This is a genomic window from Actinophytocola sp. (genome assembly GCF_035942955.1).
Classification (GTDB): domain Bacteria; phylum Actinomycetota; class Actinomycetes; order Mycobacteriales; family Pseudonocardiaceae; genus DASYTH01.
In genome coordinates this window covers 1-57,671 of record NZ_DASZCQ010000243.1, presented here as the reverse complement: position 1 = coordinate 57,671, position 57,671 = coordinate 1, and the positions used below count along the sequence as shown (strand labels likewise).

Here is a 57,671-nt window from a genome sequence, read left to right as displayed (position 1 = left end):
GGCGAGCGCGACGTTCGCGGCCCGGCCGAGCCCGGTCTCCAGCATTCCACCGGCCCACACCGGCACGCCGTGCGCCGCGCACACGTCGTGGATCCGGCGGGCCTCCAGGTAGCCGCCGACCCTGCCGGGCTTGATGTTGACGATCGAGCACGCGCCGAGCGTGATCGCCGCCGCGGCGGCGCGGGCCGAGGTGATCGACTCGTCCAGGCACACCGGCGTCCGGATGATCCTGGCCAGCCGGACATGCCCGAGCAGGTCGTCCTCGGCCAGCGGCTGCTCGATCAGCAGCAGGTCGAACGGGTCGAGCCGGGCCAGGTGGCGGGCGTCGGCGAGGGTGTATGCCGTGTTGGCGTCGACCTGCAGCGGCACGTCGTCGCCGAACCGCTCCCGCACCGCGCGCACGGGTTCGACGTCCCAGCCGGGTTCGATCTTCAGCTTGATCCGGACGTAGCCGGCGTCCAGGTAGCCGCCGACCGCGTCGAGCAGCTCGGCGACCGAGCCCATGATGCCGACCGACACGCCGCACGGAACCCGGTCGCGCACCGCGCCGAGCGCATGCCCGAGCGAACGGCCCTCGGCCCGCAGCTCGGCGTCGAGCACGGCCAGCTCGAGCGCGGCCTTGGCCATCCGGTGCCCCGCGAACGGGGCGAGGGCCGGCGCGACCGCGCTCGCGTCGAGCCGTTGCCGCTCGGCGAGCGCGGGGACGAGGAACCGGCGCAGCACATCGGCGGCGGCGTCGACGTACTCCGCGGAGTACCGCGGCTCGGCCATGGCCACGCACTCGCCCCACCCCTCCGCGTCGGCCGTGACCACCCGCAGCAGCAACACCTCCCGGCGGCTCTCGGTGCCGAAGGAGGTGCGAAACGGCGCCACCAGCGGCATCCGGATCCGGCGCAGCTCCACCCCGGTCAGCTTCATCGGACTCCCCGTCACCCTCTGGTCACCACGTACCACCCGGCTCGGTCGAACCCGGCGATCTTGGCGCCGTCGGCCATCAGCGTCCCGAGCACGTCGCGCACCGCGGTCCGCCACCGCCTGGCCCGGTCCGGATCCGCCGGGCGGAGCCGTTCGACGTCCCGCGGCGTGGCCACCAGCACGGTCCGGCCGTCGAGCGAGCCGGCCACCGGCAGGTCGTGGTCCGATCGGGCGAGGGCGACCACCGCGCCGCGGGCCAGCTCGGCCTCGGCGTGGCTGGCGGCGGGCGTTCCGCCGCACGCCGCGGTCACCTCGGCCGCGCGGAGGTCCCACCGCACCAGGAGCCGGTCGGAGTCGTCGCCGCCGTTGATGTCGTCGTGCATGCCGCCGTAGAAGTTCGGCAGGTACTCCGCGGCCGTCGCGCCGAGCTTGACCAGGTTGAAGAAGGCGTTGCGGCGGACAAGCGGGTCGAACGTCCAGGTGATCGTCGAAACACCGCGCCCGAGCGCCCAGGCGCGCTGGTGCAGCTTGAGCGCGAAGCCGACGCCCCGGCCGGCGGCCGCCGCGGCCACCCCGGTGACGTGGCTGTGCAGCTCGTTGCTCAGCGGTGAGCCGAAGAACCCGACGCAGGCGCCCACCAAACGGTCGCCGTCGTAGGCGCCGGTGACGTAGTTGCCGGCCTTGGCCATGGCGCGCAACAGCGTCGGGGTCACCGGCGGGTCTGCCGGGTCCGGCCGCCAGATGCCGTGGAAGACCACGGGGACGGCGCCGAGCTCGGCCGGCTCGACGAGCTCCCGGATCCGCACCCCGGCCGCCGCTGCCGCCGCGTCGGCGAGGGCGGCGGCGGTATCCGAGTCCGTGCCCGTCATAGCCTCCACCCCCGGGCAAGCAGGCCCGCAAGGCCGATGCCTCGCGCCTGCCGACGGAGCCTCAGGGGACCGTGACGGCACCCAGCCACACTCAACCCGACTCCCGCACTGTTCGCTGGAACGCAACGACCGCATCTAAAACCCGGAGCGGCGGAACCGTGTCGCGCGGGCGCCGAAGTGTAGGTAGCGCTCGCCGGTCGGCAGCTCGTAGAACGTCACCGGCACCCACATCCGCAGCTGCGGCTCGCGGATCACGAACAGGTTCTCCCCGACCGGCACCATGGGGTACTCCTTGGTGGGTTCCGGAATCATCTCGGCCAGCGGCCCGGTGACCGTCGTACGCAGGACCGCGCCCTCGTCGGCGGCGAGAACCTCGATCCGCACGCTGGCCCGCTGATAGGTGCCGAGGTGCGGGGTCACGTCCACGGACACCGGCTCGGCCGGCGGCTCGATCGGCTGGGGCATCTCGATCCCGGCGAGCTCGGCGAAGATCTCGCGGTACAGGTCCTCGTAGAGGCCGTGCGCCGCGCCGCCGTTGGTGAGCAGCGTGACCGCGAGGCCCTCGTCGGGCAGCACGCGCAGGTACGCGGCCTGCCCGAGGGTGTTGCCGTCGTGGCCGACGAGCCGCCGGGAGTCCCACCCGAACCGGCACCAGCCGAGGCCCCACGAGTCGCCGAGTATGTGCTTGTCCGGCAGATCGACCTGCCATTCGGTCATCGCGGCCACGCTCCGCTCGCTGAGCACCCGGGTGCCGTCCGCGGCCAGGCCGCCGGTGAGGTGCATCCTGGCGAACGCGAGCACCTCGGCGACCGTGGAGTTGATCAGTCCGGCCGGACCGGCCGCCCGGTGCAGCACCCAGACCGGCGCCTTCTTCGGGTCCTCGTCGCCCTCGCCGACGTGCCCGACCGCGGCGCGGTGCAGCAGTGCCTCCTCCGGCAGGGTGCCGGTGTACCGCAGCCCGAGCGGGCCGAAGATCCGCTCCCGCAGCACCGCGTCCCAGGTCTTGCCGGTCAGCTTCTCGATCACCCGGCCGGCCAGCGAGAAACCAGAGTTGCAGTAGGACCAGGTGGCGCCGAGCGGGTGGTTCTGCGCCACCCCGGCCAGCACGGCGACGTACTTCTCCAGGCAGTCGTCGCCGCGCCCGGTGTCGTCGAACACGTCGCCGTCGATGCCGCTGGTGTGGGTGAGCAGGTGGCGCATGGTCACCTTCTCCGTGGTGTCCTGTTCGGACAGTCGCAGCTCGGGAAGCACCTCGATGATCGGGGCGTCGAGGTCGAGCAGGCCGTCGTCGACGAGCTGCATGACGGCCGTCGTGGTCCAGACCTTCGACATGGACCCGATCTGGAACAGCGAGTCGGTGGTCGTCTCGACCCCGGTGTCGATGTTCAGCACGCCGTACGCGGCCTCGACGAGGTCGTCCTCGCCGTCGGGACGGATGCGCAGGATCCCCAGCGTGGCCCCGGGAACCCGGTACCGCTCGGCGAGGGCGGCGAGCCGGCGCCGCCAGTGCGCGGCGTCGAGCCGGGCGGGCCTGCCGTTCGCGTGCCGCTCCACCCAGTCGAGGATGCGGCGGTTGTAATCGATCCGGTGCCCGGGCGGGCCGTCGAGGATGAACAGGTGCGAGCCGTCCGGGTAGAGCACCAGCTCGCACGGCACGCCCCGCTCGCGCAGCGCCGCGTGCCACTGCTGCGCCTGGCCGATCGGGCAGCGGATGTCCGACTCGCCCTGGACGATCAGGGTGGGGGTGCGCACCTGATCCACTGTGGACAGTGGGGACATCGCCGGGTACCGGTCGGGGGCGGACCAGGGCTGGCCGCCGAGCTCGTACTCGGTGAGGAGGTGCGCCTCGTCGGAGGTGCCGGCCATGCTGGTGAGGTCGCTGACCACGCCACCGGTCACCGCGGCGGCGAACCGGTCGTCGCGGCTGGTGAGGTAGCAGGTCAGGTAGCCGCCGTAGCTGTAGCCGGCGACCGCGAGCCGCTTCGGGTCGGCGACGCCCTCCGCCACGAGCGCCTCGATCGGCTCGAGGAGGTCCTTCGCGTCGGCCTCGCCCCACGCGCCGATGGCCGCGGTGTAGAACGCCTCGCCGTAGCCGTCGCTGCCGCGCGGGTTGAGCAGCAGCACCGTCCAGCCGCGGGCGGCGAGCTCCTGGTGGTAGACGTGCACCTGGTCGGCGGCGCCGTTCCAGGCGTTGTGCGGGCCGCCGTGGATGTCCAGCAGCAGCGGGCCCGCTCCGGTGGTCGCGGGGTCGCGGACGAGCCAGCCGTGCACGACCGTGCCGTCGGAGATCGTGAACTCGCGTTCCTGGCGGGGAAACAGCTCGACGTCGGTGCCGCCGTGCGCGGTGCGGACGGTCTCCGCGCCGGTGGGCAGATCAACGGTGACGATCTCGCTGAACGACGTCGGGGTGGCGAGCACGATCGCGGCGGTGTCGCCGGCGACCGACACACCGGCCACCACGCGGCCGGCTCCCGCGACGACCGGTCGGGGTGTGCCGCCGTCGACCGGGACGGTGAACAGGTGCGTGCAGCCGCGGTCGCGGGCGCAGAACAGCACGCCGTCCGCGCCGAGTCGCGGCGGCGCGCCCGGGTACGCCGCCTCGCCGGGCATCACGTTGCGGTCCAACGGCGCCGCGAGGTTCCTGATCTCCCCGCCGTCGAGCGGCACGCGCAGCAGCCCGGCATGGCCGACGGGGCCGCTCTCGTTCCCCACGACCAGCAGCGCCGATCCGTCCGCCGTCCAGGCGAGCGGGCCGCCGACGCCATCGGCCAGCGCGACGGGCTCCGGCATGGCGAGGCGATCGGTGAGGTCGAGGACGTGCACCGGCGCCCGGGGGACGAGATCGGCGTCCGGGCCCGTGGCGGCGGCGAAGGCGAGCTTGGCGGAGTCGGGTGACCACGCGGGGTCGCCCGCGTTCCAGTCGCCTGCGGTGACCCGCCGGCATTCCTTCGTCTCGACGTCGAGCACGTGCAGGTGCGTGCGGACGGCACGGAGCAGGCCCACACCGTCCGCCCGGTAGTCGAGGCGCGTCGTGGCGACCGGCGCGGCGGCCCGGCGCGTGCGTGCGGCGTCGTCCTCGTCCTTGCCGGCGTGCAGGTCCACCGGGGCGCCGAACGCGATCTTGGTGCCGTCCGGGCTCCACACCGGAGCACCGGCGCCGAGTGGCAGCGTGGTCAGCCGCTCCGGCTCGCCGCCGTCGGCCGGGAGCAGCCACACCTGCGGCGGGCCGTCCTGGGCGCGCAGGAACGTGATCCGGGTGCCGTCCGGCGACCAGGCCGGCGCCGAGTCGGCGGTGCCGCGGGTGAGCCGGCGCGGCTCGCCGTTCCGGCTGCCGACGCGCCACAGGGTGCGGATGTTGCGGTCCGCGTCCGGGTCGCAGGTGCGCAGCACGTAGACGATCTGGCCGCCGTCCGGCGACAGTGCGGGCTGCTCGGGCACGGCGAACGTGGTCAGGTCGTCGATGCGCTGGCGTCGAGTCACCGGCTGTCTCCTCGGTCTGGTAGTGGTGGCGCGGCAGCCGCGAAGTGGCAGGCGGCATGGTGCCGGCGCCCGGTCGGGTCCGGCTCGGTGTCCAGGCAGATCTCGCGCTCGGTGCGCACGAGCGGGCCGACCGGGCAGCGGGGGTGGAACCGGCAGCCGGGCGGCGGGTGGTGCGGGTCGGCCGGCTCGGCGTCGGCGACGTCGGAGTCGGGTGGCTGCGCCGAGCTCACGGCCGCGAGCAGCTCCCGGGTGTAGGGGTGCTGCGGGTCGTCGAGCACGTCGGCGGCCGGGCCGTGCTCGACGATCCGGCCCAGGTACATCACCGCCAGGTGATCGCTGACGTACCGCACGACGGCGAGGTCGTGCGAGATGAACAGGATCGACAGGCGCAGCCGGCGTTGCAGGTCGCGGACGAGGTTGAGGACGGCGCCCTGGATCGACACGTCCAGCGCCGAGGTGAGCTCGTCGGCGATGATCACCTGCGGCTCGCCGGCGAGGGCCCTGGCGAGCGCGACCCGCTGCCGCTGACCGCCGGACAGCTCCTCGGGGTACCGGTCCGCCCGCTCCGCGGGAAGGCCGACGAGCTCGAGCAGCCTGGCCACCTCGGCGCGCCGGTCGGCTCTTCGCCGCAGCGACGGTGGCATGGTCTCGGCGATCGACGAGCCGACGGTCATCCGCGGATCGAGCGAGGAGTACGGGTCCTGGAACACCAGCTGCACTGGCCGCCGCCCGCGGTGCGGCACCGGTTCGCCGTCGAGCAGGATGCGCCCGCCGGTCGTCGGGGTCAGGCCGACCGCGGCGCGGGCGAGGGTCGACTTGCCGGAGCCGGACTCGCCGACGAGCCCGACGACCGCGCCGGCCGGGACGGTGAGGCTCACGCCGTCGACCGCGGTCAGCCCCCTGCGCTCGGTGCCGTACCGGACCGTGACGTCCTCGAAGCGCAGCTCCCTCATGCCGCCTCCACGGGAGGCGTGGGGGCGTGCGGGGCGGCGCGCATCGTGACGTGCCGCGTCCGGCCGTCAAGGGTCGCGAGCAGCGAGCGATCGCGAAGCGACGCCGAAGGCGCCCTTGACTTGGCGTCGCGGCACCCGCAACGCGCGCCACCCGCACCCCGGCCCACACCCCACCCGGCCACCCCGGCCCCGCTCATGCTTGACACCGGGCTCCTCATGACCGCTCCCCCGTCGGAACCGGCACGTCGGCATGCCAGCACGCGACCCGGTTTCCGTCCCCGTCGGCCACGAGTGGCGGATCGGAACGGGCGCACCGCTCGTCGGCCAGCGGGCAGCGCGGTGCGAACGCGCAGCCGGGCGGGAAGGCGGCCGGGTCGGCGGGCCGGCCGGGGATCACGGCGAGTGGCCGGTCCCGGTCGGTGGTCATGTCCGGCACCGCGGCGATCAGCGCCCGGGTGTACGGGTGGCGGGCATGCGTGCGCAGCTCGGCGGCGGGCAGCTCCTCGACGACCCGGCCGGCGTACATGACCAGCACCCGGTCGCAGACCTTCCCGACGACCGTGATGTCGTGCGAGATCAGCAGCAGCGCCACGTAGTCGGCGGAGCGGATCGAGGCCAGCAGCGCCAGCACCTGGCGCTGCACGGTCACGTCCAGCGCCGTGGTCGGCTCGTCGGCCACGATGAGCGCCGGGGTGCCCATGAGGCCCATGCCGATCATCGCCCGCTGCCGCATGCCGCCGGAGAACTCGTGCGGGAACTGCCGGGCCCGCCGCGCCGCCGCCGGCACCCGGACCGCACGCAGCCGGTCGACCGCGCGGGCCAGCGCCTGCCGCCGGCTCATCCCCTGGTGCTCCTCAGCCACCTCGGCGAGCTGGCGGCCGATCCGCATGGTCGGGTTGAACGAGGTCATCGGGTCCTGGAACACCACGGCGAACGACGTCCCGAGCAGCTGCCGGTGGGCCCTGCCGACGCCGCCGCGCAGATCACGGCCGAGGAACTCCAGCCGCTCCGCGCGCACCTGCCCAGGCTCCTCGATCAGCGCCGCGATGGCCAGCGCGGTCAGGCTCTTGCCGGAGCCCGACTCCCCCACGATCCCGACCGCCTCGCCCCGCCGGAGCGTGAAGCCGACCCCGCGCACCGGCGTGACCCCGGGGAAGCCGACCCGCAGGCCGTCCACCACCAGCACGTGCGACTCGTCGCCGACCACCGGAGGCGGGGCGACCGGGCGGCGGCCCGCGCCCACCCGGACCGTGCCGGTGCGCTGCCCGAATCCCTTGGCGATGGCCTCACCGAACAGGTTGAACGCGAGCCCCGCGACGACCACGGCCACACCGGGCGCCAGCGCCGCTGCCGGACGCAGGTAGATGCCGGGAAGCCCCTCGCCGAGCAGCCGGCCCCAGTCGTAGTCCGGCTGCTGCACGCCGAGACCGAGGAAGGACAGCCCCGCGAACGCCAGCAGCGTGCCGCCCGCGGCGATCGTCGCGTTGACCGCCAGCGGGTCGGCGATGTTGGGCAGCACGTGCCGGACGAGCAGCCGGAACCGGCCGAGCCCGGCGATCCGCGCGGCGGCCACGAAGTCCATGCCCTCGACCCGCGCCACCAGGGTCTGGGTCAACCGGGCGAATCCCGGCGCGATGGCGAACCCGATCGCCAGCAGCGCGCCGGTCCGGCCCACGCCGAAGACCACCGCGAAGAACAGCGCGAGCAGCAGGCCGGGAAACGCCACCGCGATGTTCACCGCGGCGGTCACCAGCCGGCCGAGCCGGGTGCCCAGCAGCATCGGGGCGGTCCCGAGCAGCAGGCCGAGCAGCACCCCGACCGCGGTGGCCAGCAGGGCCAACCCGACCGACGGCCCGGTGGCGACCAGCACCCGGAAGAAGATGTCCCGGCCCAGGTTGTCGGTGCCCATCCAGTGCTCGGCGGACGGCCCCAGCAGCAGCCGGCGGGTGTCGATCGCGTTCGCCCGGTCCGACCACAACACCGGCGCCAGCACGGCAAGCAGCAGCACCGCGCCGAGCAGCCCCGCCGCGCCCGCCCCCACCGGCGTCCGCAGCGCGGCGCGCCACGCCGGGTTGCCTCGCGCCGCCACGTCTCAGCTCTCCCTGATCGCCGAGCGCGGGTCGAGCACGGCCAGCGCGACGTCGACCGCGAGGTTGACCAGCAGCACGCCGAGGCCGTAGACGAGCACGATGCCCTGCACGAGCGGGTAGTCCTTGGCAAGGATCGATCCCACGATGGAGCTGCCGAGGCCGGGCCAGGCGAACACGTTCTCCACCAGGACCGTGCCGGCGACCAGCGCGCCGAGCAGCAGCCCGCACAGCGTCAGCGTCGCGGTGACCGCGTTCGGCAGGGCGTGCCGGAGGTAGACCAGCCGGGCGGGCAGCCGCTTGGCGCGTGCGGTGCGGACGTAGTCGGCCCGCAGCACCGCGAGCAGCTCCACCCGCACGATTCGGGCGAGCACCGCCGCCGGGCCGATGGCCAGCGCCAGCACCGGCAGCACGTAGGCCCCCGCACCCTCCCGCCCCGCGACCGGCGCCCAGCCCAGCCACACCCCGAACACGTACACCAGGCCGACGGCCAGCAGGAACTCCGGGATCGCGGCGAGCACGACGGTCGTCGAGGTGAACGTGAGCTCGGTGAACCGCCGCCGGCCGCCGCGGGTCGCCACGGCCATGGCCACGCCGAGCGGGATCGAGACCAGCACCGCCAGTCCAAATGCGAGACCCGCCAGCACCAGGGTGGCCGGCAGGCGGTCGCCGATCACCTCGGACACCGGCAGCCCGGTGATCATGGAGCTGCCGAGCTCCCCGGTGAACAGATGGCGCAGGTAGTGCACGTACTGCAGCCACAGCGGGTCGTCCAGCCCCAACGCCGCCCGCCGCGCGTTCACCAGGCTGGCCGGGGCGAGTGGACCCAGCGCCGCCCGCACCGGGTCGCCCGGGATCAAATGGATCATCAGGAACGCGGCGGTGATCAGCACCCACACCGAGACCAGCAGCCGGCCCAGCCGGCGGGCGATGAACCGCGGCCACGTGCCGCCCGCGCTGGTTCTGGTGGCCGCAATCGCCGCACGGACTTCGGTACTGGCGCTGGTCATGGCGGCGGTCAGCCGAGCATCCGGATCGAGCCTGGCGCGACGCTGCCCTCGCTGAGCTCGAAGACCGCGCCCTTGCCGAACACCGGCCGGTTCGAGTTGGCGAACGGAACGACGTCGACGCGCTCGATCAGCGCCTGCTCGGCCGAGTTCCACTTGGCACAGCCGGCGGTGCCCGCGATCGCCGACGCCTCCCGCACGGCCGCGGCGTAGGTGGGGTTCTGGATGCCGGCGAAGTTCGTGCCGTCCGGCGGTGTCGGCCCGGAGAAGAACGGCACCAGGTCGCTCGGCAGGCCGGTGTTCAGCGGCAGCACGACGGCGTCCCAGCTGCCCTGGCCGCCGACGACGACCTGGTTGATCTCGGCCTGTGCCGCGCCCTTGGTGCCGACCGCCACACCGACCGCCTGCCAGAACCGCTGCACCAGCTCCGCGGTGGCCTGCATGGTCGGGCCGAGCTCGGTCACGTAGTAGAACGTGAGCGACAGCGTCCTGCCGTCCTTGGCGCGGATGCCGTCCGGACCGGCCCGCCAACCGGCGGCGTCCAGCGCCGACTTCGCCTTCTCCACGTCGAACGCGGGCAGTTTCGACGCGACGTCGCCCGGCTCGCACGGGGTCAGCCCGGGAGCGACGAGGCCGGTCGCGGGTTTGCCGGTCCCGCCGGTCATCGCCGCGCGCAGCTGCTCGAGATCCAGCGCCTGGGTCAGGGCCCGCCGGACCGCCTCGTCCGCTGCGGGCAGGCCGGCCTTCTGGTTGAACCAGAGCTCGCCGAGGATCGCCACCACGTCCCGCTGGAACAGCTGCTGCCCCTGCAGCCGCTGCTGGTCCGGGCCGATGAACGCCGACACGTTCACCTCGCCGGAGGTGAGCAGGTTCGCCGCGGTGCTCTCGTTGCCGACCACCCGGAGCACCACCCGGTCCGGCAGGCCCGCCTGGTCGGTCTTCCAGTCGCCGGGACCCCACGCGTAGTCCTTGCGGCGCTCGAGCGTGTAGTGGTCGCCGGAGACGGCCTCGGCCATGGTGAACATCCCGGTGCCGGCGGCGCCCTGCTTGAGCTGGTCGCGGTTCTTCATTCCCTTGTCGCACACCACTTGTAGCCCGCCGACCGTGCGGTCCAAAAACGACGATGGCATCGGCGCGGTGACCGTGACGGTGCCCGCCGCGTCATCGGCGGTGGCGGTCGCCCCCGGCGGCACCCACACCCCGATCCGGGTCGAGGCGTTCTTCGGGTCACCGATGAAGTTGATGTTCGCGGCCACCGCGCTCGCGGTCAGCGGGGTGCCGTCCGCGCACGTGATGCCCTTGCGCAGGGTGAAGGTGGCCTTCGTGGTGGTCGCTTCCCACTTCTCGGCCAGGCCCGCCACCAGCTTGCCCTGCTCGTCGACGTTGAGCAGCGAGTCGTAGAGGAACCGGTCGACCTGCAGTGTGACCGCAAGGGAGGTGAAGTGCGGGTCGAGGTTGCCCGGATCGGCGGGCAGCACCATCGTGAACGTCTTGCCATCGGCGAAGCTCTGTCCGCCGCCGGAAGTCTGCCCGGAGGAGCCGCTCCCGCACGCGGCGAGGATGAACACCAACGCGCCGGCCGCCGCAGTGCTCAGAACCGACTTCATCACGCCTCCAACAGGGTTCCTTGGCCGAAGCCTGCCCAGCCGGCTCTCCCCTTGTCTTTGTGCGGACGAACCACGCATCGGCACCGGCTTCGTCCGGCCGTCCAATCACCGACGGCCCCGGGAACCCCGTGCCCGGCTATCGCGCGACAGTCGGTCGTCCGCCGAACGTCGAACCCCAGCCCCCTCCACGGTGTGCCACGCGACCCGCTGAGCGGAAGTTCATATCCGAACCAGTTGGCCGGGCTCCGGTGCCCCGGGCAGGGTCGGGTCATGGTGCCGGGCGGCAGGGTGTGATCGCGAAGCGGCCTGGTCGGGTCGCCCGAGTCGGGTGTAAAACGACGGCTGCGCCGCGCGCTGCACAGCCGTCGTTTCACAGGGCGATCGTGGCGACTTTGCCGGAGCCATGGCCAGGACGGGCGGGTCGCCGTGCGGGTGCCTGGCCGCTTGTTGCACAGCCCCGGATCTGGCACTGGCCCACGCGGTGGCCCCGGCGCACCACCGGTGAGGTGCTCGACCTGCTCGGCGCGTATTTCGCGGTCGGCGAGCCGGACCTGCTTACCGGGTTGTTCCTGGCGGCCGGGTTGCCGACACGGACGGCCAGCGCTGCCCGCGAAACCGCTGGTCATGGTTGCAGCCGGCGGGCGGTCCAGGTGGGGCCGGTGCGGTCGTAGCGCAGCCGCTCGTGCAGGCGGTCTCGGCCGTTGGTCCAGAACTCGAGGGTATGCGGGCGCAGTTCGAAGACGCAGTAGCTGGCCGGCCGCGGCAGCGGAGTGTTGGCGGCGGGGAGCCGTTCGGCCAGCGCCCGCAGCGCCATCCTCGACCACCTGGACCTCGACCAGTATCGCTACTTCCATTCCACCCGCGCCGAGCTCCTTCGCCGGCTGCACGACATCCCGGCCGCCCGAGACGCGTACCGCCGCGCCCTGGCCCTTGCCACCACCGACACCGAACGCCGCTTCCTGGAACGCCGTCTCGCCGATCTCTGACGTCCAGGCCCATCGGCTCGGGCACGCACGCGGTCGCGCGGACCAAGGCCATCGGTCCACTACGGACCAGTGTGCGGCCGACCCGTCGGATTCAGGTCAGCGGTTGTCCGCCGGTCACACCGAGGACCTCGCCGGTGACGTAGCTGGACTCCTGGGAGGCGAAGAAGACGTACGGCGGGGCGAGCTCGGCGGGCTGCGCGGCCCGGCCCAGCGGGGTCTGCGCTCCGAAGGAGTCTATCTTGTCCGCCGGCATGGTGGCCGGGATAAGGGGTGTCCACACCGGGCCGGGTGCAACCGAGTTGACCCGGATTCCTTTGCGGACCAGGTCGGCCGACAACGCCTTGGTGAAGTTGACGATGGCGGCCTTGGTCATCGCGTAGTCGATCAAGTGGAATGACGGCTGGAAAGCCTGGATCGACGAGGTGTTGATGATGCTGGCGCCGGGCGGCATGTGGGGCACCGCCGCCTTGCACAACCAGAACATCGCGTACAGGTTGGTCTTCATCACGTGGTCGAACTGCTCGGTGGAGATGCCCAGGATCCCGTCGTCGTGCGACATCTGGTACGCGGCGTTGTTCACGAGCACGTCGACGCGGCCGAACTCACGCTCCGCCTGCTCGACCACCCGCTGGCAGTGCTCCTCGCCGCGCAGATCGCCCGGCGCCAGCACGGCCTGCCGGCCGGCCCGCCGCACCTGCTCCGCCGTCTCCTCGGCGTCGGCCTGCTCTTCGTCCAAATAGGACAACAGCACGTCAGCGCCTTCCCGGGCGAAAGCCACGGCCACCGCCCGGCCGATACCCGAGTCGCCACCGGTGATCACGGTCTTCCGGCCCACCAGCCGGTTGCTGCCGCGGTAGGAGCTCTCGCCGTGGTCCGGCCGCGGTCCCATCTCCGCACCCGTGCCAGGGTGCTCCTGCTCCCGGCCCTCCTGCCGATCCGGCCGCGGGTGCTGGTACCGCGGGTCCCGCTGGGTGTACTGGTCCTCCGCCATCGCGGCTGCCTCCCGCTATGTTGCGCGCTCGATGATGTTGTCCTTGGCGTCCCGGACGTCCTCTTTGATCGACTCGACGGCCCGCTTGGCCGGCTCCCGGAGGTTCTCCCTCAGCTGGTCGGCCAGCTCGCCGACGGCCGGCTGAACGTGCTCGCGTGCCACGTCCTTAGCCTGGCCGGCGAGCTCCTGCTCACGCCGGCTCGGCGGCAGCACGGACGCCGTCAACCAGCCGAGGCCGAACGCGATCAGACCGGCGGCGAGCGGGTTGCCCTCCGTGGTGCGGCGCACCCGGTCGCCGGCGGGGTTCGTGCCCGACGCGGTTCCCATGATCCTGTCCCGCATGCTGGACGTCGCCCGGCGGGCGCGGTCGATGCGCCGCCGCATGATCCGGCGCGGCGTCACCTTCTCGGTGAGGGCGTCGACGTCGGCGCTCAGACCGCGCTGGGTCTGCTCGATCTCGCGGCGCAACTGGTCCGGGTCGGTATGGGTGGTCATGGCTTCTCCTCATGTGGCTTCAGGGCCTGGGGTATCTGTTTGGCGGTCTCGACCGTGCGTTCCGGGGTGGCGTTCACGGCGCGCAGCTCGTTGCGGCCCACGGCATACACCGCGATGCCGAGGACTGCCCACAGCGCGGCGACGATCAGCGCGGCCCAGCCCTGGTCCATGACGTTCGCCAGGCCCCACCACAGGGCCAGCGACAGGAACAGCAACAGCATGTAACCGGCGAACCCGGCGATGCCGAGCATCCCGGCGGCCCGGCCCGCTCTCCGTGCCTCCGCCCGAATCTCGGCCTTCGCCAAAACGATCTCCTGCCGCAGCAGCGTGAGCAGATCGCGGGACACGTTGCCCATCAACTCACCGACCGATGCGCTCTCCACATCGACCCGGCCGCCGCCGGGCCCACCCGCCGGGATCGGTCCGCCCATCGAGTCGGTCATGACGGCACCGTGCCCGTGCCGGGCGAGCCGGTCGCCGGGGAGCCGGCGGCCGATGCCGGGCCGTCATCGGGGACGACGGCCGGCGGAGCCTGCGCGACGTCCGCCGCCGTGCCGGGCGGCCGCTCCGGGTTCCCGGTGCGCCGCGAGGAGGTCCCCATGTTCCTGGTCAGCCGGCCGACCAGCAGGCCGGCCACGGCGGCGCCGGTGAGGAACACGCCGGGGCGCCGGCGCGCAAGCTGCCGGATCTCGTCCACCAGATCACCCGGGTCGCGGGATTCCAGCCACGACGCCGCCTCATCCACCCGCTCGGTCGCCTGCTGCACCAGGTCGGCGGCCAGACCCGACCCATCGGTCCGGCCGGACATCTGGCGCAGCTGGTCGGTCAGGTCCCGCAGACCGTGGGCCAACTTCCGCTGCCCGTCCCGGGCCTGCCCGCGCAGCTGGTCCACGCCCTCGTCGAGCAGCTGGCGCGCCCGGCGGCCGGCCTGCGACGTCACCTGCCTCGCCTGCTCGCCAACGGTTCCGGACTCCGAATCAGTGCGCGACGGAGCAAAATCGGTCTGTTGCGTCATGTCGATCTCTCCTGAATTGTGCGACAGCATTCTCCGACCCCGAGCACGGGTGAGCCGCATTCTCTGGATGGGAGAGGAGAGCCGGCACGCTGCTCGACCGGCGGCGCCGGGATACCGCCCGGTGTGCCGGACTAAACCTGGATGGGCGGAAAGTTGCGGTCCGGCGCGCCAGCCCGGTGCAGCGGTGAATTCCGGCCGCCCACTGTCCACAGTAGATTGAGTTGCCCGGCATGCACCGCCGCGGCTCGATCAGTCGGCTGCCATCACGATGAAGTCCCCGTGCCCGCCGAAACCGAGGATCGGCTCGGCGTACTGGGTGCCGTCGAAGGTGAGCAGCCACCAGCCTCGGCGGACCGGTACCACCATCGGATGGGGAATGTTGGTGCCGTATGGCGCGTCGAGGGTGCCGAGCGGGCGCATCCTCAGGTCGTAAACCTTGTATTGGCGCGCATCCCCGTCGCTGGCGAGCACGTACCAGGTGGAGCCGAACCTCTGCAGGATCGTGCCCTCGGTCTGGTCCACCGAGGTGTCCGCGCCCAGCAGCGTCAGATCCCGCGCGTAGTCGGCACCGCGGGGCGCGGCGGCCAGCGCGGGATGAAACACGAACGCCGGCTGCTGGGCCGGGCTCTCCACGAACGCGACGTGCCAGCGGCCGTCGATTCTGGTCAGCGCCGGATCCCAGGAGCTGACGTCTGTTGGCAGCGGCAATGGCTCGGTGGCCAGCACATGCACGCCGGAGAGGACGTTTGCGCTCGTCGTGGTGTGCCGCACATGCACACCGGTGAAGTTGAAGTCACCCCACGAGCTCATCAGCAGGATGAACCGGCGACGCCGCTCGTCGTAGACGATCTGCCCGGCGTGATCGCCCAGCGTCAACCCGCCCCGGGTGAAGAACAACGTCGCGACCTGTTCCAACCTGCTCGGATCGGCCAGATCCAGCGTCCACACCGCCCAGTGCGCCTGCTGGAAGAATCCCAACCCCGCGTTGGTCATGGTCAGGTACAGCTTGCCGTCCTTGATGTAGGGCCGCCCGTCGGCGTACTGCACCACGTGCGGGTCCCGCACGCCGGCCTGGCCGTAGTAGCCCGCCCGCACGCGACCCAGCAGCACCGAACCACTCCCCCGGCCGCCGTAGGCGTAGCTGAGCCGACCCAGCACCCGGGGATCGCGCAGATCGATGCGGGCCCGAACCCCGTCCCGCTCGGTGAGCAGCGGCTGCCACCCGGTGCCCGTTCCCGTGGCATCGGCCAGCACGGTCACCGCGTTCTCGTTCACCACCACGGCGAACCCGAACGGCGCGACCAGCCGGGCCATGCCGGTCTTCACCGAGGTCGTGCTCCCGCCCATGGTCACCTCGACGCTGACCTGCCCGGTCGACGAGTCGTAGGCACCGACGACCCCGCCGCCGTCGCCCACCAGCCCGGCGACCACCCCGGACCCGCTCAGCTCGCGCACCTCCACCAGCACCGAGCCGAACGGCGCCCGGGGCCGCACACCGGTGGACACCAGCGTGTCACCGGCAAGCGCCGGCGTCACCGCCGTGTCGTATTGCACGAACCGCGGAGCGATCAGGTCGAACGGCCGGTACTTCGCCACGATCCGGAAGTCCAGGTCGAGCGGACTCGTACCGACGCCCGCCGCCGCAACCCCCGCGGCGAGCGGGTCCGGAAGCGCCAGGCTCGCGACCGCGGTCACCCCCATCCCACGCAGTACCGTCCGCCGCCCGATGTCGCCGCGCCCCACCATGCTCTCCAGCCCATCGTGATCAGTCACCGGTCGTCATCCGGCTCCGACACGAATGAACGTACCCGCGCGCCGGCCGCGGCGCGTGACAGGCGATGGGCACCTCTGGTCGGCCTGACCCTCGTTGCGAGGTCCGGGTAGTGCGGTCGAGCGGCAGCCCGATGTCTTCGACGGGGCGGAGGCGAGCCGGCTTGGACCGGTTCCGCGGGCGCCTCGTCGCGTACGCGGCTCACAGGATGCGGTGGTCAAAGACCCGTTGGGTCTTGCGTTCGCTCCTGGGGAGGGTGCCTGGTTCGACGAGCTCGACGTCGACGCGCAGGCCGATCTTGTCGCGCAGCCGCCGCTCGAGCTCGGGGGCGACGGTCGGGTTGTCGGCCTCCACCCGGATGGTGAGGTTGTCGCGGCCGGCGGCGTCACGGTCGACGTGGGCCTGGAACTCCGGCCCGGCGCCGGGCAGATCGGCAAGCACGGTGTCGACCTGCATCGGCAGGAAGATCACCCCACGCACCTTGACCTGGTCATCCGACCGACCCCGGATCCGCCCGATACGCGGATACGGGCTGCCACACGGACACGGATCGGCGTACACAAAGGACAGATCGCGAGTGCGGTACCGAATCAGCGGCGTAGCCTCCTTGTACAACGTGGTCACCACGATCTCCCCGACCACACCCGGCGGCACCGGCTCGAGCGTCTCCGGATCGACGACCTCCACGTGGAAATGGTCACCCCACACGTGAATACCGTCGTGCCGCTCGCATTCCACACCGACACCCGGCCCCCACAACTCGGTCAACCCGTACAAGTCGAACGTCCGCACCCCCAGCAGCGACTCGATCCGCGCCCGAGTACCCTCACCCCACCGCTCCGAGCCGGTGAGCGCGACGCGCAGCGCGAGCTGTGACCGCAGGTCGCGCGTCGCCACCAGCTCCGCGAGTAGCAGGGCGAACGACGACGTGGCACACAGCACCGTGCTGCCCAGCTCGCGCGCCAACTCCAGCTGCAGCTCGGTGTTGCCCGGCCCGGTCGGCACGGCCATCGCGCCGACCCGCTCGACGCCCGCCTGAAACCCGACTCCGGCGCACCAGAGCCCGTACCCCACGGCGATCTGCACCCGATCGTCGGGAGTGACCCCGGCATAACGCAGGCACCGGGCGACCATCTCCGTCCAGTCCTCGACATCCCGCGCGGTGTACGCGCAGATGGTGCGCCGACCGGTGGTGCCGGAGGATGCGTGCACCCGCACGATCCGCTCGGGCGGCACGGCCGAGAACTCCAGCACCGGGGTTTCCCGGATCTCCTCCTTGGTGGTGAACGGCAGCCTGGCCAGGTCGCCCGGCTCCGCGATGTCCTTCGGCCGCACGCCGGCCGTCTCGAGCTTCTTGCTCAGGTAGGCCGACCCGGACGCGACCCGCTCCAGCATGGCGCGCAGGGCCGCGGGATCCACCGGTGCCGTCATCTGTGTCCACCACCCGGTCGTCGGAGTAGTTGCGTGGCTACGAGCGCACTCCGGCCAACTTCATACCGCAAGATCCTATCCATACCAATGGGGATGGTCGGTCGGGAGCAGTCCCGCTGCGCCGGATGACCTAGTGGCGGCGCCCACCCCTGTCCATCCATTGTGGAGTCAGTCGCCCACCCGGCCGGGCACACCGGCCAACCACCGGCCGGCGTACCGGTCGGCCGTCTCCCGATCCCGAAAGCCATAGGTCTTGAGCAGCCAACGGGTTCGGGCCCGTTCCGGATCGTTGATCTCGATGTGCTCGCGGCTGTGCAGCCCCTCCTGGTTGGCGAAGGTGAACAGGTCACCCGTGCGGATGCGGTGCCGGACCTTCTCCGCCCGCACCAACGCGTTCTTCAGGGCGATGAGCGCGTCCTTGGCCTCGGGTGGAGCATCCGGCGTGACCGTCGTGTGCGTGTCGACGTACCGCACGCTGTGCTCGTCGTAGAAGATGGGATGGTTGTCCGAGATGGTCAGCGCGTTGTTCTTGTCCCGGGAGAGCACGTCGAACGGGGTATAGAAGTACGGTTGACGCAACGTGTGTTGATCCTGCTCGCTGAGCATCGCCAGGAGGCTCGGGCCGGACACGAAACCGGTGTAGGTGATGTCGGCGTCCGGGCAGCGCATCCCGAGCAGGGTGATGAAGTCGGCCCGCACCGGATGGGCGGTGCGGTCGTTGTGAAAGGCCAACTCCCCGTCGCTGAACCCGGTCTGCTTGCCGCGGTACCGGTTGATCGCGATCACATCGATGAAGAAGTCGCCGTTGAACCGTGTCCCGTAGGCCAGCAGCGGCGTGCCGACGAGGTGTCCGAACAGCTGCAGGAATGCCTCGGCGACGAATGTGGTCTTCTTGACGTACTTGTCCGCGAGCGGATCGTCCTGGTCCAACAGTGGTATGTGGTCGTCAAGGGGGCAGTTGCGCAACGCATGGGCGTACGCGGAGCCGGTTTCGCGGTCCTTGCGGATCCGTCTGGCCACCTCGACCAGCTCCGGTGGCACCTCCGCCCGGTCGATCAGCTCGGCGACCTCCGCGGAGAAGGCGACCGGGTCCCGATAGGGGTGTGCGCGCACGGTCCGCAGCACCGCACGCAAGCCGTCGCGTTCGGCGTCGGTGAAGGCATGTGACAGCTGCATACCGACCCCTGGGATGTCATCGGCGTAGGGCAGGGAACCGACGCGGCCGGTTCGTCGAGGTGCAAAGTAGTGGAGTCTCCGCGATTTGTCACCGGCCGCATGGCCTGGTCCGCTCGGCGGTCTCGACGCCTGCCGGCGGGTCCACCCTCTCGGTGCAACGCAACACGATTCTACCTAGGGGACGAGCTTACGAAGATCAGTCCAGTTCTGTCACCTGCGTTTTTCCGTGCCACAGCAGACGTTTTCGACAATGCGGCTATTGACGACGGTCGTGGGGCACGGTTTGATGCTGCCTCGGGGGAGGCCCGTTGATCGGCAGGAGTGCGTCCGGCCGAGAGGACCAGTTCCAGTGGCGGATACACCACTCGCGGCCTCACCGACCAGGCCCGCCGCCGTCGAGGTGATCGACTGCACCCTTCGGGACGGCGAGCAGACACCCGGGGTGTGGTTCACCGTCGAGGAGAAGGTGCACCTGGCGAGGCTGCTGGCCGATGCCGGAATCGGCTTGCTGGACGCCGGTTTTCCCGGTGCTTCGGGCGCGGACCTCGACGCGATGCAGGAGATGCGCCAGTCCGGTGTGGCGGCCCGGCTCGGCGCGACGGCACGTCCACTGCGCCAGGACATCGCCGCCGCGGGAAAGGCGCAGGCGGACGAGGTCTTTCTGTTCATGCCGACCAGCGACCTGCGATTACGGGAAACCCTTGGCATCACCCGGGACCAGGCGGCACATCTCATGCGCACCGGGGTGGACGAGGTGCTCGGCGAGGGCATGGGGCTCAATGTGGTGTTCGAGGACGCCACCAGGGCGGATCCGGCGCACCTGATCCGGCTGGTCGATGAGCTGTGTGCGCCCGGCACGGTCTCCCGGGTGATCCTGGCGGACTCGGTCGGCTGCGCGCATCCGGCCGGAATGCGTACGTTGGTGCGGGCTCTGGCCGAGCGACTGGATCCCGGCATCGCCATCTGCACCCACGCGCACAACGACTACGGCCTGGCCACGGCCAACACGCTGGCCGCCGTGGACGCCGGCGCCCGGGCGATCACCTGTACGGTCAACGGAATCGGCGAGCGGGCCGGTAATGCCGACCTCGCCGAGTGCCTGGCCGCGCTGACCCATCTCTACGGAGTTCGCCACGGTGTTCTGGCCGAGCGGCTGCCCGAGCTGGCCGGCTTCGTCGAGCGCGCCAGCGGAATCCACATGAGCGCGACCAAGCCGGTCACCGGGTACAACGTCTACCGCCACGAGTCCGGTGTGCACGTCGACAGCATGCTCAAGGACACCCGCAGCTACGAGGTGCTGCCGCCGGCGTGGACCGGCCGCGAGCGCGGCTACGTGCTCGGCAAGCACAGTGGCGCATCGTTGATCCGGCACATTCTCCGCCAGGCTGACCCACCCCGCGACGTCGACGACGAAACCGCGCGCCGGCTGGTGGACGTGGTCAAGCAGGCGGTCGAGCGCAAGGACAAGACCCGTTACGAGCGGGCATATGCCGCCAAGGAGGCGTTCATGGTCTCCGCACTGGCAGGTGTGTCGCCGGAGCTGGTCATCACCGAGTACGACCGATTATCCAGCGAAGGCGGCACATGACCGGGCGAACGATCAGCGACAAGGTGATTGATGCGCACGCGTGCGACGAGGACGACACGGCTCTCTACCGCCGGGTCTACGTCGACGCCGTGCTCGGCCACGACGCCACGACCGCGCTGCTCATCGACGACTTCGAGCGCCGCGGACTGTCTATTTGGGACCGTGAGCGGGTCCTGCTGGCCAATGACCACTTCTCGCCGCCTGCGACGGCGGAGCGGGCGGACATCTCCAACCGGTTCCTCGCCTTCGCGCGGGAGCAGCACATACCCAACCTCATGCTGGACCGCGGGATCTGCCACCAGTTGCTGGTGGAGCACAAGTTGTGCCAGGCCGGTGGTCTGGTCGTCGGCGCGGACAGCCACACGATCATGGCCGGCGGTATCGGTGTGTGCGCGACCGGCATGGGCGCAACCGACATCCTGTTCACGTTGGCGACCGGGACCACCTGGATGCGCCGGCCACGGACCATCGCGGTCAGGTTCCACGGCGCGCTGCCCGCGCGGTCCAGCGGCCGGGACATCGTCCTTGAGCTGCTCGCCATTCTCGGTGAGAGCGGCGGGCAGTACCGGTCGCTGGAGTTCCACGACGAGTCCACTTCTCGGTTGTGCCAGGACGACCGGTTCGCCATCGCCAACATGGCCGTCGAGATCGGCGCCAAGTTCGGGGTGTTCGTCCCGGACGAGATCACCGTCGACTACTACGTCAGGCGGGACGGCGAGCTGCTCGGCACCCTGGTGCGGCCGGACGCCGACGCCGAGTACGAGCGAGTGATCGACATCGATCTGACCGAACTGGACGCACGGATCGCCAAACCCTGGTCGCCGGCCAACGTGGTGCCGGTGCGGGAGTTGGAGCCGGTCCGGATCACCACGGCCTTCCTCGGCTCCTGCGCGAGCGGCCGGCTGTCCGACATCCGGGTCGCCGCGGCCGAGCTGGCCGATCGAAAGGTGCACCCCGCCGTTCGCTTCGTGGTGATCCCGGCGTCGGTGGAGGTGTTCAAGCAGGCGCTTCGGGCCGGCTACATCGAGACCCTGACCGAGGCCGGCGCGATCGTCAACCAATCCAGCTGCGGCGCGTGTGGCGGGATCGACAAGGGCGTGCTCGGCGCGGACGACGTGTGCGTATCCAGCTCCAACCGCAACTTCCGGGGACGGATGGGGCACTGGCAGAGCCGCACGTACCTGGCCAGCGCGCGAACGGTGGCGCGCGCGGCGGTGCGCGGAGAGCTCGGGCCCGATCTGTACGGCGACCTGGGGGACGAATGACTCCGATCGTTGGGCGGGTCTGGCTGTTCGGCGACGACGTGAACACCGATGTCATCCATCCGCCGGCGTTCTACAGCCTGGACCCCGACAAGGTCCGGCGCGGCCTGTTCCACGGCCACGACCCCGACATGCAGCCCAACCTCCAGCCGGGCGACGTGGTGGTCGCCGGGCGAAACTTCGGCTGCGGTTCGAGCCGGGAGACCTCGGTCCGCTCGATCAAGCTCAACCACATCGGCGCGCTCATCGCGATCGACTTCGCCCGGATCTTCTTCCGCAACGCGACCAACAACGGCGTGCCCTGCCTCACGTTCGCCGACCCCGCGGACCTCGCCCGCGTGCACAAGGGACAGCGGATCACGGTCGACCCCGAAGCCGCCACCCTCCGCACCGAGGACGGCGAGACCATCCGGCTCACGCCGCCGGGCGACTTCGTTCGCCGGATCTGGGCCGCCGGTGGGCTGCTCGAGTTGCTCCCCGACAAGGGGAGACACTTGGGGTAGGCGAGGCTGGGCTTACCGCGTCCGGAGCGGCGGCTCAGCCAGTTCCTCGCGTAGCCGGGCCAGTTCCGCGCGGTAGCGGCGGACGTTGTCCAGCTTGATCTGTTCGTAGCCTCTGATCATGTCTGGCAGGCTCGCCAGCCTAGTGGCGGTCGGCGCCGCGCGGGGGGTCCGGTGTGGCAGTAGGTCCTCGATCTCCCGCCGGTACTCCGCGACGAGCTGGCGCTCCGTGCGCCGCACCGGGGTGTGGCCGAACGGGTCGAGCCGGGTGCCACGCAGGCGCCGCATGGCGTACAGGAGCCGGAAGACCGGGCGCCAGCCGCGGCCGAGTGAGAGCTTCCGCTTGAGTCCCAACGCACGCAGGACCGGTGGGTGCAGCCGGACCCGGTACGTGGCGTCCGTACCGTACTCGCGGCGGACGGCCCGGTCGAAGCTCTCGTCCAGCAGAAGCCGGGCGACCTCGTACTCGTCCTTGTAGGCCATGAGCTTGTGCAGGTTGCCGGCCACCGCTTCGGTCAACGCCGTGGCGCCGGGCATCGCCATGTCCTCCGCGGTGCGTACCTTCGCCACGAACTCGGCGTACTCCCTGGCGTAGGTGGGGTTCTGGTAGGCGACGAGGTCGGCGGTGCGACTGGTGACGAGCCGTGCGAGTTCGCCGCCATCGGTGGGTGCGTCGCCGGGCGGGCCGCCGATGTCCCGCCACAGCGTGTCCGGGTCGGCGATGGCCTGGCGCCCGCGGCGGAACGCCTGGATGTTCGTGGCGACCGAGGCGCCGTTGAGCGTGATGGCCCGTTCCAGCGCGGCTTCCGTGACCGGCAACTGTCCTAGTTGGAACGCGGCACCTACCATGATCATGTTGGCGTACTGCTCGCTGCCGAACAGCTGGTCGGCCAGGTGCCCGGCGTCGAGCGCCACGGTGCGGGCGACGGCGCCGTCGAGTGCGCCGCGAACGGTTTCCTCGTCCGGGAACCGGATGGTGGTATCGGCCACCATCCGGCCGGTGGGCACCACGGTGGTGGACAGGACGGCGACGGTCCGGTCCGGTGCGGCGGCTTTGAGGTTGACCGGGTCGGTGCCGACGAGCGAATCGCAGACGAGGTACAGGTCGCACGAGCCGGCGCTCACCTTGGCCGGTGCCTCCGACGGGGTCCTGGTGATCAGCAGGTCCGAGACCACGGCGCCGCCCTTCTGGGCGAGGCCGGTCTGGTCGAGCGTGCGCACGAACCTGCCGTCGATGGTCGCGGCGGTGCCGATGATCTGGGCGATGGTGACCACCCCGGTGCCGCCGATTCCGGTGATGCGCATGGCGAAATCGTCGACGGTGGCGGGCGGCGCATCGGGCAGCGTCGCGGTGTCGAGGTCGAGTGCGCGTGGCCGCGCGCTTCGCGCCGTGCCCGGGGTGACGGTGACGAACGCCGGGCAGTCGCCGTCGAGGCAGGCGTAGTCGACGTTGCAGGACGACTGGTGGATGCGGGTCTTGCGGCCGAACTCGGTGTCGACCGGGTGCACGGACATGCAGTTGGACTTCTCGCCGCAGTCGCCGCAGCCCTCACAGATGCGTTCGTTGATCATGACCCGGATCCTGGGGGTTTCGATCAGTCCGCGCTTGCGCTTGCGGCGCTTCTCCGCGGCGCACTCCTGGTCGTGCACGAGCACGGTCACGCCGGGAACGCGGGCCAGCTCCCGTTGCAGTCCAACGATGTCGCCGCGTTCGTGGACCTCGACGCCGGCGGGCAACCGGTGTCTCCGCAGCCGGCGCTCGTCCTCCGTGGTGACAACGACCTTCGCGACGCCCTCGGCCAGCAGCAACCGCGTGAGCCGCTCGATCGGCAGGCCGCCGGCCGGGTCCTGCCCGCCGGTCATGGCGACGGTCGAGTTGTACAGCAGCTTGAAGGTGATGTTCTCCCCGGCGGCGACGGCGGCCCGGATGGCGAGGCTGCCGGAGTGGGTGAACGTGCCGTCGCCGAGGTTCTGGATGAAGTGGTTGTCGGCCAGGAACGGCGCCATGCCCAGCCACTGCGCGCCTTCGCCGCCCATCTGGGTGAGGCCGATGACGGCGCCGGTCCGCTTGTCGTCCATGAACAGGACCATGCCGTGGCAGCCGATGCCGCCACCGACGGGAACGCCGTCGGGCACCCTTGTCGAGGAGTTGTGCGGGCAGCCCGAGCAGAAGTAGGGCGTGCGGGTGAGCAACGGCAGGCTGACGCGTTCCGGGCGCCGGGCGTCCTTCCAGGCGCGCGCCGGCGCGATGCCGTGGGCGTCGCCGAGCCGGCGGGCGAGCGCCCCGGCCACCTGGTCGGCGTCCAGCTCGCCGATCGGGTCGATCAGCTCGCGTCCGTCCACATCGGTCTTGCCGATGACCGCGGGAGCGTTGGTGACGCCATAGAGGACGGACTTGATCTCCCTCTCGAGAAATGGCCGCTTCTCTTCGACGACGATCACCTCATCGAGGCCGTCGGCGAACTCCGTGACGACGCGCGGGTCGAGCGGCCAGATCAGCCCGATCTTGAGCAGGCGGATGCCGAACCGGGTCAGCGCATGGTCGTCGAGCCCGAGCAGCCGCAGTGCCCGGCGTAGGTCCAGGTAGGTCTTGCCGGCGGCGACGATCCCAATGCGGTCGGTCGGGGAACTGGTCACGACGCGGTCGAGCCGGTTGAGGCGCGCGTACTCGACGGCAAGGGGTAGGCGCTGGGACGCCAGACCACGTTCGAGGGTGAGCAGGTGGGGCGGGGCGAGGTAGGCATCGGGGCGGTGCCGGGGAACCAGATCGCCGTAGGTCGGGTCGACCCGGTCGGGGTGGACGGTGACCGTGCTGGCGCCGTCGGCGACCGCGGTCACGATCTTGAGCGCCGACCACAGTCCGGTGAGCCGGGACAGAAACGGCGCGTGGAGGCCGAAGTCGAGCACCTCCTGCGCGTCGGCCGGGACGAGCGTGGGTAGGCACAGGTCGGCGAGCGCGGCCTCCGAGGCGCTGGGGACCGAGGACGACTTACCCGCGGGATCGTCGCCGACGATGGCCACCGCTCCGCCCCGCGGGTCGGTGCCGACCAGGTTCGCGTGCCGGATGGCGTCCGATGCCCGGTCCAGACCGGGGGACTTGCCGTACCAGTAGCCGGTCACCCCGTCGTGAATGGACTGTCCTACCCGGCACGTGAGCTGCGACCCCAGCACCGATGTGGCGGCCAGCTCCTCGTTCACGCCGGGCCGGTGCACCACCGCCACCTCGTCCAGCATCCTCTTGCGGCGGGCCAGCTCGAGGTCGTAGCCGGCCAGCGGCGAGCCCTCGTAGCCAGAGATGAACGACGCGGACGCGTGGCCGCGGCGCCGGTCAAGCAAGGCCCGGTCGCGGACCATACGCACCAGCGCCTGGATCCCGGTCAGGTACACGGTCCCCTCGGCCAACTCGTAGCGGTCGTCGAGGGAGTAGCCCGTGCGGGAGCTCGCCGCCTCGGTCGCGGGCGTGCCGGGCGTCACGCGTTTGCCTGCGGCTGACGGGGACCGGGTACGGGCTTCGAGTCGTCCAGATCGGTGCGCAGGATGCCGTAGAGCACCAAGTCCCTCCGCCGGCCGCCGCGCAGCAACGCGCCGCGGATCACCCCGTCCCGCTGGAAGCCGGCCTTCTCGAGGGCGCGCCGCTCGGCCACGTTGTCGACGTCCATACCCGCCTCCACCCGGTCCAGCCCGGTGGTGGCGAACAGGTGCTCGGCAAGCAACCGTTGCGCGGTGGTCCCCACGCCCTGGCCGCGGGCGTCGGGAACCACCTCGATGCCGATGTTCCAGGCCGCGCAGCCGAACGTGCCGCCGTACCCCACCGCGTGCCAGCTGACCACTCCGAGCAGGCGTCCGGTCTCCGCGTCGAGCACCGCGCCGCGGAATGGTTGCCGCGGCGCCTCCGGCGACAACCGGCCGTCCTGGTCGAGCGCGAAGGCGCCGTCGGACACGGCCGCAACCGCCCGGTGATCGTCCGGCCGGGCGCGCGCGAGCACGACGCCGTCCCGCCGCGCGAGGACCTCCCGCTCGCCGTCGGCGGTTTCCAGGTCGGAGCGCAACAGGCTGTACACCAACAAGTCCCGGCTCTCGCCGCCGCGCCGCACGATCCCGCGGAGCACGCCTTCCAGCCGGAAGCCGGCGCTTTCCATGCCGCGCCGGGCGGGCACGTTCTCCGCGTCGGTCATGGCCTGTATCCGGTCCACCTCGGTGGTGGCGAACAGGTACCTGGCCAGCAACAGACCCCCGCGGGCGCTCAGGCCCCGGCCGCGAGCGGCCGGCAGCAGGTGGAAGCCCTGATTCCACCCGATGCCCGACAGCGCGACGAGGTGGGGAACGGGACGCCAGCTCATCGTGCCGAGCAGCTCGCCGGTCTCGAGGTGCATGAGACCGGCCCAGAACCTGGGAACCTGAAGGGGTATGGGCCGATCGTCCGGATCGGGGTCGAACGTGTGGTCGCACTGTGCCTGGACGGCCTCGCGCTCGCCGTCGAGCAGTTCGACAAGGGCCAGGATGTCGTCGCTGGCCAGAATCGTCCGCCGGGCCAGCCCGGCATCGGCGCCGCTCACGACTGTCCGGAGTCGAACACGCGCTGACGAGCCGTCATCTCGTTCACCACCACCAGTTCAGCCTCGTGGACACCCGCACTCCTAGCGCATGTTAGTCCCGATGTGTTGTCCGGCAGGGAAATTCTTACCGATCGGCGCCGGTTAGCCTGTCCGAACCAGCCGGTGTTGCGCCGCGGGGCCGCACTCGCCGCCACCCGGCCGCCACGGCGGTCCCGGCCAGCACGCCGAGCGCGGCGAACACCGCGATGGCGGTCGATGGGGAGCTGAACTGGGCGACGACGCCGGCGAGCGCGGCGCCGAGTCCCTGGGTCGCCCGCACGACCGCCACGGCCAGCCCGTATGCCTGACCGCGACGTTCCACCGGGACGGTCCTGGTGAACGTCGCGACGGCGATCGCGTCGTGCCCGGACAGCAACCCGCACAGCGCGCACAGCGCGACCGCGATCCCCAGGCCGGGGACCACTCCGATGGGCAGCAGCACCGCGCTGGTGGCCACGGCCAACGGACCGAGCAGGATCAGCCGTCGGCCGGGCGGTACCAGCCGGGTCATGAGCGCGGCGCCGAGCGTGCAGCCCGCCGGATGGGCGACCAGCAGCAGCCCGACCGCGGCCGTGCCGACACCGACCTGCGCCGCGAAGGGAACGGCCAGCCCGATGGGCACGGTGTAGCAGCCGGCAAGGCAGCCGAACGCGAGCAGGTACCGCAGTCGCCGGTCCCGCCACACCAGGCCCACCAGCGCGGGGAACGCCGCAAGCGCCGCGGGCCGGGCTCCCGCCGTCGCCGCGGGCGGGTGCGGCCCCAGTCCCGACGCGACCAGCATCGCGGCCATGACGAAGGTCGCCGCGTCGATCAGCAGTGCCCACTCGGGACCCAACCACGCGACCAGCGGGGCGCCAACGGCGTACCCGCCGAGAATGCCGGCCTGAAGTGCGGCATAGGTCAATCCGATGCCGACCTCGTACCGGTCCCCGGCCAGAATCGTCGGCATGATCGCCGCGCGGGCGGCCTTGTACGGCGCCCCGGCCAGTGGCACCGCGAGCACCAACACACCGAGCAGCCACAGTGGCATCCCGGGCACCGCCATCATCGCGACCAGCCCGGCCCGGATCAGGTCGCATGTGATCATCAGCGTGCGGCGCGGGTACCGGTCGGCCAGCCCGGCCAGCAGTGGACCGCCCGCCAGCTCGGGAATCAGGGTGAGCGCGTACGTCAACGCCGCCAGTGCCGGGGAACCGGTGCGGTCGAACACCAGCACCGCCAGCGCCACCCGAGCCAGCTGATCCCCGGCGATCGACACCAGGTGCGTCCCGAACAGGATCCGGAACTCACCGACGGCGAACACATCCCGGTAGCTGGCGGCCCGCCCGCCGTCCTCAACCACCACCCGGTCCCGCATTCGCATCAGTCTGGTCCACGCCCGCAAATCCGAACTTGGTCATTGGGAGACGTCTGTCCGCACGCGGCCCCTGCGGTCCACATCGGACCGCTAGGCCGTCCAGAAGTCGCAGTTGTGCTCGGCGCCGAGGTCGGAGTCGGAGACGAGCCGCGAGTGCCCGCCGGCACGCAACGACATCGTCTGCGCCGTGCGGCTGAAGCTCGGCCAGCGGGCCGGGCCGGCCGACCCGGGTCGGGTGTCGCGGACGAACGCGCCCCAGGCGTCCACCATGTCCGCGGCCAGCCGGCGCTCGGCGGCGTCGAACGTGGGTGCGATGGGTGTGCCGTTGTCGAAGCTGGGCCAGACGTAGGCGAGCTCGGCGGCATGCCCGGCGCCCCACACGTAGCCCGGAATCGGGGTCAGGCCGGGCCCGGTCCGGTGCGCGAACTCGTAGGCGTAGGTCCGGGTGTAACCGGCGAGCACCCTGGTGAGCTCCCGGTTGGCGCAGCCGCCGATCCCGGCCAGCAGACCGGAGTCGGTGAAGATCGCGCCGGCCAGGTAGGCCGCGGTGAACGTGTCGGCGTCGGCCGGCCACGGGTAGCGGGCAAGCACGGCGTCGGCCCGCGCGCCGAACGTCGCGCGGACGAACCCCTCGTACTGGTCCCGGTTCTGCCCGATGAACCCCTGCGCGAAGGTGCGGCCCTCGTCCCGGGTGGCGCCGATGACGATCGGCACCCGGGCGAAGGCGCCGGTGCGCACCGCGGTGTCCGGGTTGCGGGGCAGTGCCGGCACACCGCTGACGAACCGGGCGGTCACCCCGGTGTCGACCAGCCGCCCGGCCGGCACCGCACGCAGGCAGGCCGCCGCGGTGGCCGGATCGGCACAGCCCAGTGCCTGCGCGGCCGTCGTGCCGCCGGCCTCGGCCTCGGCCAGTGTCTGGTTGGCGCAGGAGCCGCTCTGGATCATGGCCGCGGCGAACAGACCCTGGGATCCGGGCGCGGACAGGTGCGCGCACACCGACCAGCCGCCGGCCGACTCGCCGCCGATGGTCACCCGCCGCGGGTCACCGCCGAACGCGGCGATGTTGCGGTGCACCCAGCGCAGCGCCGCCTGCTGATCGAACAGCCCGTAGTTGCCCGACTGCCCGGCCTCGGCGGTCAGCGCCGGGTGGGCCAGGAAGCCGAACGCGCCGAGCCGGTAGTTGATCGTGACCACGACCACGCCCGTGCGGCGCACGACCAGGCTGCCGTCGTGCTGGTTGGAGCTGCCGTTCTGCAACCCGCCGCCGTGGATCCAGAAGTACACCGGCAACTTTTGTCCACTGTGGACGCCAGCCGGCCGCTGCACGTTGAGGTACAGGCAGTCCTCGGTCTCCGAGCGCGGCCCGTTGGTGCTCGCCGCCGCCGGGCACCGGTTACCGTAGGCGACGGCGTCGCGGACGCCGGCCCACCGCTGCGCCGGCTGCGGCGGACGCCAGCGCAGCTCCCCCACCGGCGGCCGGGCATACGGCACACCGAGGAAGCTGTCCACCCCGCCGGCAGCCGCACCGCGGACCACCCCGCTCTCGGTCCGCGCGACCGGCCCGCGCCGATCGGCGGCAGCCGCGGTGGCGCCCACCACGGGCAGCACCAGCGCACCGGCGAGCATGACGACAACGATCCTGTTCCGCATGGTCGACCCTCCTTGGCCGCCTCGTCGCAGGCGCCGGAGTGGTTTGTGGTGATTAACAACTTATTCGTCCGCGACCACGGACGGGAAGACCCGGATGTCGGGGAACGAACCGTCGCCGAACATGAGGCGGGCCGCGGCCGCGCGGCCGGGCGGGGTGCGCAGCAGCCTGAATGCGGCCTCGACGGTGCCCGGTGTGCCGATGCGGGACAGGATCTGGCGCAGCAGCAGGCGGGTGCGGAACCGGGCGCGCAGCGCCCTGCCGTCGTAGTGCCGCCGCAGTGCCGACGCGTCGCCGGTGCGCAGGTAGTCGCCGGTGACGGCGGCGGCCAGCTGGGCCATTCGCAGGCACGGGTCGAGGCCGCCCGCGGTCAGCGGGGACACCGCGCCGGCCGCGTCACCGACCAGCAGCCCGCCGGGGCAGGCGATCCTGCGCAGGACGCCGCCGATGGGAATCGGCCCGCCGCGGCGGCGCACCGGTCCGGCGGGCGCCGGCACGTTCGGGAACTCGGCGGCGAACGACCCCAGCAGCCGCGGCAGCGGCCCGGCCAACCGCTCCGGCCGCCCGGCCAGCCCGACGTGCGCCCGTTGCCCGTCGTCGACGAGCCAGGCGAGGTAGCCGGGTGCCAGCCGCGGATCGAGCACGCAGTGAAACGTCGGTGGCCGCGCGCCCCCGGTGACCGGGTACTCCTCCTCGGCACCGATGATGAAGTGCCGGTTGACGTCGAGCCCGAGCCGTCGCGCGACGGTCGAGCGGGCGCCGTCGGCGCCGATGGTGAACCGGGCCGCAACCCCCGCCGGCGGGTACGAGACCCCGAGCCGCACCCGGGCACCCGCTTGCCTGGCTTGACCCAGCGCGGCCGAGTAGATCCCGGCCATGTCGGCGACGCGGTACTCGTCCCGCGTGCTGACCAGCTCGACCGGCGCCCGCAGCGACGGCGGGTAGAGCACGACGCGCCGCACCGCCGGCCCGAGACACCGTTGCGGCAACGGGAAATCCTCGAACGTGCGCCGAACGAAGATGCCGGTGGTGCGGATTCCACTGTCGAGCCGGGCGCGTCGCTCACACACCAGGACGTCGAAGCCTTGCCCCGCAAGCAAACTCGCCGTCCGCAGCCCGGCAAGTCCCGCGCCGGCGACCAGCACGTCCACGGTTTCCATGGCGCCAAGCTATGACCGCCGGCACGGCAACTCCGCCGCCACCACAACACCTCCACCAAATCTTCACAGCCCCCGGCCGGGAACGTCCCCACCTCCGGCCACCTGCCGTGGGCGGGGATAGGGTCGCGGGTATGGAGTATCGGCAGCTGGGCAGGTCCGGCCTCCGGGTCTCGGTGTTGACCATGGGCACGATGACCTTCGGCGGGCGCGGCGTTTTCGCCAAGGTGGGCGGCACCGGGGTCGATGAGGCGACCCGGCTGGTCGACCGCGCGCTGGATGCCGGGGTCAACCTCGTCGACACGGCCAACGTGTACTCCGGCGGCCTGGCCGAGGAGATTCTCGGCCAGGTGATGAAGGGGCGCTGGAACCGGGCGCTCGTCGCCACGAAGGCGCGGATGCCCATGGGTGACGGGCCGAACGACGCCGGCCTGTCGCGGCAGCACCTCATCGCGGAGTGCGAGGCCAGCCTGCGCCGGCTGGGCACCGACCACATCGATCTGTACCAGGTGCACGAGTGGGACGGCCGGACGCCGCTCGAGGAGACCCTGTCAGCGCTCGACGACCTCGTGCACGCCGGCAAGGTTCGCTATGTCGGGTGCTCCAACTACGCGGGCTGGCAGGTGATGAAGGCGCTTGGCACGGCGGAGCGGCTCGGCACGACCCGGTTCGTCGCCCAGCAGATCCACTACTCGCCGCAGGCGCGCGAGGCGGAGTACGAGCTGATCCCGATCGCCGTCGACCAGGGCCTGGGGGTGCTGGTGTGGAGCCCGCTCGCCGGCGGGCTGCTGTCCGGCAAGTACCGGCGGGGACAGCAACCACCGGAGGGCGCGCGACACCTCACCGACTGGAACGAGCCGCCGGTGCGCGACGAGGACAAGCTGTACGACCTCGTCGACGTGCTCGTCGAGATCGCCGAAGCCCACGGCGTGTCCCCGGCCCGGGTGACCCTGGCCTGGCTCCTCGGCCGCCCGGCGGTGACCTCACTGGTGATCGGCGCCCGAACCGATGAGCAACTGGCCGACAACCTCGCCGCCGCCGACCTCACCCTCACCGAGGCCGAACGGACCCGGCTGGACGAGGTGAGCGCGCCACCGCTGCTCTACCCGTACTGGCACCAGGCCAAGACGGCGAGCGACCGGCTCGGCCCCGCCGACCTGACCCTGCTCGGCCCACATCTCGGACGTTGACCTATTCACCCGTGGTATTCGACCTTTCCATTTGGTCGGGCCATCCCTCATGCGCCACCCGGGTCGTCACCACGCCGCCGGGCATTCCCGTCCTCATGCCCGGTGAGAACGCCGGCGAACACGACGAACCGACCCTGCGCCACCTGCGGGCCCTTGAGACCTTCGACCGCCGGTTCCCCGGCTTCCCCAGCGAAACCCACGGCGTCCACCGGGACTCCACCGGCGACTACTGGATCACCTGCCTCAAGGAGTAACGGGCCCGGCCGGGGCCGGGACATGTGTCCGATATGGACTGTCGAAGCGCCCGGCTCAGGATTCCAGGCATGCGCGCAACCGCCGAAGGTCGGCGGCGATGCTGTTGCGCACCTGGCGGGCCATCACCGGGGTGGCCCACCGGAAGTACCGGCCGGGACTGCCGGTCGCGTGAATGCTCACCATGGTGCCGTCGGCGTGTTCCTCGAGCTCGTAGCGGACGGTCATCGGGAACGGCCGGTCCACCTTCAGCTCGACCAGCCGGTCCGGCTCGTGCCGGGTGACCGTGTACCCGTAGGTGAACCGGCGGCCGAGGAACTTCGCGGTCCGCACGACGGTCGCGCCCTCGACGAGCGGCCCGGGCCGGGCGGGGGTGCTCGAGGTGATCCCACCGGTCCAGCGCAGGTCGTTGGCGGGGTCGAACATGAACGCGGCGACCTCGCGCGGCGGGCGGTGCACCAGCAGGCTGGGCCGGACGTCGACGGCCATCGCGGATCATCGGTCCTTTCCCCGCGGCGAACGAAGGCCCGGTCAACTTAGCAGTGATCACAAGAATGTCGTAAGGATTGGTGAGCGGTGCGGCGCATACGGTGAGGGGCGCGGGGGCCACGATCGGGAAGGACACGGCGCGATGAGATCCGCACGCACCTCAGCCGTGCTCCTCGTCGGCACGCTGGCCGTCGGGGGCGCGGTCGCCCCGGCGTCGCCCGCCGGCGCGGCCGTGCTGCCCGAGCTGACCGCCATGGTGCTGCACCTGCCAAGGGTCGACTTCAACTACCAGCTCGTCGCCGGGGACAGCTTCCGCGTCACGTTCACGATCGACCGGCCGGCGGCGGCCGGCGGCACGCTGATCGAGATGCGCAAGTTCCGCGACTCCGGGCCGATCCACACGCTGCCGCAGCGGGTCACCGTACCTTCTGGACAGACCACGGCCGAGCTCATCGTGGGGTCGGTTCCCGTCGACCCGGCCACCGAAACCGCCACCCACCAACAGGTCTCCGCGCACACCACCGACGGGAACCTCCCCGGCAACGTGACGTTGTTCGACAGCCTGTTCGTGGTCGCGCGGCCGGCCACCGACCCGCGGGGCAACGCGGTGACCCGGGAGGCGGAGACCGGGCGGCTGTCCGGCACCCAGGTGATCCGCGACGACAACCCGTACAACCTGGCCTCCGGCAAGGCGTTCGTGCGGTACACCGCCCCGCGCGGGTTCGCCGAGTTCACCTTCACCGCCGGCCGGACCGGCGAGCATTGGGTGATCCTGCGCTACGCCAACGACGGCTCCACCACCGGCCGGATGGAGGTCACCGTCAACGGCGCCCGCCGGGTGGTCACCCTCGGGGCCGGCGCCGGCCTCGGTTGGTACCGGCTCGACGGCTTCCGCGGCGTGCCACTGTCGGCCGGGGCCAACCTGATCCGGGTCGCGCCCGTCCCCGGCGCCACCCCGGTCGACCTGGATTGGGTGCAGATCGCCCAGGTGTGACCGCGCGGTCAGGACGGCCCGGTGTGGAGACCGCCGTGCAGGTGGCCGACCTGGATCGCGGGTCCGCTGTGCGTGCCGGTCATGGTGTTCGTGACCGAGCCCGGCTGCGGGTCGGCCTGCGCCGCCGCAGCGGCGTCGAGCTGTTGCTGATACTCGCCGATGCCGTGGGTGAGCAGGTCGCCGCTCGGGTTGGGCACATAGAGGTACACGGTGCCGGCGAACTCCTTCACCCGGACGAACGTCGGCACCACCCGGGACGCGGGCAGCCGCGCGTACCCGCTGGCGAGCACGTCGTCGAACACCCGCTGGGACAACACGACGGCCAGGAACGTCTGCTCCGGGTCCGACCGGGTCAGCACCGCGCGCACCGGGGGCGAATCGAGCAACCGGTGCGTCGTGATCACCGTGCTGCCGACCACCGCGGACTTGCCGCCGGCATCGGGCTCGCGCACGGGGCCCACGTTCAGGCTCGCCCGAAGCTGCAACCGCACCCGGCGATCGTGCGCCCGCCATCGACGATCCCGCTCGGCCAGCACATCCTGCAGTGCGTCGAAGAACCGGTCGACTACCGACGGCAGATGGCGGACGTCGAAGCCGATCCCCATCCCGTCGCCCGTGTTGTGTGGAAACAACGCGTTCTCCCACACGTGGGTGAGCGCGGCCCTTTCGAAGGCAAGCGCCACGACATCCGGCACGGCCTCCGCCAGCAGTTCCTGGTCGGGATCGGAATTGCTGCCGAACGCCCTGGCGTCGACCACGAGCACCGCACGATACGGTGGCAACTCGACGGACTCGCTGTGATCGAACATGCCGCTCCTCAACTTCTCCCGCCCAATCTGGGGCAGAACGCCTAGCCGGCCGGACGCCGTCCGGATCGCCACCCAAGATAGCGTGGCCTGCTAATGTTCGACCATCCGGTCGATGGTGGTGTCCGTCCCACCGCTGATCCACGAGGAGGCCCCATAATGTCGGATTCTCCCGAACCGCGCCCGGAGAGCGTGGACGGGGACGCGACCTACCTCGGGAAGACCCTCCGCCATACACCCACGGATTTGCTGCTCGACGACCTGGTCAGCGGCGACACGATTCGGGCGGTGTGGCGCCGATCGTTGAGATCGGCCGTCGGCACATTTGTCTTGTTCCTCATCATCTGGATCTTCACGGGCGGGCTCTCCGGCGCGTTCACGTCGACACAGCGGGATGACAGCGACGCACTTCTCATCATCGGAGCCGTCCTCGCCGTCATCGCGTTCGGCTTGTCCTGGCTGCTGTTTCTCACCAGCGAGAAGCAGGAGGCGATCAGTGAATGGTGCACGTTGCTCGTGGGCCGAGCGGAGGCGGCCGATTCGGTCTACAGTCACATCGCCGGCAGGTTGCGCGAACGTCGGCTTCCTATACACAACTATCTCGTCAAACGAACTCCGACCGGGTTCGGTGCGACCGGAAATCGATTGGTTCTGGTCGACGGCTACCACTACGTCTACGTCTCGGTGTTCAGCTACGGGACCAGCTTGTACCTGGGCTGGTCCATGTGGCGGGTGCGGAAGGGATCCGTTCTCCTGCACCAGTACAGCTCCTCCCGGGGCACCAGTCTCGATCCCATCGGGAGAATCCTGAACCTGGAACGGCTCAAGGCCATGCGTGAGGCGGTGCACGCGGTATGTCGCGAAGCACTGCACACCGCCGTCCAGAGCGTCAGCGTCTCCGAAAGCTATGGTTTTCCCTCCGGCATGCCGCCGATCGAGGGCCTGCCCTACGCCAGCGCCCCCCAGCCCGGCGGCGCACCGGGGCCGGCGCAACCACCTGCCCAGCCATGACACCGACCGGGGTGATCGCCACCCACGGCACCGACCGCTGGTGGGCCTGGGCGGCGAGCCGGGTCGTTCCGGTGGCGGCGAACCCGCGCGACGGCCGCGACGGGCCGAAGCGCCGTGCCGCGCCGACCGGGCCGGCCACCACCGTCCACAATGTACACTCCGGATCGGCCCACACCGTCGTCCAGGCCGGCGTGGTGCACGGCGACGTGCACGTCCACGACGGCGGGCGGACCACCCCGGTGCCCGACGACTCGGGCTGGCTGCGCTCGTGCTGGGCGCCGCTGGCCGAGGTCGAAGCCGCCATCGAGATGCGCTACCTCACCCGGCCCGGCGACTCGGGTCTCGACGGGTTCCTGATCGTGCGCGCCCCGGGTCGGGATCGCGGCGAGGCGGAGCATCGCGTCGCCGCCCTGCGAGCCCGGCTCGGGGTGCTGCCCAGCCGGGTCACCGCGGCGCCGGTGACCGAGGAAGCCGAGACCCGCGGGATCCTCACGCCGTTCCGGCCGCACGGCGAGGGAGTCGTCGAGGTTCGCAAACGGCTGACGGTGCAGCGCACCAACCGGGACGACGCGCACCACCCGTGGCTGACCGCGGTGACCCCGTTCGGCACAGAGCACCGGCCGTGGGATCCTTTGTGGACGGAGCTGGCCACGCTTCCGTTCCACGCCATGCTGTCCGTCGGGCTTGCTCCCTATGCGGTCGGCCCTGGGCTGCGATCCCATCTCGCCGCCCGAGCCGCCGACCTCGCCCGGCTTGCCGGGCAGGGCCCGCCGCCGACCGGAGTGTGGAGCGTTCCGCGGCCGCCCGACGAGTTCGCCCGCACGGCGCACGAGCTCATCTCGGACGCCATCCGGCGGTACACGGACCGGGCGTTCGTCATCCGCGTGTCCCTGGCCGCGGAGCGCCCGATCCCGAGCTTCCTTGCCGAGCTGGTCGCCACCACGATCTCGGCTCCGACCGCGAACCACGGGTTCGCCGCGGCCGCGCCCGTTGTCGTGCGGCCAGGCCCGGTGGACCTGCCCACCGCGTGGAGCAACATCACCGCCCTGAACTTCGCGCCGTGGTCCGCCGATACCCGAGGCGGCCCCGCGGAGGCCATCGGTGATCTTGAGCGGGTCCTGGGCACGATCGTCGATGTCGATGAGGCCGCCGCGGCGTTCCGGCTCCCCTACCGGACATGAACACCAGACACGCCCGGGTTGCTAGTGCCGGAAGGTGCGGCGGTAGGTGGCGGGGCTGACGCCGCGGCGGTCGGTGAAGTGGTGGCGGAGGGTGTCGCCGCTGCCGAAGCCTGCCCGGTCGGCGATCTGGTCGACGGGCAGGTCGGTGCTTTCCAGTAGCTCCTCGGCGCGGCGCAGGCGTTGGTCGAGCAGCCAGCGGTGCGGGGTGGTGCCGGTGGCGGCGTGGAAGCGGCGGGCGAAGGTCCGCGGGGACATCGCGGCGCGGGTCGCCAGCCGGGGCACGGTCAGGGGTTCGGCGAGGTGTGCGGCCATCCAGTCGAGCAGCCCGGCGAGCGTGTGGTCCGACCCCGCGGTGGGCATCGGGAGGTCGATGAACTGCGCCTGGCCGCCGTCCCGGTGTGGGGGCACGACCATCCGGCGGGCCAGCTCGTTGGCGGTCCGGGCGCCGTGCAGCTCGCGCACCAGGTGCAGGCAGGCGTCGATGCCGGCGGCCGCGCCCGCGCTGGTCAGCGTCGGGCCGTCGGTGACGTACAGGACGTCGCGGTCCACGCGGACGCCGGGGTAGCGCCGGGCGAGCAGGTCGGCGAACTGCCAGTGGGTGGCCGCGCGCCGGCCGTCGAGCAGGCCCGCGGCGGCCAGGGCGAACGCGCCCGAGCACACCGACAGGATCCGTGCGCCCCGCTCGGCGGCGGTGCGCAGCGCGTCGAGCACGGCCGGCTCGATGGGTTCGTCCAGCGTCGGCCAGGCCGGCACGGTCACCAGGTCCGCGGCCGCGACCCGGTCGAGGCCGTGCGTGACCCGCACCGGGAAGCCCGACGTCGTGGGCACCTCGCGGGGCCGCCGGCCGCAGATGGCGAAGTCGTAGACCGGCAGGCCGTCGTCGGACCGGTCCAGCCCGAACACCTGGCACACGATGCCCAGCTCGAACGCGGCCACCCGCCGGCCAACCAACGCCACGACGGAACGCACGTCATGAGTGTGGCAGAAACTTCCGACATGTTGGCATTGCTGCCAGTGTCACACCGGCCGCCGGCCGCGCAGGCTGGTGATCATGCGCGACTTTCCTCTCCCCCGCGGCGACGCGAAGCTCGTCGCTCCCGCGCCCGGCCGCGGGCCGCAGCAGTGGGCCGGCGCCCCGAGCGCCACCCTCGACTCCGACGGCACCGTCGTGCTGACCTACCGGATCCGCGGCGACCACGACGTCAACGTCATCGCACGCTCGGAGGACGGCGTGGCGGCGACGATCATCGGCACCGTCGAGCCGGCCCGGCTCGGCGCGTCGATGGTCGAGCGGGCCGCGATCGTCCGGGTTCGTGCCGGGCTGTGGCGGATGTACGTCAGCTGCGCGACACCCGGCACCAAGCACTGGTGGGTCGGTGTGCTCGAGGCCGCCGAGCCGGAAGGCCTTGCCACGGCGCCGGTCCGGCCGGTGTTCACCGGCGACGGTACGTTCGGCGTCAAGGACCCGGTGATCCAGCACGGCGCCGGCGGCTGGCGCGCCTGGCTGTGCCGCCACCCGCTGGACGTGCCCGGCGCCGAGGACCGGATGACCACCGCCTACGCCACCAGCGCCGACGGGCTCACCTGGACCTGGCACGGCACGGTGCTCACCGGGCGGGCCGGCCACTGGGACGCCCGCGGCGCGCGGCTGACCAGCGTGCTGCCGGACGGCCGCGCCAGCTACGACGGCCGGGCGACCGCCGAGGAGAACTGGTTCGAGCGGACCGGCCTCGCCGTGCCGTCCGGGGACGGGCTCGTCGCCGACCCGGACTCCCCCGTGATCGACGTCCGCTACCTCGACGTGCTCGCCCTGCCGGACGGCCGCACCCGCATCTACTACGAGGCGCGGCTGCCCGACGAGAGCCATGAGCTGCGCACCGAGCTGCTAACCGCGGGATCGGTGGCGCGCGGCCAGCCGGGCGGCAAGCCATAGGGGAAGGGCGGCCGCGACGGCGGTGAGCGCGAGCAGGGCCACCGACAGCGTGCTGGCGTAGCCGAGCTCGCCGTACTCGAACGCGCGGCGGTAGATCAGCAGCGGGGCGGTGAGGGTGGCGCCGGCCGGGCCGCCGCCGGTGATCAGCAGGACCGGCACGAAGGCGTTCTGCACCACGACGACGGTGTCGCGGACCGCGAGGACGAGCAGGACGGGGGCCATGAGCGGGAGCGTCACGCGGGTCATCGCGAACCAGGGGGAGCCGCCCTCGATCGTGATCGCCTCGTGCAGGCGGGCCGGGATCGCGGTGCGGGCGGCGAGCGCGACGATGAACGCCTCGCCTACCTGGAACGCCATGACGAGCGCAAGGCCGAGGCGCGCTCCCCACGGCGTGGTGAGGAAACCGGGGTCCGGAATGCCGAGCATGCCAAGCACTGCCGGCAGCGGCCCGTAGAGCGGGTTGAGGATCCACAGCCACAGCAACGCCCAGGCCGCGTCCGGGATGGTGGACGGCAGGTAGGCGGAGGCCCGGCCGACGGCAACGGAAACGCCGCGGCGCCGGGCGAGGAGGAGCGCGGCGCCGACCGCGAGGAGGAGCCGCAGCGGCACCACGACGGCGGCGACGAGCGCGCTGATCCCGACGGCGGCCCAGAACGGTCGATCGCCAGCCAGCCGGACCAGGTTGCGGGCGCCGGTGAAATCCGGGGCCCTGAAGCCGAAGTAGTCGGTGAAGGCGAGGCCGACGGCCAGCGCGAACGGGGCGAGGACGAGCAGCGCCGACCCCAGCAGGTACGGCAAGGCGAGCGGCAAGCGCTTCATCGCCGCTCGCCCGTAACGGCGTCGAAGTGGTGCTCGTCCTCGGGTCGCCAGGCCACGATCACCCACTCCCCCACGTGTGGGGCGTCGGCCCACGGCAGCCGGGCCAGCAGGTCGCCATCGGCCCGGACGCGGACGAGGCACTCCTCCCCGGCCGGCTCGACCGCCACGACCGACCCGGCCCGGCCACCGCCACCACCGTCGGTCCCGCACACCCGCACCCGCTCGGGCCGCACACCGACGACGACCCCGCCCGCGGCCGGCAGGAGGTTCATCGGCAGCGGGCCGAAGATCCGCGCCACCTCGGCCGTCGCCGGCCGCGCGTAGAGCTCGGCGGGGCTGGCGCACTGCAGCACCCGGCCGGCGGCCAGCACGGCGACCCGGTCCCCCAGCGCCATCGCCTCGGTCTGGTCGTGCGTGACGTGCACCGTCGGCACGCCCAAAGACCGTTGCACGGAACGGATTTCGGCACGCATCCGCAGCCGCAGGCCGGCGTCGACCGAGGCGAGCGGCTCGTCGAGCAGGCAGACCCGGGGAGCGCGGATCATGGCGCGGGCGAGCGCCACCCGCTGCCGCTCCCCGCCGCTCAGCTCGGCCGGCATCCGGTCGAGCAGGTGCGCGATGTCGAGGGTGCGGGCCACCTCGCGGACGCGAGCCGCGACGGCGCGCCGCCGGGATCCCCTTGCCCGCTCCCCGATGCCGATGTTCGCGGCCACGCCGAGGTGGGGGAACAGCGCGGCCTCCTGGAACACCATGGCGACGTCCCGCCGGCCGGCCGGCACGTGGGTCACCTCGCGTTCGCCGATCATCACGCGGCCCGCGTCGAGCGTCTCCAACCCGGCGATCGCGCGCAGCAGCGTCGACTTGCCCGACCCGGACGGCCCGACGACGACGAGCAGCTCGCCGGACCTCGCCTCGAGGTCGACCCCGTCGAGGGCCACGACCCGCGCTCCGCCACGGGCCCGGAACTCCTTGTGCGCGGCCTCGATCCGCAGGGTCATCTACGCCGCAGCAGCGGGTCGGCCTGCTTGCGGATCTCCGCGAGAACCTCGTCGAGCGGAACGCCGTCGGCGAAGGCCCGCTCCAGCTGGGTGCCCATCACGTCCTCGACCTCCGGCCAGGACGGCACCACCGGCACGTGCCTGATGTGCGGGATGGCGTCGAGGAACACCTGCGACGACGCCGGCGCGCGGTCCGGGCTGAGGAACGCCGGCGACGTGGCCACCGAACGCAGCGACGGCACGGTGCGCCCGCCGAGGGCGGTGAGCGTCTGGCCCTGCTGCCCCACGGCGAACGCGACGAACTTGGCCGCGGCCGCCTTGTCCTCGGCGGCGTTGGCGACACAGTAGGCGTCGGAGTGCAGGATCGACGCGGGCCTGCCCATGACGGGCAGCGCGGCGACGTCGAAGTCGAGGCCGCGCTGCTCCCGCAGGGCCGGCACCTCCACGCGCGAGTTCAGGAACATCGCCAGCTTGCCGGTCATGAACTGCTCGGGCAGGTCCTGCGCGGCGAGCTGCTCCTTCGTCGGCGTCGCCCCGGTGGCGATCAGGTCGACGACGGCCTGCAGCGCGGCGCGGGCCGCGGGCTCGTGCAGCGTCGTGCGGGTCGGGTTCTCCTCGTCGTCGACGATCGAGCCGCCGTTGCCCCAGATGAACGGCGCCATCCGGATGATCTGCGGGTCGATGCCGACCCCCTTGACCCCGTCCGTCGTCAGGGCCCGTGCCGTCGCCACGAAATCGGCCCAGGTCCAGCCCGGCTTCGGCGGGGCGACGCCGGCCTCGGCGAACATCCCGCGGTTCCAGTAGACGACCAGCGAGGAGATGTTCTGCGGCATGCACTGCAGCGCGCCGTTGTAGCTGAACGCGCGCAGCGGCTCGGAGTAGTAGTCGGCCGTTTTGACCCCCGCCTGCTCGAGCAGCGGCCCGATCGGCGCCACGGCGCCGCGCTGCACGAACGGGGTGTACTCCCGGTAGTTGATCAGGAAGACGTCCGGCGCGTCGCCGGAGGCGAACGCCGTGGACAGCCGGGTGAGGTGGTCGCCGCGGCCCACCGTGACGAGCTCGACCTCGCCGCCGCCGGCGTCCCGGTACGCCTTGACCAGGCTCTGGTAGACCGCCGCCTCCTCCGGACCGGCCCCGATCTGCACGGTGACCTTGGCCGGGGCGCCCCCCGCGGCGCCGGCGCCGACACCCGGGTCGTCCCCACCCGAGCAGGCGCTCATGGTGAGCAGGACCGCCATCGTGAGCAGGGTGAGTTTCATCAGCGCTCCACCGAGGAGAAGAAGGACCGTTGGGCGATGCCGAACGCGAGCAGGGCGGGTGCCGTCACGATCACCGCGGCGGCGAGGTAGATCGGGTACAGGGCGGCCTCCAGCTCGCTGAGGCTCCGCAGACCCAGCGCCACCGGCCAGTGGTCCGGCGACGACACCAGGATCAGCGGATCCATGAACGTCGACCAGTAGTACAGCCCGGACAGTGCGGCCACCGCTACCGCCGCGGGTCGGGCGAGCGGCAGCGCGACCCTGCGCCACACGGCGTACGGGCTCAGGCCCTCCAGCGTGGCGGCCTCGAGCAGGGACGCGGGGATGCGCGAGTAGGCCAGCGCGAACAGCAGCACGTAGAACGGTGTCGTGCCGGCGAGAGCGAGCAGGGCGACCGTGAGCCGCGTGTCCGCAAGGCCGAGGTCGCGCAGCAGCACCACCCGCGGCACCCAGAGCGCGGCGGCCGGCACGAGCAGCATGAGCACCGAGACGCCGAGCAGCCAGCGGCGCAGCCGGCCGCGGGCCGTGACGATCGCCAGGCCGGCCATCGAGGTGACCACGACGGTGACCGGGACCGCGACGGCGACCAGCAGCACGGAGTTCAGCAGCAGCCGGGCGAGCGGCAGGAACCGCGACACGGCCGGGTAGTTCGACCACTCGGCGGGGTCGGGCCACAGGTCGAGCCCGTCGGGCGGCGGCTGCAGCGGGCGCTGCACCGAGCCGAGCATCATGACCACGAGCGGCGCGAGGAACAGGGCGGACAGGGCGACCGCCCCGACGGCTCTCGCTGGCCGTCGGGGCGGTCTCGTCGTGTGTTGCCGGGCCAGGGTTTGCGCCCGATCAGCCGGCGTCGGCGAGCGAGGTCGTCCAGACGCTGCGCCCGTAGGTCGCGGCGTAGAGCGTCTGGCTGCCGGCCGGCAGGTCGATGTCGGTGACCGGCACGAGCGGCAGGTTCGCGCCGACCTTGATCCAGGTCCGCCCGAGGTTGGTCGTGCGGTACACGCCCACGTCGGTGGCGATGAACAGCCAGAACTTCTTGGACGGGTGGCGGATGACGTCGTTGATCGGCGCCTGCGGGATGCGCCGGCCGCCGATGTCTTCCCAGGTCCGGCCGCCGTCGGTGGTCATGACCAGGTGCGCGTAGGGGTCACCGGAGCGCCAGCCGGAGAAGCTGGCCCACGCGATGCTCGGGTTCTGCGGGTCGACGGTGATCCGGGTGACCCAGCGGCCCGGGAAGACCGGGCTCTCCAACCGCTGCCAGGTCACCTGGTCGGCGGCGGCCATCGCGTTGCGGCTGACCCACATCAGGCCGCTGTCGGTGCCGGCGTAGACGAGGTTGGGGTCGGCCGGCGTCGTGCCGATCGCGGTGACGGTGCCGAAGCCGGGGGCGCGGGGCTCGGTGCCCTCGGTGAGGTCCGGGCTGATCCGCTCCCACACCCGCTGGCCGGGATCGGTGTTGATCCGGTTGACGAACTCGCTGCCACCGAACAGGATCCGCGGGTCGGCGCCGAACTCGAGCGGGGCCACCCAGTTCTTGCGCGCGCCGGGGATCGTCATCGTGAAGCCGACGCCGTCGACGAAGCCGCGGCAGCCGCCGTTCTGCGAGCAGCCGTAGTACTTGCGGTCGTTCGTCGGGTCGATCCGGTTCATCATTCCGTCGCCGCCGACGAAGTTGAACCAGTCCCCGTTGACGGTGTTGTCGCTGGCCCACGACTTCAGCGAGCCGTTGTCCTGGGAGCCGGCGTTGACCCGCGAGCCGTCCTGGACCGAGACGTCCATCGCGTAGAACTGCGTCACCGGCAGCCGGGCCGTCTTGGTCCACAGGCCGCGCACGGCGCCGTTCTCGGTCGACCAGTAGAAGCCGCCGTCGTTGCCCAGGTACACCTTGCCCGGCGTGAACGGATCGAACTCCAGGCCGTGCTGGTCGGCGTGCACGGTTTGCGAGGTGGTCCAGGTCAGGCCGCCGTCGAGGCTCTCGGCGAGGCTGACGCCCGCGACGAAGACGTGCAGCGGGTCGACCGGGTCGACGTAGACGCGGCCGAACCACCACGCGAACCCGCCGCTGATGGTCTGCAGGGTGCCGCCGGAGGTCGGCCCGACCGGGGTCCAGGTCGCACCGGCGTCCGTGCTGGTGAAGAAGCCGTTGAAGTTGCCGCCGGCCGCGCTGGAGATGAGGTAGGCGCGGTTGGGGTCGCTGTCGCTGAAGTCGACGCCCATCCGGCCGACGTAGGTCGCGGTGACCGGCTGCCCCTCGATGTCCACGCTTTGCGGCAGCGGCGGGTTGTGGATGTTCGCCCACGTGCGGCCGCCGTCGGTCGAGCGGTAGAGGAAGGAGTTCTTGCCGTAGATGCGCGACTTCTCGTCCCGGATCTTGTCCCAGGTGGTGGCGAGCATGATGTCCGGGTTGGACTTGTTGATCGTCACGTCGATGGCGCCGGTGGAGGCGCTGGCCGGGACGATGACGCGCCGCCAGCTGGCCCCGCCGTTCTCGGTCAGGAACAGCCCGCGGGTCGGCATGGTGTCGTGCAGCGCGCCCATGACGGCGACGAACACCCGGTTGTCGTCGCGCGGGTCGATGACGATCTGGCCGATCGTGTCGCCGTCGGCCAGCCCCAGGTTGGTCCACGTCGCGCCGCGGTCGGTCGACTTGTAGACGCCCTTGCCGTAGTACGACGAGCCGCCGCCGTGGTCGGGCTCGCCGGAGCCGGCCCAGACGACACCCTTGGAGTCGACCGCGACCGCGCCCATCGACTGGGGGAACTGGCTCGGCCACACCGAGACGAAGGTCGCGCCGCCGTCGGTGGTCCGCCACAGTCCGCCGCTGCCGGCGGCGATGTAGACGACGTCCTTGGTCGTGGGATCGGCGGCGACGTCGCGGATGCGGCCGCCGATGTTGCTCGGGCCCAGCTCGGCCCACACCTGGTCGCTGAACGGCGAATCCATGGCCGCCACGCCCATCTGGGTCGACTGCGCGATCGCCTCGGCGACGGCGGCGTCCGGGATGGTGCCGTCGGGGTTGGCCCGCTGCAGGAACATCCACTCCTCGGCGCCGAGCGGGTCGGCCGTCCTGGCCGGCTGGTTCGAGCTGTCGGACCCGGTGACGGAGGCGGCACCGGCGGCCAGGAGGGCCGTGAGCGCCATCGCGGTCAGAATCGAGATATGGGATCTTGTGCGCAGGGCCATGGCAGCCTCCAGGGCCAGGGGTGGGGACGAGCCGCCACCGTAACACCCGGGAAGTCCGAATCGTCCCCCTGAGAAAGTCGGGATCTACGGTGCTCCTCAAGGTCGAACGTGTGCTGGTGCCGACCCTCGCGTTGGTGGTCGTTCTTGCGGGCTGCTCGGACGGGTCCGGGGGCGGCGCGAACTCCGCGTGCGCCACCCCGAGCCCCGCTCCCCCGGCCGAGACCGCCCTCATGCCGGCCGGGCTGTCCTTCGACAAGATCGGAACGGTCACGCACGTCGTCTCCACGGCGGGCCACATCACCGTGCAGGCGATCACCACCAAACCCCTCGACGAGGTCACGGTCCTGATCCAGGACGCGGTGACCGCCGCCGGCTACCGCCCGGCCGGCATGGACAACGAGGGCTTCGAGGCCGAGGTCTTCTTCACCTCCGGCTCGACCGCCGCCGGCCAGGCCCTCGTGCGCCGCGCCGACTGCGAGGGCCAGTGGACCATCGACCTCGTCCTCATCGACCCCGCAACCCTGCCCTCGTCGACGGCCCCCGGCCCTACCACGTCGCCGGTCCCGCGCTGAGCCCACTCACCACGGCACCGCGCCGCCGTCGTCGAGGAACCGACAACGGTTCGCCCTTGTCGAAGCGGCCAACGTGCTCCAAGATCCGCGGCCAGCAGCAGTACCTGCTCCTCGTCAAGGCCACAGGCTCGGACGGCAAGCGCCACTTCCGGTCCTGGACCACCGACCGGCTCGACGGGGCCTGGCCGCCCTTGCCAACACCGAGTCCAACCCGTTCGCCCGCGCCAGCAACGTCACCTTGCCAAGCAGGGTGCGGCCCGGCCCGATCAAGTCCAAAGTGGAGGCGGGCCGACCGGCCACCTCGAGCGGCTGGCTTCCCCACTCATCGGCTCAACAGCGCGGACATGACGCGGCTCAGCCGCTCGCCGTGATCCCCGGTCGGGTGGTCACCGCGCCAGGCGATCACGCCGTCGGGTCGGATCAGCACGGCACCCGCCGGGCCGAGCCCGAAGGTGGCGGCGAACCGGCCGGTCGGGTCGACCACCGGACCGGTGCCCGCGACACGGTGCGCGGTCAACGGCACCCCCAGGGCCGCGGCCACCTCGCCCGCGGCCTGGCACCACGCCTCGCCGTCCGGCGCGGCGAGCAGGGTGAAGCCCGGGCCGACCAGGTCCAAAGTGGAGGCGTGCCGGCCGGCCAGCTCGATCGGCAGGTGGGGTGCGCGGGCGCCGATTCGGCCGGTGGGGTGGTTCGGATCGTCAAGCGAAGGCGCGGGTTCCGGGTCGTCGGCGGTGACAGCGGCGGAGCGGTACAGGGCGCCCAGCTCGATCGACGGCTCGTCCAGTTGGGCGGGCAGGTCGTCGGTGGACAGGGAGGGGTCGACCCGCAGCACGTAGCGCACGTAGGCCTGCTCGGTGGTCAGCCGGCCGATCGGGGCGCGTTCGGCCTCGTAGCTGTCCAGCAGCCCGGGACCGGCGACGCCGTCCAGCGTCATCGCCAGCTTCCACGCCAGGTTGTGCGCGTCGGCAACCCCGGTGTTGCCGCCGAACCCGCCGGTGGGCGGCATGACGTGCGCGGCGTCGCCGGCGAGGAAGACGCGGCCGGCGCGGTACCGCGCGGCGTGGCCGGCCTCGGCCGCCCAGCGCTGCACGTTGTCGATCTCCACGGGTAGGTCGGGCACGCCGAGCGCGGTGCGGACCAGGTTGATGCACCTCGCCGTGCTCGTGTCCCGGCCCACCCGGCGGTCCGGCGTGCCGTCCGGTCCGGTCGTGGCGAACACGGCGAGGAAGCCCGAGTCGGCGGTGATCGAGAACCGGAAGAAGCCGAGCAGCTCGGGGTTGTTGACGTAGACCACGCTGAGGTTGCGCACGCCGAGCAGCTCCTTGACGTCGGCGTGGAAGTAGATGGTCACGCAGTCGGCGAACGCGCCGGGGCCGAGCAGGTCGATGCCCAGCCGCTGCCGCACGCCGCTGTGCGCCCCGTCGGCGGCCACCACGTACTGCGCGAGCACCGTCGCCTCCGCGCCGCCCTGGCGCGGCCGCAGGACGCAGGCGACGCCGTCGTCGCGTTGCTCGAAGTCGACCAGCTCGGTGCCGAAGCGGTGCTCGGCGCCCAGCTCCTCGGCCCGCCCGCGGAGCAACGGTTCCAGGCCGACCTGGGTGAGGAAGATCCGCGGGGTCGGGCTCAGGTGCTCCACCCCGGCGTTGAACGAGCTGAAGAAGTACTTCAACTCCTTGCCGGCCAGGCTCTCCACCGCGACGATCGCGCCGTTCTGCACGAACTCCTGCTCCGCGGCGGCCTCCACCGCCTCCTGCAGCCCGAGTTCGCGGAAGATCTCCATGGTGCGTTGGTGGAACGCCGCGGCACGGGGATGGATGGCCGTGCCGCGGTGCCGCTCGACGAGCACGTGCCGCACCCCGCGGGCGGCCAGCAACACCGACATCGACAGCCCGACCAGGCTGCCACCGACGATCAGGACCGGAACGCGCCGAGCATCCATCCCCACTCCCCCTTCGCCGCGGCGCCGGGCTCCGCTACGGAGGCTACGGGATGGTCGGCCGTTTCGGCCCGAGCGGCCGTGCTGGCTGGCTAGACTGCGAGGCGAGTTGGCGGTGGAGGTCGGATCGGGAGGACTGTGGACGGCGGCATTCTTGATCCGGACGGCGCGCGTGAGCGGTTGCTGGCGTGGAAGGGGCGCATCGACAAGCTGGCCGCCGACACGCAGGAGATGAGCGACCGGTTGCAGAGCGTCCGGGTGAGCGCGAGCGACCCGACCGGCTTGGCCGAGGTGACGGTCGACTCGACCGGTGGGCTGGTGGACCTGCGGCTGACCGACCGCATCCACCGGGTGGCGCCGGACGTCGTCGCCCGGACGATCATGGCCACGATCGGGGAGGCGCGGAGCAAGGTGGCCGATCGGTCCCAGGAGATCATCGCGGAGACGGTGGGGACCGAGTCGCCGGCGGCGCGGGAGATCGCGGAGCGGGTGGGGCGGCAGTTGCGGGGCGGGCCGGCGCCGCAGCGCGCCACCGGCCCCGGCGACGAGGAGGAAGACTTCGACACGCGCTCGCATCTCGGGCGGAGGTGAGCACGATGGACGGATTCGACGTCGAGGTCGAGCAGTTGCGGGCGCACGCGCGCAACGTGGACGCGGTGAAGGCGCGGTTCGGCGCGGTGAAGTCCGCGAGCGCGCACATCGCGCAGGATGATCAGGCGTACGGGCTGCTGTGCGGGTGGATCTCCGCCGTGCTGGAGGGCCGGCACGCCAAGCAGGACGAGCTGTTCGCGTACGGCGAGGAGAACCTCGAGCTCGTCGTGGCGGAACTGGGCTTGACCGCGGACGTCTATGAGGCCATGGACAGTGGCGCCGCCGACCTGCTCCGCAGGGCCGGTGCCGGCGTGACGGAGGGAAGATGACCGACGGCTCGCTCGTCGCCCCGGTGGAGTCGTCCCGCGAGGTGTGGACCGGGTCCGGTCTCGCGGACAGCATCGAGGGTCTGGTCGACGCGATCAGGAGCGAGGGCTGGGTCGACGACGCGCTGGCCGGGGCGGCGCTGGGGGTCGAGGTCGCGGCGACGGTGATGGACCCGTTCAGCGCGTTGCTGGCCAACGGGTTGGGCTGGGCCATGGAGTACTTCGAGCCGCTGCGCCAGGTTCTCGACGAGCTGACCGGCAAGCCGGACGTGGTCCGGTCCCATGCCGCGACGTGGAACAACATGGCCAGGGAGCTGCAGTCCATGGCCACCGACCTCGGCTCGCACGTCAACGAGGACGTGCCGGACTGGCACGGCGCGGCCGCGGACTCCTACCGCGTTCTGATGGCCAAGAACGCCGAGGCGATCGGCGGCCTCGGGGCGATCTCGGCGGCGATGGCGGTGGCCACCGAGGGCGCCGGCGGCCTGGTCGAGCTGACTCGCGAGATCGTCCGTGACCTGATCGCCGACCTGGTGGCCAGGGTGATCGTGTGGGCGGTCGAGGCGATCTTCGTGGTGACCATCCCGGTGATCGCCTCGCAGATCGCCGCGGCGGTCGTCAAGTGGGCCGGACGCATCCTGGTCTACACCACGGCCCTGATCAACAGCCTGCAGAACCTCAGCAAGCTCCTCAACGGGTAGGGCGGCGATGCCACCGAGACCACGAAGGCCGGGCGGCGGCGACGGCGGGGACACCACCACCGGGCGGCCCGGCGGCGGCGACTCCACCAGCGGGCGGCCGTCGCAGCAGCACGGCTCCATCGACGCGGGCAACGGGATCACGAGCGCGCAGACCGGCACCCAGACCCTGTTCGAGCAGGCCCGGCCGGGCAGCGCCGGCGCCGGCCAACCGACCGCCCCCAGCACCGCCGAGCTGCGTCAGGATCTCGATCCGACGCCCCGCCCGGGGGAAACCCCGGAGCAGGCCGCCGCCCGGGTCGAAGCCGCCGAGGCCGAGCTCGCGGTGCGCGAGGCCATCGACACCTACAACGGCCTTGGCGAGGAGCCGCCCCGGCTGAACATCGGCCAGAACGATGCCGCCCACGCGGGCGACGGTGCGCACACCGTCGAGCGCCACGGCCCCGACGTGCCGCTGAACCGGGGCGACGCCCCGCCCGGCGATCGGACGATCGAGGGCCGGATCTACGGCGACCCGCCGTGGAACCGCCCGGAGAACTGGTCGTACCGCTGGACCGACGAGTCGACCATGAACCGCACGGTCAACGACTACGTTCGGGCCAACTGGGACGACATCCGCAGCGAACTGGCGCTGAACGGCCAGTTCGAGGGAACCTTCGACGCCGGACATCGTGTCGGGGAAGGGTTCTACAACGACGGCATGCACGGATCCGGCCCGCGGAACGCGCACTACGCGCAGACCAGCTACGTCACGGTGCGCCTGCGCCTCGTCCCCGGCGACCCGCCGGGCGTCATGGTCGTCACCGCGTATCCGTCCGGACTACCCTGATCGCCATGGACGTCCCTGACAAGCTGCGCGCCTATGCGAACCGACCACGCCCACCGGCGATCGATCAGGTCCGCTCGTTCCTGCGCGGCTACGTTGCCGACTCGGACGGCCTGGACGAGGTGCGTGCGGAACTGGTCCGGATGATGCAGATCAACCCACGGACCGTGCGGCGGCAGGCCGAGGCCATCGAGGCCCTGCTGGCCGATCCCCCGCCCCCCGGCACCCTGGCGACGATGGTGGCCGTCGACGGCAACTGGGTCCTGGACGACGAAACCTCCGACACCGCCGCCGCCGCCTGGCTCCGCGACCTCGCCGCCCTCATCCGCGGCGTCCTCACCCCGGACAACGGCCACAGCCGCTGACCGTGGAGCGGTACGACGACGGTCGTCGCTGACGACCATCCGTCGATCAGTGTGCATGACACCGGAGCCTGGCCGCTCCTGACTGTCCACACGCGACTGTGACCGGCCCGCCCCCACGGTGAGTTCATGCGACCACCCGGCCACCACAGCGGGTATTTTGGTTGTGTGGCTTTCGTTTCCGCGTTGATGTACTACCCGATCAAGGGATGCGGTGGGATCAGCGTGGAGCAGATCGAGGTCACCATGATCGGGCCGCCCGACGACCGGCTGTTCGCGGTCGTGGGGACGGACGGGGCGACCGTCTGGCAGGGCGCGGCGCCCCGCCTGGCGACCGTTGCGGCCCGGCTCGCGCACGGTGGCGCCACGCTGGCTCTCAGCGCCCCCGGAGCCGACGATCTCACCGTGGACGTCGACCCGGACGGCCCCGTCCGCCGCGTCGACGTCGAGAAGTGGCCCGGCACCGGCATCGATCAGGGTGACGACGTCGCGACGTGGCTGTCCGACCTGCTGGCCAGACCCGTTCGTCTCGTGCGTGAACCCGCACGCGCCGCCCGCGCCCGGCGCCCCGACCCCACCGCCCTGCTGATCACCTCCGAGTCGTCGCTGGACCGCCTCAACACCCGGATCGAGCGCCGCGGCGCCACCCCCGTTCCGATGAGCAGGTTCCGTCCCAACCTCGTGATCACCGCCTGGCCCGACCCGCACACCGAAGACCGCGTTCACCGCATGACCGTCGGCGCCACCGTGCTCGGCTTCGGCGAGCTGGCCATCCGCTGTGCCGTGACCACCATCGACCAGACCACCGGCCACCGCCGGGGGCCCGAACCCCTGCGCACCCTCGCCGACTACCGCCGCGAACCCGATGGCGTCAGCTTCGGCCTCAAGGCCGGCGTCCTCACCCCGGGCCGCATCGCCCTCCACGACCCCGTCACCGTCACCGCCTGGCGTTAGCAACTCCCGTTCCGTTGGGCGGCCACCGAAGGGTGAGGACGGCGATGCCCGTGGGGCCGGACGCGGCGACCACGATGGAGCCGTCGGGGCCGGCTGAGAACGGGAATGGCGGGCTCACCAGCCATGCCGCGGGGAAGATCTCGTCGCGGAAGGTGAGCTCGTCGGCGGGGAACTTGCGGACGGGCACGTCACCCTCCCACCAGGTGGCCACCTCACCGGCGCGGACCAGGACGCGGTCGCCCGCGACCTGCAGGACCTGACCACGCCCCTCGGCGGGCAGCGGGAGGGGCGGCGCGCCGGCGCGCCACAGCCACGGCCGGCCGTCGTGCTCACCGGCCAGGAACGGCTGGCCCGCCGAGGTCAGCCCGGCACCGGTCAACGCCAGCGCGGTGCTTCGGGACGGGTCCCGGTACACCAGGGTGCGCAGCAGGGCGGTGACGATTCCGGTCTCACCGAAGGCAAGTAGCCGCTCGAAGGCTTCGCGGGTGCGGCCCGGATCGCGGTGGCCCCGGGTTCCGTCGGGGGCGACGCACACCATGCCGGTGGGATTGCCGGGTTCCCAACCGCACAGGTCCGCACCGGCGACGGCGGCGTTGAACGGGTCGGACCAGGGCGCCTGGGCGGTCACGGTTCCGTCGCCGGCGATGTGCCGGCACGTGTCCGAGCCGAGGAGCCAGACCGCGTCGCCGGCGGCGGGGATCAGGCGGACGCCGCCGAACCCGGTGCGCACGGCGACGGAACCGTCGGCGTCGACCCCGGTGAGCGACTCCTCGGTCAGCGCCCATACGCCGCCGGCGCGGGGCGCAACCGCCGACGGGGGCGCGGGCAGTGCCACCAACCCGCCGTCCGGTCCGAGCGCAACGGGCCGGGCCGTGCCGTCGGGGTCCACGATCCGGCCGGCGACACCGGCCGGGCCGGCGGTGGGCTCCAGCCAGGTGCGCGTGGGAGTCTGCCGCGACCCGGGGATCTCGATGGCCCCCGACCCGGGTGCCGGCCCGCTCGGGCCGACGGTGACGGGCAGGGGGTCGTCCCAGGACAGGAAGGTCACCTGCCGCAGCCGGATGTCACCCGGGATGCTCATGGCCTCATCCTGGCCCACGCGCTCACCACGGCGGATCCCGGAAGGTGATCGTGCCCGGCAGGTCGCGGATCCTGATCTCCTGCACGCGGTGGATGCCGCGCGGCTCGTTCCACAGGCTCGTCACCTTGCCATTGCCCATGTAGATGGCCACATGGCCCGGATGGGCGCCACCGGTCTGGTAGAACACCAACATACCCGTTCGGGGTATGCGTCCAGCGGCGCGATCGTACGTGGGTAGGCCGGGACCCCAGCCGAGCAGCGCGTAGGCCGCCGCCGTGGGATTCGGATCGGTCAGTGCCGCGAGGTAGAACTGCCGGATGTAGTCGGCGCTGACCGCGCCGACGAGATAGGCGGCGTACATGATGCTCTCCCAGCAGTTCATCGTGGTCGCCGGCGAGGCCGGAAGATTGCCCACTCCCATCGCGAAGTACCGGTAGAAGTCGTTGCCGGTCGGATTGGCCCACCTGAGCAGCCCGCGGAGCAGTGCGGAGGCGACGGCCGTGGCATGCCGGGGGATGAGGGTGGTGCCGATCAGTGTCATCAACCCGTGATGGTTCAGCACGGCCGTCCGTTGACCGACCGAAGCGGACCGCACCAGCCGCAGGATCCGGCCGAGCCTGGCCCGACCTGGTGGGCTGAGCAGCGTGTGCAGGCGTCCCACCAGGTCGCGCTGCACCACGGGATGATCGACCCGGTCTCCGGTGAGCAGCGACCGCAGGCCGTCGGCGAGACCGTCCCGCTGCACCGGCACGCTCCCCCGGGCACGGGACACCCACTCCGCCACCGCGGCATTTCCCGCGGACCGCTGAAGCCCGAGCAAACCCGTGTGCCGGCCGGCCACCGGCCGCCCTCGCGGCACATCCGAAGGCGTTTCCGCGCCCTTCTCGGTTGCCCGCATATATCCACCTGACCAGACGAGCACTCCGCGCGCACGCCCGCCCGAACCACCGGGCGGTCATAAAACCAATTCCCGAACGGGCAACGGCCGGCCGGGCTTGCCGAACCCGGCGCCGCCGCGGCCCAGCCGACCGCGTGGCCTATAGTGGTCGTCTGGCCGTGATCGTCGAACCAACTAAATGGAGCCGCCGATGGGGGTCGGACGCACCGCGCGTCTGCCGGGTTATGAGGACTATCGCCACTTTTCGGCGAAGTATCCCAACCAATGCAGCCGGTGCGGCAAGCGCCTCGCGGTCGGTTTCGACGTTCTCGGAAAACCGCTGGGCAATGGTCAATGGGACATCGTGTGCCTGGCCTGCGGCACCGGGTCGGCGAATTCCTTGGGGCCGGCGGTCGAGCGGGCGAACCACCGCGCCCGGGTTCCCGAACGCGCTGTGGCCGCGCGGTCGGAATGGTCCACGCTGGTCGAGTATCTGCTGTCCTGCGTGCTGCGGGAGTCGCTGGTCGCGCCGGTGCCCTTGAAGGACCGCGGCCGCTGGTCGGTGCTGCCGCTGCCGGCGGAGACCGTGCTGTGCGGCAACGATCTCACCCTGCCGCCGCTGCCCGAGCTGCTGCGGTTGTTTGCGGGGCTGGAACCACTGGAAGGCGTGTTCTACGGCTGGCCGACCGTGGTGGTGCTCGATGAGGAGCGCCGCGTGCCCTTCGTCGCCCCGCTGTTCGTCCGCCGGCTCGACGAGCCCCGCCCGGACGGGGAGACGGTGCCGGTCAACGAGGAGCCGCCCCGGGTCAACATGGGTCTGCTCGGCATGCCGTGGTTTCCGGCGGAGGCGTTGCGGGCGGCGGCGGCCACCATCGCCGGCGGGGTGGTCGGCTTCGGCCAGGCGGCCGCCGTGACCTCGGTGGCCAGCGGGCTGCTCACCGCGCTGGGGGTCCCGCTCGCCCCGCTCGATCCGACCGGCCTGCTCGACCTCGGCCGGCTGGGTGATCCGTGGCGGCCGCAGGAGGTCGGCGTGTTCAACCTGGCCATGGCGTTCAAGGGCACGCTGGATGCGGCGACGCGAAACCTGATCAGGGATCTCGAGTGGATGGTCCGAGCGACCGACTGGCGCAACAGCGCCGCCCGGTTCCTGTTCGAGGACGCCCCCGTTGCGCCGGCCGCGCTTCCGGGATCGTCCGCGGTGACCCTCAACGACGCTCAGGAGATCGCGCTGGCGACCGCGGCGACCGCGCCGCTGACGGTGATCACCGGACCGCCCGGGACCGGCAAGAGCCAGACCGTCACGGCGATCATGGCCGACGCCTGGCTGCGCGGCGAATCGGTGCTGCTGTCCTCCACCAACAACACCCCGATCGACGATGTGATCGACAACAAGGCCCGCACCGTGGACGAGGCCCTCGTGCTGCGCACCGGCAATGCCGACAAGCGGCAGCAGCTCGGCGCGCGGCTTCGCCAGCTGGTCGCCGCCGCCTCCGACCGTGCGGCCGACCCGGCCGGGCCCACCCTGCCGGAGACGACCCACGCCCGGCACCTGACCACGCATCTGCTGCAGCAGCACGCGGAGGTGGGACAGGCGGTGCTCGAGGCCGCCCGCGGGCGCGCACGGGCACGGTCCTGGCTCTGGGGCAGTGACCAACCACCGCGGCTCGCCGTGCCGCCGGCGGCACTCCGGCCCCGGGCGGTGCGGGCGGAGCGCACCTGGTGGGGATGGTTGCGCCGGCGGCGCACCCGGCGCCTGCTGGACCTCGCCGGGATCACCAACCCGGTGGCGACCGCCGGCGATGTCCGGGCCTGGGTGGACGCGGAGGCCGCGGTCGACAGGGCCGGCCGGAATCTGACCCTCTTTCAGCGTTCCACGCCGCCGGATCTGCTCGAGGAGCACCGCCGGACCGGCCGGCGATGGCGGGCCGCGTCCGTGGCCGCGGTGCGCAACCGGATCCGCGACGGCGTCACGTCGGCCGGCGCGGCCATGCTCGAGCTGGCCGACGTGCTCACCAGGGAGCTGTCGGGAAGGGAGGCGCTCGCCCGGGTCATGGCCCAGGTCAAGGGGTGGGCCACCAGCGCGCTGTCGACCCGGCCGAACTTCGACTGCCGGGCCGGTCTGATCGACCTCGTGGTGATCGACGAGGCCAGCCAGTGCAACCTCGCGCAGGTCCTGCCGCTGGCCTACCGGGCGCGCCGGCTGGTGATCGTCGGCGATCCGCACCAGCTGTCCCCGGTGGTCACCGCGCACGGCGAGGAACTGCGTGCCCTCGCCGCGGCGGCGGGCACCACGCACGAGGCGCTGGTCGCGGCCCACCACACCTACGGCGAGGACTCGGCGTTCACCGCGTTCGCCGCCCGGTTCCGGCCGGAGCCGTTGCTGCTGGACGAGCACTACCGGTGCCATCCGGAGATCATCCAGTTCTGCAACGCCCAGTTCTACGACAACCGGCTCGTCGTGCTCACCGCCGTGGACCGGGCGGACGATCCCGCGCGGGGGCTGGAATGGCGGGAGGTCGACGGCCGCACCGAGCGGGGACCGACCGGCAGCGCGGTCAACGCCGCCGAGGCCGCGGCCGTGGTCGACTGGCTGCTGGAGTCGAGCCTGCCGCCGGACCGGGTGGGGGTGGTCACCCCGTTTCGCGCCCAGGCGGCAAAGATCCGCCAGCTGGTCAGGCGGCACGGTGGGGCAATGCTGGACGGCGTGCGGATCGGCACGGCGCACACCTTCCAGGGCGGCGAGTGCGACACGATCCTGTTCTCCACGGTCATCGCGCCCGGCGCGCTGCCCGGAACGGTCTCCTGGTTGGAAAGTGAACGCAACCTGATCAACGTTGCGGTCAGCCGGGCCAGGAGGCACCTGGTGGTGTTCGGCAACCGGGCCGAGCTGGGGCGCGCCAAGGCGGCCACCCTGCTCGGCCTGGCCGCGGCGGCGACCGAGCGCGCCGCCCACCGGGACCCGACCGCCAGCGACGCGGTGAGGTCGCTGCACGCCGCGCTGGTCGCGGTCGGCCTGCCGGCCGGTCTCGGCGGGGTCGACGAGGGGTACCCGCTGGCGATCACGATGACCGCGCCCGGCGGTGAACGGATCGACATCGAGGTCGACGAGTTCCCCGGCGGCGATCCGCGCGGCCGGATCCAGCGTCAGTCGGCCATTCGCGACGACAACGTGCGGCGGCTCGGCTGGCGGGTGGTGCGGGTGCCGGGCTGGCAGGTCTACCTCGACCCGGCGGCCGCCGTCGACCGGGTGCGGCGGGCCCTCGCGCAAGAATGAGCGGCGTGGGTGTGTCCAGTGGACAGTTCTTGCGGATGGTGGACGAGCTTGCCGGGGTGGAGCGCGGGCAGGCGCGGGACTACACGTCGTTCAGCGTGGCGGGTAAGCGGTTCGGGTACCACTGGCCGCGGACGCAGACGGTGGGTCTGAAGCAGACGTTGTCCGAGCAGCTGGCGTTGGTGTCCGAGCGGCCGGACGTGTTCGAGGTGCAGTTCACCGCGGGCGGCTTCGGCTGGGTCGTGGTGTACCTGGAGAAGATCGACGCCGACGAGCTCGGCGAGCTGGTCTACGAGGCGTGGCGGCTGTCCGCCCCGCAGCACCTCATCGACGAGCACCCGCTCGGCTGACCCGGGCAGGGCCGGGGAGCGTCGCCAAGGTCGCCACGCGAGAACCAACGGCCGCGCTGCGCGCGGCGCGCCGCCGGTTCCGGCTCCGCGACCCGCAGCGCACCAGCCCCCGGCACGGATCGCCACGTTCGGCCAGGGCGCCATCCGATCCCGAACGTCCGCAGACCTGGTGATCCCACCCCTGGCCGACCCGGGGGCTACCGGAACCCGCGACGGCGGCCCGAAAGCCGCCCCGGTGGCGGCGTCCGATTTTGCGCCGGCGTGATAAAAGCGCGAGCCGGAATTGTCAGTGGGACTCAATAAATCGGAGGTTCGGCGGCCGACTCTTGCCTTGCGATTGTGCGAAAGTTAGCCTACCCGCCAGTAACAACGACGGCGGCGGCCTGAGGTTACGGGGCAATTTTCGACTTCGTCGCGGGAGGGGTGCGGATGGGGGTCGAGGTCGTCGTCGAGGGCCTGACCAAATCGTTCGGCCGGCAGACCATCTGGCGGGACGTCACGCTGACGCTGCCGCCGGGTGAGGTCAGCGTGATGCTCGGCCCGTCCGGCACCGGGAAATCGGTATTCCTGAAATGTCTGATCGGGTTGCTCAAGCCGGATACCGGACGAATTCTCGTGAACGGTGTCGACCTATGTTCCTGCTCGGAGCATCAGCTTTACCAGACGCGCAAGCTGTTCGGGGTGCTGTTTCAGGATGGTGCGTTGTTCGGGTCGATGAACCTGTATGACAACGTGGCGTTTCCGTTGCGGGAGCACACCAAGAAGTCCGAGGCGGAGATCCGGCGGATCGTGCTGGAGAAGCTGGAGATGACCGGGCTGCAG

Annotated in this window: 51 protein-coding genes (1 of these 51 running past the window's edge); 20 read left to right on the top strand and 31 right to left on the bottom strand. The window is 71.8% G+C overall.

Annotated features, from left to right (window positions below):
* From menC to VGX25_RS25345, 15 genes are all read right to left on the bottom strand, one after another.
* Positions 1-918: the 5' portion of an o-succinylbenzoate synthase gene (gene menC, locus VGX25_RS25415; RefSeq protein ID WP_326920418.1), read on the bottom strand. 189 nt of this gene lie to the left of the window's left edge; 918 of the gene's 1,107 nt are visible here — the first part of the coding sequence; the start codon lies at positions 916-918; the stop codon falls past the left edge of the window.
* Between the two features lie 11 nt (positions 919-929).
* Complete coding sequence (locus VGX25_RS25410) at positions 930-1,784, bottom strand: GNAT family N-acetyltransferase (protein WP_326920417.1); 855 nt, start codon at positions 1,782-1,784, stop codon at positions 930-932.
* A gap of 135 nt (positions 1,785-1,919) precedes the next feature.
* Positions 1,920-5,264: a serine hydrolase gene (locus VGX25_RS25405; RefSeq protein ID WP_326920416.1), complete on the bottom strand. Its 3,345-nt coding sequence runs from the start codon at positions 5,262-5,264 to the stop codon at positions 1,920-1,922.
* A complete protein-coding gene (locus tag VGX25_RS25400; protein ID WP_326920415.1) occupies positions 5,261-6,217 on the bottom strand; it encodes an ABC transporter ATP-binding protein in 957 nt (318 codons plus the stop codon). The genes VGX25_RS25405 and VGX25_RS25400 overlap by 4 nt, the downstream gene beginning before the upstream one ends.
* Positions 6,218-6,431: 214 nt before the next feature.
* Entirely contained in the window at positions 6,432-8,306 is a 1,875-nt protein-coding gene (locus VGX25_RS25395; RefSeq protein WP_326920414.1) for a dipeptide/oligopeptide/nickel ABC transporter permease/ATP-binding protein, read from the bottom strand.
* A gap of 3 nt (positions 8,307-8,309) precedes the next feature.
* Complete coding sequence (locus VGX25_RS25390) at positions 8,310-9,314, bottom strand: ABC transporter permease (protein WP_326920413.1); 1,005 nt, start codon at positions 9,312-9,314, stop codon at positions 8,310-8,312.
* A gap of 8 nt (positions 9,315-9,322) precedes the next feature.
* Complete coding sequence (locus VGX25_RS25385; protein WP_326920412.1) at positions 9,323-10,918, bottom strand: ABC transporter substrate-binding protein; 1,596 nt, start codon at positions 10,916-10,918, stop codon at positions 9,323-9,325.
* Between the two features lie 622 nt (positions 10,919-11,540).
* Complete coding sequence (locus VGX25_RS25380; RefSeq protein WP_326920411.1) at positions 11,541-11,732, bottom strand: pyridoxine 5'-phosphate oxidase C-terminal domain-containing protein; 192 nt, start codon at positions 11,730-11,732, stop codon at positions 11,541-11,543.
* A 263-nt stretch (positions 11,733-11,995) separates the two neighbouring features.
* Complete coding sequence (locus VGX25_RS25375; RefSeq protein WP_326920410.1) at positions 11,996-12,895, bottom strand: SDR family oxidoreductase; 900 nt, start codon at positions 12,893-12,895, stop codon at positions 11,996-11,998.
* Positions 12,896-12,910: 15 nt separating this feature from the next.
* A complete protein-coding gene (locus tag VGX25_RS25370) occupies positions 12,911-13,390 on the bottom strand; it encodes a DUF3618 domain-containing protein (RefSeq protein WP_326920409.1) in 480 nt (159 codons plus the stop codon).
* Positions 13,387-13,833, bottom strand: a complete 447-nt coding sequence (locus tag VGX25_RS25365) for a phage holin family protein (protein ID WP_326920408.1) — start codon at positions 13,831-13,833, stop codon at positions 13,387-13,389. The genes VGX25_RS25370 and VGX25_RS25365 overlap by 4 nt, the downstream gene beginning before the upstream one ends.
* Complete coding sequence (locus VGX25_RS25360; RefSeq protein WP_326920407.1) at positions 13,830-14,330, bottom strand: hypothetical protein; 501 nt, start codon at positions 14,328-14,330, stop codon at positions 13,830-13,832. The genes VGX25_RS25365 and VGX25_RS25360 overlap by 4 nt, the downstream gene beginning before the upstream one ends.
* Positions 14,331-14,654: 324 nt before the next feature.
* Entirely contained in the window at positions 14,655-16,178 is a 1,524-nt protein-coding gene (locus VGX25_RS25355; protein WP_326920406.1) for a hypothetical protein, read from the bottom strand.
* A 199-nt stretch (positions 16,179-16,377) separates the two neighbouring features.
* Complete coding sequence (locus VGX25_RS25350; RefSeq protein WP_326920405.1) at positions 16,378-17,607, bottom strand: phenylacetate--CoA ligase; 1,230 nt, start codon at positions 17,605-17,607, stop codon at positions 16,378-16,380.
* A 168-nt stretch (positions 17,608-17,775) separates the two neighbouring features.
* Positions 17,776-18,783, bottom strand: a complete 1,008-nt coding sequence (locus VGX25_RS25345) for a TauD/TfdA family dioxygenase (protein WP_326920404.1) — start codon at positions 18,781-18,783, stop codon at positions 17,776-17,778.
* Positions 18,784-19,132: 349 nt separating this feature from the next.
* Between VGX25_RS25345 and VGX25_RS25340 the strand changes: the two genes are divergently transcribed.
* Genes VGX25_RS25340 through VGX25_RS25330 form a run of 3 tightly spaced genes read left to right on the top strand, consistent with a single transcriptional unit; the run spans position 19,133 to position 22,136 of the window.
* Positions 19,133-20,371: a homocitrate synthase/isopropylmalate synthase family protein gene (locus tag VGX25_RS25340; RefSeq protein ID WP_326920403.1), complete on the top strand. Its 1,239-nt coding sequence runs from the start codon at positions 19,133-19,135 to the stop codon at positions 20,369-20,371.
* Positions 20,368-21,636, top strand: coding sequence for an aconitase/3-isopropylmalate dehydratase large subunit family protein (locus VGX25_RS25335; RefSeq protein WP_326920402.1), 1,269 nt, complete (start codon positions 20,368-20,370; stop codon positions 21,634-21,636). Before VGX25_RS25340 ends, VGX25_RS25335 begins: the two co-directional genes overlap by 4 nt.
* A complete protein-coding gene (locus VGX25_RS25330; protein ID WP_326920401.1) occupies positions 21,633-22,136 on the top strand; it encodes a 3-isopropylmalate dehydratase in 504 nt (167 codons plus the stop codon). The genes VGX25_RS25335 and VGX25_RS25330 overlap by 4 nt, the downstream gene beginning before the upstream one ends.
* 12 nt (positions 22,137-22,148) lie before the next feature.
* Here VGX25_RS25330 and VGX25_RS25325 read toward each other — a convergent pair whose 3' ends face one another.
* The 5 genes from VGX25_RS25325 to VGX25_RS25305 form a co-directional block, all read right to left on the bottom strand.
* Positions 22,149-25,607: an indolepyruvate ferredoxin oxidoreductase family protein gene (locus tag VGX25_RS25325; protein WP_326920400.1), complete on the bottom strand. Its 3,459-nt coding sequence runs from the start codon at positions 25,605-25,607 to the stop codon at positions 22,149-22,151.
* The gene (locus tag VGX25_RS25320; RefSeq protein WP_326920399.1) at positions 25,604-26,689 is read right to left on the bottom strand and encodes a GNAT family protein; all 1,086 of its coding nucleotides are present in this window, start codon (positions 26,687-26,689) and stop codon (positions 25,604-25,606) included. The genes VGX25_RS25325 and VGX25_RS25320 overlap by 4 nt, the downstream gene beginning before the upstream one ends.
* 124 nt (positions 26,690-26,813) lie before the next feature.
* Positions 26,814-28,085 (bottom strand): MFS transporter, encoded by a 1,272-nt coding sequence (locus tag VGX25_RS25315; RefSeq protein ID WP_326920398.1) that lies wholly within the window; start codon positions 28,083-28,085, stop codon positions 26,814-26,816.
* A 90-nt stretch (positions 28,086-28,175) separates the two neighbouring features.
* Complete coding sequence (locus VGX25_RS25310; RefSeq protein ID WP_326920397.1) at positions 28,176-29,735, bottom strand: carboxylesterase/lipase family protein; 1,560 nt, start codon at positions 29,733-29,735, stop codon at positions 28,176-28,178.
* A gap of 60 nt (positions 29,736-29,795) precedes the next feature.
* Positions 29,796-30,893 carry an NAD(P)/FAD-dependent oxidoreductase gene (locus tag VGX25_RS25305; protein WP_326920396.1) on the bottom strand — a complete coding sequence of 366 codons (1,098 nt, stop codon included), beginning with the start codon at positions 30,891-30,893 and terminating at the stop codon, positions 29,796-29,798.
* Positions 30,894-31,024: 131 nt separating this feature from the next.
* Here VGX25_RS25305 and VGX25_RS25300 point away from each other — a divergent pair, with 131 nt between their 5' ends.
* Both VGX25_RS25300 and VGX25_RS25295 read left to right on the top strand, forming a co-directional pair.
* Complete coding sequence (locus VGX25_RS25300; protein WP_326920395.1) at positions 31,025-32,080, top strand: aldo/keto reductase; 1,056 nt, start codon at positions 31,025-31,027, stop codon at positions 32,078-32,080.
* A gap of 11 nt (positions 32,081-32,091) precedes the next feature.
* On the top strand, positions 32,092-32,334 hold the full coding sequence (locus tag VGX25_RS25295) for a hypothetical protein (RefSeq protein ID WP_326920394.1): 243 nt from the start codon (positions 32,092-32,094) through the stop codon (positions 32,332-32,334).
* A 55-nt stretch (positions 32,335-32,389) separates the two neighbouring features.
* Here the strand turns inward: VGX25_RS25295 and VGX25_RS25290 are convergent, their stop codons facing one another.
* Positions 32,390-32,821: an SRPBCC family protein gene (locus VGX25_RS25290; RefSeq protein ID WP_326920393.1), complete on the bottom strand. Its 432-nt coding sequence runs from the start codon at positions 32,819-32,821 to the stop codon at positions 32,390-32,392.
* 142 nt (positions 32,822-32,963) lie between these two features.
* Here VGX25_RS25290 and VGX25_RS25285 point away from each other — a divergent pair, with 142 nt between their 5' ends.
* Positions 32,964-33,815: a hypothetical protein gene (locus tag VGX25_RS25285; protein WP_326920392.1), complete on the top strand. Its 852-nt coding sequence runs from the start codon at positions 32,964-32,966 to the stop codon at positions 33,813-33,815.
* Positions 33,816-33,823: 8 nt separating this feature from the next.
* On the opposite strand, the gene VGX25_RS25280 is transcribed toward VGX25_RS25285, so the two are convergent.
* The gene (locus tag VGX25_RS25280) at positions 33,824-34,624 is read right to left on the bottom strand and encodes a hypothetical protein (RefSeq protein ID WP_326920391.1); all 801 of its coding nucleotides are present in this window, start codon (positions 34,622-34,624) and stop codon (positions 33,824-33,826) included.
* Between the two features lie 243 nt (positions 34,625-34,867).
* On the opposite strand from VGX25_RS25280, the gene VGX25_RS25275 reads away from it, so the two are divergent.
* Both VGX25_RS25275 and VGX25_RS25270 read left to right on the top strand, forming a co-directional pair.
* On the top strand, positions 34,868-35,632 hold the full coding sequence (locus VGX25_RS25275) for a hypothetical protein (RefSeq protein WP_326920390.1): 765 nt from the start codon (positions 34,868-34,870) through the stop codon (positions 35,630-35,632).
* Positions 35,629-36,813, top strand: a complete 1,185-nt coding sequence (locus tag VGX25_RS25270; RefSeq protein WP_326920389.1) for a hypothetical protein — start codon at positions 35,629-35,631, stop codon at positions 36,811-36,813. The genes VGX25_RS25275 and VGX25_RS25270 overlap by 4 nt, the downstream gene beginning before the upstream one ends.
* Before the next feature lie 21 nt (positions 36,814-36,834).
* On the opposite strand, the gene VGX25_RS25265 is transcribed toward VGX25_RS25270, so the two are convergent.
* Positions 36,835-37,782, bottom strand: coding sequence for a helix-turn-helix domain-containing protein (locus VGX25_RS25265; protein ID WP_326920388.1), 948 nt, complete (start codon positions 37,780-37,782; stop codon positions 36,835-36,837).
* A gap of 82 nt (positions 37,783-37,864) precedes the next feature.
* Here VGX25_RS25265 and VGX25_RS25260 point away from each other — a divergent pair, with 82 nt between their 5' ends.
* Entirely contained in the window at positions 37,865-38,746 is an 882-nt protein-coding gene (locus tag VGX25_RS25260; protein ID WP_326920387.1) for a hypothetical protein, read from the top strand.
* Here VGX25_RS25260 and VGX25_RS25255 read toward each other — a convergent pair.
* From VGX25_RS25255 to VGX25_RS25235, 5 genes are all read right to left on the bottom strand, one after another.
* Positions 38,699-39,565: a sugar ABC transporter permease gene (locus VGX25_RS25255; protein ID WP_326920386.1), complete on the bottom strand. Its 867-nt coding sequence runs from the start codon at positions 39,563-39,565 to the stop codon at positions 38,699-38,701. The two genes, VGX25_RS25260 and VGX25_RS25255, sit on opposite strands and share 48 nt — an antisense overlap.
* Positions 39,562-40,563: an ABC transporter ATP-binding protein gene (locus VGX25_RS25250; protein ID WP_326920385.1), complete on the bottom strand. Its 1,002-nt coding sequence runs from the start codon at positions 40,561-40,563 to the stop codon at positions 39,562-39,564. Before VGX25_RS25250 ends, VGX25_RS25255 begins: the two co-directional genes overlap by 4 nt.
* Positions 40,560-41,822 carry a sugar ABC transporter substrate-binding protein gene (locus VGX25_RS25245; RefSeq protein WP_326920384.1) on the bottom strand — a complete coding sequence of 421 codons (1,263 nt, stop codon included), beginning with the start codon at positions 41,820-41,822 and terminating at the stop codon, positions 40,560-40,562. Before VGX25_RS25245 ends, VGX25_RS25250 begins: the two co-directional genes overlap by 4 nt.
* Positions 41,822-42,553, bottom strand: coding sequence for a carbohydrate ABC transporter permease (locus VGX25_RS25240; protein ID WP_326920383.1), 732 nt, complete (start codon positions 42,551-42,553; stop codon positions 41,822-41,824). The genes VGX25_RS25245 and VGX25_RS25240 overlap by 1 nt, the downstream gene beginning before the upstream one ends.
* A 109-nt stretch (positions 42,554-42,662) precedes the next feature.
* On the bottom strand, positions 42,663-44,963 hold the full coding sequence (locus VGX25_RS25235) for a WD40/YVTN/BNR-like repeat-containing protein (protein WP_326920382.1): 2,301 nt from the start codon (positions 44,961-44,963) through the stop codon (positions 42,663-42,665).
* Positions 44,964-45,094: 131 nt separating this feature from the next.
* Here VGX25_RS25235 and VGX25_RS25230 point away from each other — a divergent pair, with 131 nt between their 5' ends.
* Positions 45,095-45,577 carry a hypothetical protein gene (locus tag VGX25_RS25230; RefSeq protein WP_326920381.1) on the top strand — a complete coding sequence of 161 codons (483 nt, stop codon included), beginning with the start codon at positions 45,095-45,097 and terminating at the stop codon, positions 45,575-45,577.
* Positions 45,490-45,948 (top strand): non-reducing end alpha-L-arabinofuranosidase family hydrolase, encoded by a 459-nt coding sequence (locus VGX25_RS35780; protein ID WP_414635957.1) that lies wholly within the window; start codon positions 45,490-45,492, stop codon positions 45,946-45,948. Before VGX25_RS25230 ends, VGX25_RS35780 begins: the two co-directional genes overlap by 88 nt.
* On the opposite strand, the gene VGX25_RS25225 is transcribed toward VGX25_RS35780, so the two are convergent.
* The gene (locus VGX25_RS25225; protein ID WP_326920380.1) at positions 45,900-47,516 is read right to left on the bottom strand and encodes an FAD-dependent monooxygenase; all 1,617 of its coding nucleotides are present in this window, start codon (positions 47,514-47,516) and stop codon (positions 45,900-45,902) included. The two genes, VGX25_RS35780 and VGX25_RS25225, sit on opposite strands and share 49 nt — an antisense overlap.
* 135 nt (positions 47,517-47,651) lie before the next feature.
* Between VGX25_RS25225 and VGX25_RS25220 the strand changes: the two genes are divergently transcribed.
* From VGX25_RS25220 to VGX25_RS25195, 6 genes are all read left to right on the top strand, one after another.
* On the top strand, positions 47,652-48,104 hold the full coding sequence (locus VGX25_RS25220; RefSeq protein WP_326920379.1) for a YbaB/EbfC family nucleoid-associated protein: 453 nt from the start codon (positions 47,652-47,654) through the stop codon (positions 48,102-48,104).
* Positions 48,105-48,109: 5 nt separating this feature from the next.
* Entirely contained in the window at positions 48,110-48,433 is a 324-nt protein-coding gene (locus VGX25_RS25215) for a hypothetical protein (RefSeq protein ID WP_326920378.1), read from the top strand.
* Positions 48,430-49,131, top strand: a complete 702-nt coding sequence (locus VGX25_RS25210) for a hypothetical protein (RefSeq protein WP_326920377.1) — start codon at positions 48,430-48,432, stop codon at positions 49,129-49,131. The genes VGX25_RS25215 and VGX25_RS25210 overlap by 4 nt, the downstream gene beginning before the upstream one ends.
* A 7-nt stretch (positions 49,132-49,138) precedes the next feature.
* A complete protein-coding gene (locus VGX25_RS25205; RefSeq protein ID WP_326920376.1) occupies positions 49,139-49,957 on the top strand; it encodes a hypothetical protein in 819 nt (272 codons plus the stop codon).
* Between the two features lie 5 nt (positions 49,958-49,962).
* Positions 49,963-50,319: a hypothetical protein gene (locus VGX25_RS25200; protein WP_326920375.1), complete on the top strand. Its 357-nt coding sequence runs from the start codon at positions 49,963-49,965 to the stop codon at positions 50,317-50,319.
* A 165-nt stretch (positions 50,320-50,484) separates the two neighbouring features.
* A complete protein-coding gene (locus VGX25_RS25195; protein WP_326920374.1) occupies positions 50,485-51,270 on the top strand; it encodes an MOSC domain-containing protein in 786 nt (261 codons plus the stop codon).
* On the opposite strand, the gene VGX25_RS25190 is transcribed toward VGX25_RS25195, so the two are convergent.
* Together VGX25_RS25190 and VGX25_RS25185 are read right to left on the bottom strand one after the other, a co-directional pair.
* The gene (locus tag VGX25_RS25190; RefSeq protein WP_326920373.1) at positions 51,254-52,351 is read right to left on the bottom strand and encodes a hypothetical protein; all 1,098 of its coding nucleotides are present in this window, start codon (positions 52,349-52,351) and stop codon (positions 51,254-51,256) included. The genes VGX25_RS25195 and VGX25_RS25190 overlap by 17 nt on opposite strands.
* A gap of 22 nt (positions 52,352-52,373) precedes the next feature.
* Positions 52,374-53,096: a hypothetical protein gene (locus VGX25_RS25185; protein WP_326920372.1), complete on the bottom strand. Its 723-nt coding sequence runs from the start codon at positions 53,094-53,096 to the stop codon at positions 52,374-52,376.
* A gap of 343 nt (positions 53,097-53,439) precedes the next feature.
* On the opposite strand from VGX25_RS25185, the gene VGX25_RS25180 reads away from it, so the two are divergent.
* From VGX25_RS25180 to VGX25_RS25170, 3 genes are all read left to right on the top strand, one after another.
* On the top strand, positions 53,440-56,502 hold the full coding sequence (locus VGX25_RS25180; protein WP_326920371.1) for an AAA domain-containing protein: 3,063 nt from the start codon (positions 53,440-53,442) through the stop codon (positions 56,500-56,502).
* Between the two features lie 5 nt (positions 56,503-56,507).
* Positions 56,508-56,849, top strand: coding sequence for an MmcQ/YjbR family DNA-binding protein (locus VGX25_RS25175; RefSeq protein ID WP_326920370.1), 342 nt, complete (start codon positions 56,508-56,510; stop codon positions 56,847-56,849).
* A 429-nt stretch (positions 56,850-57,278) separates the two neighbouring features.
* On the top strand, positions 57,279-57,671 hold a 393-nt coding region (locus VGX25_RS25170; RefSeq protein ID WP_326920369.1), incomplete at its 3' end, for an ABC transporter ATP-binding protein.

Bases quoted from the DNA above. Each gene is read 5' to 3' on its own strand.
- VGX25_RS25210 (WP_326920377.1), top strand. From the start codon at position 48,430: ATGACCGACGGCTCGCTCGTCGCCCCGGTGGAGTCGTCCCGCGAGGTG.
- VGX25_RS25365 (WP_326920408.1), bottom strand. From the start codon at position 13,833: ATGACCGACTCGATGGGCGGACCGATCCCGGCGGGTGGGCCCGGCGGC.
- VGX25_RS25180 (WP_326920371.1), top strand. From the start codon at position 53,440: ATGGGGGTCGGACGCACCGCGCGTCTGCCGGGTTATGAGGACTATCGC.
- VGX25_RS25330 (WP_326920401.1), top strand. From the start codon at position 21,633: ATGACTCCGATCGTTGGGCGGGTCTGGCTGTTCGGCGACGACGTGAAC.
- VGX25_RS25350 (WP_326920405.1), bottom strand. From the start codon at position 17,607: ATGACGGCACCGGTGGATCCCGCGGCCCTGCGCGCCATGCTGGAGCGG.
- VGX25_RS25255 (WP_326920386.1), bottom strand. From the start codon at position 39,565: ATGAAGCGCTTGCCGCTCGCCTTGCCGTACCTGCTGGGGTCGGCGCTG.
- VGX25_RS25315 (WP_326920398.1), bottom strand. From the start codon at position 28,085: ATGCGGGACCGGGTGGTGGTTGAGGACGGCGGGCGGGCCGCCAGCTAC.
- VGX25_RS25245 (WP_326920384.1), bottom strand. From the start codon at position 41,822: ATGAAACTCACCCTGCTCACGATGGCGGTCCTGCTCACCATGAGCGCC.
- VGX25_RS25345 (WP_326920404.1), bottom strand. From the start codon at position 18,783: ATGCAGCTGTCACATGCCTTCACCGACGCCGAACGCGACGGCTTGCGT.
- VGX25_RS25310 (WP_326920397.1), bottom strand. From the start codon at position 29,735: ATGCGGAACAGGATCGTTGTCGTCATGCTCGCCGGTGCGCTGGTGCTG.
- VGX25_RS25190 (WP_326920373.1), bottom strand. From the start codon at position 52,351: ATGAGCATCCCGGGTGACATCCGGCTGCGGCAGGTGACCTTCCTGTCC.
- VGX25_RS25240 (WP_326920383.1), bottom strand. From the start codon at position 42,553: ATGATGCTCGGCTCGGTGCAGCGCCCGCTGCAGCCGCCGCCCGACGGG.
- VGX25_RS25380 (WP_326920411.1), bottom strand. From the start codon at position 11,732: ATGGCGCTGCGGGCGCTGGCCGAACGGCTCCCCGCCGCCAACACTCCG.
- VGX25_RS25260 (WP_326920387.1), top strand. From the start codon at position 37,865: ATGCGCGACTTTCCTCTCCCCCGCGGCGACGCGAAGCTCGTCGCTCCC.
- VGX25_RS25375 (WP_326920410.1), bottom strand. From the start codon at position 12,895: ATGGCGGAGGACCAGTACACCCAGCGGGACCCGCGGTACCAGCACCCG.
- VGX25_RS25270 (WP_326920389.1), top strand. From the start codon at position 35,629: ATGACACCGACCGGGGTGATCGCCACCCACGGCACCGACCGCTGGTGG.
- VGX25_RS25290 (WP_326920393.1), bottom strand. From the start codon at position 32,821: ATGGCCGTCGACGTCCGGCCCAGCCTGCTGGTGCACCGCCCGCCGCGC.
- VGX25_RS25225 (WP_326920380.1), bottom strand. From the start codon at position 47,516: ATGGATGCTCGGCGCGTTCCGGTCCTGATCGTCGGTGGCAGCCTGGTC.
- VGX25_RS25200 (WP_326920375.1), top strand. From the start codon at position 49,963: ATGGACGTCCCTGACAAGCTGCGCGCCTATGCGAACCGACCACGCCCA.
- VGX25_RS25285 (WP_326920392.1), top strand. From the start codon at position 32,964: ATGAGATCCGCACGCACCTCAGCCGTGCTCCTCGTCGGCACGCTGGCC.
- VGX25_RS25385 (WP_326920412.1), bottom strand. From the start codon at position 10,918: ATGAAGTCGGTTCTGAGCACTGCGGCGGCCGGCGCGTTGGTGTTCATC.
- VGX25_RS25370 (WP_326920409.1), bottom strand. From the start codon at position 13,390: ATGACCACCCATACCGACCCGGACCAGTTGCGCCGCGAGATCGAGCAG.
- VGX25_RS25205 (WP_326920376.1), top strand. From the start codon at position 49,139: ATGCCACCGAGACCACGAAGGCCGGGCGGCGGCGACGGCGGGGACACC.
- VGX25_RS25280 (WP_326920391.1), bottom strand. From the start codon at position 34,624: ATGTTCGATCACAGCGAGTCCGTCGAGTTGCCACCGTATCGTGCGGTG.
- VGX25_RS25400 (WP_326920415.1), bottom strand. From the start codon at position 6,217: ATGAGGGAGCTGCGCTTCGAGGACGTCACGGTCCGGTACGGCACCGAG.
- VGX25_RS25390 (WP_326920413.1), bottom strand. From the start codon at position 9,314: ATGACCAGCGCCAGTACCGAAGTCCGTGCGGCGATTGCGGCCACCAGA.
- VGX25_RS25300 (WP_326920395.1), top strand. From the start codon at position 31,025: ATGGAGTATCGGCAGCTGGGCAGGTCCGGCCTCCGGGTCTCGGTGTTG.
- VGX25_RS25250 (WP_326920385.1), bottom strand. From the start codon at position 40,563: ATGACCCTGCGGATCGAGGCCGCGCACAAGGAGTTCCGGGCCCGTGGC.
- VGX25_RS25410 (WP_326920417.1), bottom strand. From the start codon at position 1,784: ATGACGGGCACGGACTCGGATACCGCCGCCGCCCTCGCCGACGCGGCG.
- VGX25_RS25335 (WP_326920402.1), top strand. From the start codon at position 20,368: ATGACCGGGCGAACGATCAGCGACAAGGTGATTGATGCGCACGCGTGC.
- VGX25_RS25215 (WP_326920378.1), top strand. From the start codon at position 48,110: ATGGACGGATTCGACGTCGAGGTCGAGCAGTTGCGGGCGCACGCGCGC.
- VGX25_RS25305 (WP_326920396.1), bottom strand. From the start codon at position 30,893: ATGGAAACCGTGGACGTGCTGGTCGCCGGCGCGGGACTTGCCGGGCTG.
- VGX25_RS25235 (WP_326920382.1), bottom strand. From the start codon at position 44,963: ATGGCGCTCACGGCCCTCCTGGCCGCCGGTGCCGCCTCCGTCACCGGG.